The sequence below is a fragment of the Pseudalkalibacillus sp. R45 genome (assembly GCF_052246725.1).
Taxonomy (GTDB): Bacteria; Bacillota; Bacilli; order Bacillales; family Fictibacillaceae; genus Pseudalkalibacillus.
The window spans coordinates 1-57,671 of record NZ_JBQQCL010000018.1; the positions used below are offsets into that span (position 1 = coordinate 1).

Below are 57,671 nucleotides of genomic sequence, written 5' to 3' on the forward strand. Positions count from 1 at the left end.
CAACGACTTTTAAAGAAAACTTGGCGAGACCAAGCCTTTTGTAGGTCGAGCCTTAGCTGCCCTTATACTGAAGAAAGTATTTTATACTTTCTTTAAGTGCAAGAGCAACAAAGTTTGCGAAAACAGCTGTTTATTAAAATGTACGTTTGACGATGATTTGGAATCCTGTATCACCGTCTTCTAGAAATGAATCTTTCGGTGCTTTCCATAGATGGATGATATAAATCATATCTTTTACGCACAGGAAGATATTCAAAGTCGATACAATCGCAAATAGATGTAAAAATTCGGGCATCATAAAGCCACCGATCAACGAAACCAACGTGATGACGATCAGCGGAAATGAAACGCCAAACAATGCAACTCTTCTGGACAAGACTTCAGGTATACGGCAAAAGAGTGAAAAACGGTTTTCGCCAAAAGCCATACACGCTCTGTGACCTGAAATCCAGATCGGCAGACAATGCAAAAATATATGAAAAGGGATAATCAGTATGAATACCAACATTAATGGCATCAATCCGGTTTGATAATAGATCGTTTCTGGGTGGAACATACTGAAAACCATAAAATAAACGATAAAATACGTTAAGCTGAAGAGTGTTGATATCAGCAAAAGGCGTAGTTTACCGTAATCTCTTGTTAAATTTATAGACCTGTAACAGTTCATGATGTATCACCTTCTTTAGGAAGTAAAATGTGTGGGGAAAGGTGAGAACCTTGCTTAAAAACCACTCCCATACAGTACGATGTTTCGAACGAAAAATCAATAGGTTTTACAAAAAAATTAGAAACGTTTATGGAAGGGTGTCAGAAAGAAATGCGATAGGTAAAATAAATAGTAAAGAAGCATCATGTAGTGTAGGAACTTCCGGGTTGGAAAGGGTACTGGTGCCAGAAAAAGAAGGGGGGAATTTGCGCCGATCGAATTTCATCAGAGTTAGAAAGACGGAGGTAATTCTTGAACAATATAAAGAACTAGATGTTCAGAAAGATGAATTAAGAGAAGCCGCTATGGTCGATCTGACTCCTCTATTAATTCACTTTGCAGGTACACTCAATCCGAAAGGTGAGCGATGAGTTAATGCATTGATTAAAACGACCCAACCTTGATCAAGTAGTGGTTGGTACTTTTTCGATTTCATCTTCAGATACAAGTTCGTTGGTAATTTCTTTTTCACGCTTTACAGGTACGAGTTGACGATCAGTCTCTTCAAATTCACTATCTATTTTAGTGACAGTTGTATCAAGGATGGACATGAAGTCATCCCCGTACACACTTCGAATCACTGCCATCAATTCATCGAACTCAGGAAATTTACCATAAAGGTCACGAATCTTGAGTGATGCACTGAATATACCGTAATTTTCTGGCTGGTAATCTTCGATTGTCCTCAATAACAGATCTCTTCCCGTATCGGTAAGTTTTACGTACGTGTTGCGTTTATCATTTTCTTTCTTTGAGAAGGTTAAATAGCCTTGCTCTTCAAGCTTTTTGGAAAAGTTAAATGCTGTTGACACGTGCATAACACCGAACTTGGAGATATCAGAGATCGAAGCTCCTTCAAGATGGAAAGCAATCCAGAGGATGTGGTGTTCGTTGATGTTAAGACCAAATGGTTTAATCCATCCTTGCCAATCCTTTTCGACGCATTTCCACATGGCTTTACTGATCTGGGCAACTTTATGACTGAACATCATAGCTTCTTTCATTGAAAAATCTTTCTTATTTTCCATAATGAACCCCCATTCTGCTTTATATTATGACAGGAAATGTTAGATTTATAAAGACAATTATCTAAGTGTTCACAAGTTTTTCCCAATAATTGCTTCTTGATAAATCTTTTGAGTGTGAATATATAAGTATTATTTCGACATAAAAAGACAAAACCTTTTTATTTTTGACAAAAAATTATATTTTTTTAGGTTTGTTGTTTTTTGTAAGACTTTCATTTGGAGTTGCTCTATTGTAAGAAACCATCACCAACTTTATATCGGCAAGGATGTTTTATATTTTTAGGTGGGTTTGATCATTTTTTGGGTTTGGGAGGCAGATGGCGAATTCAATCATGGGATTTGAAAGAAGAGAAGGATAAAAAAACTGGCTCGAGTGTCAACTGAAGAACACTTTCTGAGCCAGTCTTATTATGTCACTTTGTACCTGCGGTTTCTTTGGTTTTAGCTGGTTCCTTTGATTCTTCCTGGAGTTCTGCAACGGTTTCATTGATTTCTTCTACATCGTTTTTGATATTTTCGATGTTCGGTTCAATTTCCTTCCTCCAGGATTTGATATCTTCCTTCAAATCCGTCGCAACTTCCTTGAAAGCATCTACACCTTCTTTTGAAACCTGGATGATTTGTTCCTTCAAGCTGATGCCTTCTTTTTTAACATCTGTCATTGTTTGTTTCAATTTATAGGTCGAATCCTTAATGTCTTTACGGATTTCCCGACCTGATTTTGGTGTTGCTAACAATGTTGCTGCCGCAGTGACAATACTTCCAACCGCAAAGCCAATTAGTACCGATTTTTGCTCTTTTTTCATGATTCCTATTGCTCCTTTCGTGATCTTTCTCATCTGTCGAGGGCCGAGGGCGTTGGGTCCCGTCCAAACAAGATAAGTCCTTGTTACATTATTCGAGAACGCCTTTTAGAAACCTTCATAAATCGTTCGACCATTTCTACAAAACTATCCCACGATATCGACAATCTTAAACAATTCTCGGGGAATAAACTACTCATCTCACTCATAGGATGGTATGGGGTGATGAGTGATGATCTATGGAATTATTGTACTTGCTCTTCTTGGGCTGCTTTTATTTTATTTCATGATAAGGATGTTTCTGGACACAAAACGTTATTCGTTCAGAAATGTCCAGGTCCACAAAAAACAGAGCATCGGCCGTATGCTTGGTGTCATCGGAAGTGTTTGTCTATTACTTGTTGTTCTTTTCTTTGTCATCAAATTTTAATTGATATTGAATTTAGCTTGTGTCAATCGTCCATTCTGTATCCGAAAACACTTCCAACTCCAAATACATCTTGGCAAACTCCTCTTCTCGGATTAATATGAAGAAAGATGTGGAAGATATGAGAGAAGGAGGCGTTAGAGATGTGGAAAAAAATCAAACTGTTCATGTACTTTCGAAAAATGGTAAGACATGCACGTACGTTGATCGAGAATCGTGAAGAAAGCGGCCAAATGGTTCAAAACGTACGTGCAAAACTTCAGAAGGATGATATACAAGAAGCATTAAGAGGTTTTTTGGATAAAATACAGGCACTCATTCGTCTCGCAGATCAGTATCGTGTAGGAAATTACCGTGAAATCTCCAAAAAATCAATGGTTTTGGTGGTTGCTGGGCTTCTTTATTTCTTAAGTCCAATCGATGCAATTCCAGACATCATCGCAGGGTTAGGACTTGTCGATGATATTGCGATTATCAGTTATGTATGGAAAACCGTCAACGAAGAAATTGACCAGTTCCTGAATTGGGAACAGGATAAAACAGATAAAACCGACACCCTTTGATGGGTATCGGTTTTTTTTTACGCTTTTATTTTATATATTTATTGTGTCTGATAGTTAAAGGTCGAGCGTTTTGTAATTGTCTGCATGATTGGAAACAGGACTGTCATTGCAATTGTATTGACCACCGCTGTCGGTAGTACCACAGTAACGAATAAGGCGATGAATGGTGCTGGCAGGCTCGTCAGAATTGCAGCAGCTGATAAGAAAATAACGCCGCTGATCAGCGTTCCTACAGCAGTTAAAGAAGCGGCAAGTATTACATTGCCTTGATATTTTTTCAAGCCTATATATAATGCAAAAATGATGAAAGCTGTTACTGGTTTGTCAATCAAGTTTGCAAGCTGACCTCCTGGAAAGCTTGTCGTCAAAGCCGATATGACTCCTGTAGCAAGTGCTGTTACCCCAACGCTTTTTTTGTCAGGGAATAAAATGATCGCTAGAAACATCATCGTCAATAGCATATCGATTTTCATCGACCCTAAAATTCCGGGTATGACTGCGTGAAGCACAAACCCTACTGCTAATAGTACTCCAATCAATGCTAATTGAATGGATTTCATACTTATCCTCTCCTCTTCTCAACTCAGGCTATACTCGTTAACTCCAATAGTGCGCTGATGCCTATTGCGAGTAAAACGGATGCCTTCATTTTACCAGCATAGAGCAGAAAAAGAAAAGGATTTTTACTTACATTACTTGTGACAGTTTATGGTAAGGCGTTCTCTGGAATCATTCATGCATGTTTCTGCTTGAAATATTCCATGTAATCGACAAGACGCTTACAGGTCTCGATTCCGATTCCATTATAGATGGATGCACGACAGCCTCCGACTGATCGGTGTCCATTCAGACCTACAAATCCTCTTTCTTCAGCTCCTTGTAAGAAAGCTTTACTAAGCTCATCAGAAGGCAGGTTGAAGGTGATATTCATCTGGGAGCGGCTCGATTTTTCGGCATGTCCGGAATAGAATCCCCCGCTATGATCGATTGTATTATAGATAAGGGACGATTTTTCTTCACTTCGTTTTATGAATTCAGCTAAGCCACCTTGTTCGATCATCCATTCTACCATCAACCCAAGTATGTAGATCGTGTAGGTCGGCGGGGTATTATGCAACGAATTTTTGTTTGCATGGATCTTGTAGTCAAGCATGGCTGGAAGATTTTCATTCGTTTCAGCAAGGACATCTTTGCGGATGATCACTACTGTAACGCCGGCTGGACCGATATTTTTCTGAGCGCCTGCATATGCGAGCGCGACTTTTTCCCATGGGACCGATCTTGAGCCGATATCACTCGACATGTCGATGACGAGCGGAACTTCGGGAAGCCCATCAAATGATTGCCACTGGGTACCATAGATCGTGTTGTTACTCGTAAGGTGCAGATAACCGGTATTCTCGCTCAGTTCATTCCACTCGGATTTTGAAGGGATATGTGTGAAACCAGATTCTTTACTGCTTGCTGTGATTTCAGTCGTACCGATTTTCAAGGACTCATTATACGCCTTTTGGCTCCAGGAACCTGTTACGATATGAGAGGCGGATTGATTTTCTCTCAGTAGGTTCATCGGGACCATCGTGAACTGGAGGCTCGCTCCACCCTGTAAAAACAAAATCTCATGGGTGTCCGGAATATTTAAAAAAGATCGCATTGAATGCTGTGCATTTTCATGGATCGATTGATATGCTTTACTCCGATGGCTCATTTCGAGAATAGACAAACCTGTTTTCTGATAATTGATCAATTCTTGCTGTGCACGTGTGAGGACCTCTTTCGGAAGAGCTGTAGGCCCAGGGTTGAAATTGAATGTTTCCATGAAGCTCGACTCCTTTGTCCAAAGTTAAGATTGGTTATAGTAAGACTTCTGAAAATTCATTATACTTGAATCACACCATAGATATAAGGGGGATGAAGAAATTGTATAGAGAAAATAAACCGATTGATCTCAGTCCATATGATCACCCGGATATATATCCAGGACCGCGTCCGGACTCTTCCTTTATTTATTATGAAGGGAAAGCACACAGGATCATTGAAAAGAAAGGGGTATCCATTGAAGATTTGACGGTCGAATATTCTGACTCAGACAACTTGTTGGGTTCCTTTCAAGACGGTTCGGAGTATAAACTTTCAATCGGAGATTTCCTGCATGAACAGGAGTTGCCACCGATTGAGGAAAGAGTTCCTCTTGTAGCATATGGTTCGAACATTTGTTTAGCGCAGTTACGGTATAAATTCAATTTGAATAAAGATTTGAATGACTTTGTATTATGTCTTCGTGCCTCCATGCTGGATTCAGACATCATTTACGGGTCCTTTTTAGCGCCATATGGCTCTTTACCAGCAATCATAGCTCCTGTTCAGAATGCAACAACTGAAGTATGGTTGACATTCGTCGAACCTGCACAGCTTGAGCATATGAATCGGACAGAAGGCGGATATGTCCTGCGTGAACATAGGGGAAAGAAGTTCATAACGATTAACGGTGAACAGTTTGAATCGATTTATGCGTATTATTATCCGCATGCCTTTGAATTTGATCGGCAATGGTACCGTTTCAAGGATATAAAAGGAAAATCCGATTTAGATGCGAAATGGCAAGCTGAGATGCTGGATATCATGAAAAATGAATTTAGATTCGAGGGGACAAGAGAAGAGTTCATCCACCAACTCCGATGGAATATCCTATTTTATCGCGAAATACAAAACTGGTTGAAGCAATTCGATACCCATTTCAATCACCCGGATTGGGAGGAACCGAAGTTGATTGAACCAGTTGGCGAGCTAAAACGGACGATTCTGCCTTCTAAATCGCAAGAAGTTGAGCGGATGTTATCGATTTATAAGTGAATAATGGGTTAAGAAGGACTCTGCCACATGTGCAGAGCCTCTTTTTTACATTTAGAGAAAGTATATAAGTACTTTCTTCAATATAAGGGTAACTAAGGCTCAGCCTGCGCTATGGCTTGGCTTTGCCAAGTTTCTTTATTTGATAGATTCAGAAATTTCTTGTGCAATCTGTTGCAGGTCTTCTGAGGTGTAATCGTCTGAGTGCGGCTTCCAGACAGCGCCGAACCCATCGCCTTCACCATACCGGGGGATGATATGTACATGGTAATGGAATACGGATTGGCCTGCAGGCTCTTCATTATTATTCAATAGATTCAAGCCGATCGGTTGGAAGCGTTCCTTGATTGAATTCGCAATCTTAGGGACGACTGAGAAAACTTGTTCAGCAGCTTGAGCAGGAAGCTCATAAAGGTTTTTATGGTGTTCTTTCGGGATCACGAGCGTATGACCTTTCGTAACCTGACTGATATCGAGGAATGCAAACACATGCTCATCTTCATATACCTTTGAAGCAGGGATGTCACCGTTGATGATTTTACAAAAGATACAATCTTCCAAACTAATTCACACCTTTCAAAAGTATTGTTTTCCTATATCGTAATTGTATCATAGGGAGAAATGAACTTGAACTACCCGCCACTTAGCACTCTTGCGAGTGACTTGAAGTGGGGGATTCCTAAGAACACCAGCGTAACCGCCGGTTATGGGTTAGGCGATCCCCGCAGTTCCTGCGGTTAATCGTAAGGCTTCCTTACGAAGATTCCTACTTGCGTTAAGATCCCGATCATGATGCATCGTGCATTTTGGGCAGTCCCACTCACGTAATGCAAGATTCTTAACGTCTTTATGACGGTAGTCACAATGGGAACAAAGTTGACTGGAAGGAAACGTCCTGGATACCACCACGATCTGTTTGCCATACCACTTTGCTTTGTATTCAAGCATGAAACGGAATGTTGACCAACTCACTTCGCTGATGGCTTTGGCGAGGTTGTGGTTCTTAAGCATATGGGATACCTGCAAATCTTCCATACCAATAAGGTCGTGGTTTTTGACAATATGGGTAGAGATTTTATGCAAGTAATCGTTTCGTGCATTTGCAATTTTCTCGTGCATTCGGGCAACTTTAATCCGTTGCTTATGCCAATTCGAAGAGCCTTTTTGACGTCTGGACAGGACTCGTTGGGCTTTCACCAGTTTCTTTTCCAAAGTTCGAAAAAACATAGGATTCTCATACACCGTTCCGTCTGACAATATGGCAAAGTCCTTTAGTCCGACATCAATCCCCACTGAGGAGTTGGTTTTAGACCAATCGTATACTTCTGTTTCCACCAAAATGGACACATAATAGTTGCCACTTGGATTTCGTCTGATGGTGGCATTGAGGATCCGTCCATTAACCACACGACTCCTTGCGAATTTGACGAGTCCCAGTTTGGGTAATTTGATTTTGTTTCCAACAATCGCAATATTTCCGTTTGTATATTTGGTGGTATAAGTTTGGACCTTATTCTTTTTAGACTTGAATCGTGGGGGATTGTTTTGTTTCTTGAAGAATCGTGAAAAGGAATCCGCCAGATTCCTCAATGATGATTGAAGGGCCACACTGTCTACTTCGTTCAGCCATCGTAATTCCTTCTTCAGTTGCGTTAATTGCTTCGAACAAGTAGGATATGTCAACCCTTTCCCTTTTTCCTGGTAGGTGGTATTCCATCGTGCCAAAAAGTGATTAAATACAAATCGACTGCAGCCGATTGTCTTCGCGATTCGAATTTCTTGTTCTTTGGTTGGATAGAGTCGAAATTTATAGGCTCTATGAACCAACATGAATTCCATCTCCCAAAACCAAACATTTGTTCCTATTATATCATAAGATTTCATTTTAGAGATTGAAAAAAGGAACGATTCCAAAAAAATTAGACAGATCATGAGTCGGACAATTGAGATGGTAAGATCCATCCCTTGTCCGAAGGCGATTCATCCTCACCCTACTCATTGGGCTATGCCCTTCCCATTCTTTGAGGATGGGGTCTTCTCGCCTGCTTGATAAAAAAGGAGGTTTTTATCTAAAGGCTCTTTTCTTAAAGATTGTTGCTTTTTGGTCATTTTTAACAACTCACCTTGTGCAAGTTGATTGAAGAGCAAGGTGCGAGACTCCTCGAAAATGAAAATCGCATTTTCTTCGTGCGATGTAACGCTGCCGATGCTTTCCTTGTCCTGCGGGATCAGCGTGCCTACTACCTGAATAATCTCCTCGCAAGGCATGCGACGAGGAACCTCGCTTCGACAGGACTTTCTTGTAGACGCAGGAGCACAAATGCTTCATTGAAAAGGAGACTCCTGAGGTCGCAAGGCGACGAGTGGGCTCACCGCAAGCTCCGCGGAAAGCGAGCACCTGAAGCGGCAATCAACGACATTCAAGAGCAACAAAGTTTGCGAAAAACAGCCTAAATAAATGAAGAGCCCTATCCTATTGATAGAGCTCTCCGGAGAGGTCAGAGAAGAAAAGAGAAACAAGAGATAATGAACAATGGCTTGGGAAAGTGGTCATGTTTAGAAGAGTTGTCTGTAAACGATACAAATAGCATCACGCCGTTTGTACACTCTCCATAGAAGTTGGATTACACAACAGCAATCTCTTTCTCTTTTCTTTTGAAGAAGGGGGGATACCTTCTTCATTCTTATCTTTTCCAAATTTGCCCAAGTTAATACAAGCGATTCTTGATACAATAAGCATGGATCGCTTTTATTTGATAAAATAACATAAAGCTGTTTTCGTTTTTTACAATTTGGACGAAAAACAACTGTTAAGGAAACAGCCTAATATAAAACAACCGAACCATGGAAGGGGTCAAGTATGAAAAGTGTCTTGCACGTCGAACAATTGACAGGCGGTTACAGCCAGCAGCAGCCTGTTCTACATAATCTCAATTTCCATGTCAAATCCAAAGAAATCGTAGGGCTGATCGGCCTGAATGGTGCAGGTAAAAGTACGACGATCAAGCATGTTCTGGGCTTGATGGAGCCGATAACAGGAACGATCAAAGTGAATGACAGTACGATCAACGAAGGGCCAGATCATTATCGGTCCCAGATTGCGTATATTCCTGAAACCCCGGTGTTATATGATGAACTTACGTTATGGGAGCATCTTGAACTCACAGCGATGGCCTATGACATCGATAAGGAGGAATTGAAGAATCGGGTAGAACCGCTTTTGAAAGAATTTCGGATGGAAAACAAACTGAAGTGGTATCCGAACCAGTTTTCTAAAGGGATGAAACAGAAAGTGATGATCATGTGTGCATTCCTGGTCCGACCGGTATTATTTGTTGTCGATGAACCATTCGTTGGGCTTGACCCTCTTGGTATCCAGTCTTTCCTTGATCTCATTGTGCAGGTGAAGGAAGGCGGTACGGGAATTCTATTATCCACACACATCCTTTCAACCGCTGAGCGGTATTGCGACCGTTTCATCATCTTACATGAAGGGAAGCTTTTGGCGGATGGAACCCTTTCGGAAATCCAGTCGAAAATGAACATGCAAAATGCGACGTTAGATGAAATTTATGTTCAAATAACAAGAGGTGCCTGAGTATGGATGTGAAAACGCTCTGGAGGGAACGTGCCAACAATTTTTGGAGTATGGCTGTACGCTATCTTCGGTATATCGGGAACAGCGGGTTCCTTTTTTCGGTTTATGTCGGCATTATCCTTGGCAGCTATTACTACGGCCAGGTATTGAAGGTTTTACCGGAATCATTCCCTGCTGCTGAATTTTTGACGATTCTTGCATTCCTGATTGTAAGCAGAGGGAAGATCCGTACCTTTTTAAAAACAGCAGATGCGAATTTTCTTCTTCCGGTTGAGGGTCGTTTTAAACCTTATTTGCAAAAATCATTACTATATAGCTTCGTTATGCAAGCGTTCAATGTGCTTGTACTATTACTTGTATTAGGACCGTTATATTTCAATCGGATCTCTTCTGAACGTGCTGTCTATTTTGGAAGCCTGGTCTTGATCCTGCTTTTGACGGGATGGAATATCATTTCAAAATGGGAAGAGTTACGAGTGCCAGATGGAACGAAACGTAAAGTGCTTCCCATCATCAGGCTGCTTTCGGTGCTATTCACGCTTTATGCAATTTTTAGAGAAGCATGGTTGATTACGGCAGTACTGATCATTGGCATGGCGATTCTTTATGTCGTAGTGTATCGCCCGCTCTCCCAAAAGCATACCTTGAAATGGGAGCGGTTGATAGAACTTGAAGCAAATGCGCTCATGCTTTTTTATCGGATTGCAAACATGTTTGTCGATGTTCCGGAAATCAGCCGCAAGGTGCGTAAACGGACATGGGCGGCTCCATTAATGAAAGTGTTGAGCGGCAAAAGTGAGACAGTGTACGGCTATATGTATACGAGAGCCTTTATCCGATCGAATGACTATTTCGGCATTTATGCCCGGCTGACCGTGATCGGAATCATACTGATGCTAATCATGCCTCCAGGAATTTTGCTATGGGGCGTCAGTTTACTTTTGATTTACATGACGGCGATCCAATTGACGACATTATGGCCTCACTTTGATATGAAAGTGTGGGTCGACCTCTATCCGGTTTCTAAAAAGGAACGGTACGAAACGTTCCAACGGCTGATTTTCCGTATCATGATTTCGCAAGTGATTTTATTTGCAGTTAGCAGCTTCATCAATCATTTATCAATTGTGGAGACAGGGATCATCCTTATTACAGGGGTTGCATTGGTGCTTGCTTTTACCCGAGTTTTGCTTTTCAAACAGCTTGATAAACGATTCATCCTTACTTAAATGGGACGTTGATGAAATGAGGCATAGAAAATGAGCGGGAAAGAGACGATCGAACAGGAATTACAAGAATGGGAAAAGATGATCTTGAAACGGTCCCCTTTATATAAGCGAGCAGCAAAGAGAGTTCAGGGACAAATCAATAAAAAGATCCCTGAAAAAGTCCATAATGCTGTGACGAATGCGATCCGAAGCATGGTGAAGGCGACGTTGTTCGGTAATGAATATACGACGAAAAAACCGACTGTCGAAGGAATGGCGCTTGAAAAGCGTGATGAATTACTCCAAGAACGGAAAAAAGCTTACAAGAAAACTGCAATGATTGAAGGAGCGGGGACAGGTGCGGGCGGAATTCTGCTCGGGTTGGCGGATTTTCCGTTGCTGCTTGGTATTAAGATGAGATTTTTGTTTGAAGCAGCGAGGATCTATGGATTTGATACCCGAAATTACCATGAGCGGATCTTCCTGCTGCACGTGTTTTTGCTTGCTTTTTCAAGTGATGATGTAAGACGTGAAACATATATGGCAATCAAAAGCTGGGAAGAGACAAAGAACAAGTGGCCGTCCAAAGCCTCAATGGATGACGATTATGATTGGAAAACGTTCCAGATCACCTATCGCGACCATATCGATCTTGTGAAGATGCTGCAAATGGTACCCGGTTTCGGGGCAATTGTCGGAGCGTACGCCAATTACAATTTTCTGGATCAACTCGGCGAAACAGCAATGAACTGCTATCGGTTGAGGTATTTGAATGAAGTGGAGGAAGGGTGATTCGCGGATTGTTTCGTAACGGACATGAGAGCCGTTATTTTGGATAAACTGAGTTGATTCTGATTAGATTTGAGGATAAGGTCCCTGGTGTCCGTTAGCTTTTCCAGTGGAGCCTTATTATTGAGTAAGTTTGAATTTGCGAAATCTTTTGTTTCCGCTTGCTACTTTAAAAAGCTGCAAATCAACCAGGTGATGTAGGATACGTCTAGCATGCCGGTCAGTAATTTTCAAATGATCAGCAATTTCTAGTGGAGTGACTGGTCGGGGGATTCGGCGAGCAAATCGTACAACTTCTGCCTCTAGATGGTTGAGGTTTGCGGGGATATCAATAGAAGTGAATCTTCCGATAAAAGCTAGTATAAGCTGTTGGATCCTTTTGGGTTCATCCTTGATCGATAAGTAAGCTATTGGGAGTATTGTCCATCCTTCCAACACTAATAAAGAGTGTCTCCAGCATAAATCTTTAAATCTCCTGACATCAAGATCACGAGCATGGGGTCCATAACCCTGAATTTCAATACAGCCCTTAGCATTACCAGGTCTGTATGCAAGATCAAGATAACGATAACCATTATTAAAGTCTCGAATCTCCCATTCAGGATCTAAATGATTAAAATTTTTCATCACAGGAAACCAAATCAAACGAAGAAATTCAACTGTCCCATGACCTAATCCTTGCTCAAGTAGTTCACGCCTCCTATGATTCTTTTCTTCGGTTATTTTTTCGTGTAACCAAAATTCATATTCTTGTTTAAATTTTGCATTATCAAACTCCTTTCTTAAAAGTTCTTTTAGAAGAACAAAAAAGCCACTTCAATATGAACACCCAAGTTAATACTGGATAGTACTGAAGCGGCACTCTATGACTGACACTATTAAAGTCAGTATATATGGATAAAATAGGTATTTCAATAGATGATTTTGGTTAGGGAGAATGTTAACGGACATGAGAGCCGTTATTTATGGCAAAATAGTGTGATTTGAAAATTTAACGGACATGAGAGACGCTATTTGTGATAATCGGGGCTAATTCTGGTTAGATTTAAGCAAATAAGGTCCCTGGTGTCCGTTAGCTCTAAAAAAGACCGGTTCCATAACGGAATCGGTCTTTACCTATTTAGTTCGTTTTCACTTTCCCTGCTGGTGCGTAGTTCAAGTGGCTTAAAGCAGCTTCGCCTAGTAGTTTTGCTGCTATCGGCATTGAACGCTCATCGATCATGAATTTCGGGTGATGATGAGGTGCGACATCTACTGCGTCCGGGTCTTTGGCACCTACATAAGCAAAGCTGCCAGGAACGTGCTCGAGGTAGTATGCGAAATCTTCCCCGCCCATTTGAGCAGCTTTTTCACTGACACGAAGGACACCAGGGAGACTTGAGGCAACCTTTTTCAAATGCTCTGTCGGTTCCTTATGATTCACAAGAGCAGGATAGCCTCTTGTGTATTTGAACTCGTAGTCTGTTCCGCTCGACATACAGATTCCTTTGATCACTTCTTCCATCCGTGCTTCAATATTTCCACGCACACTTTCACTGAATGTACGTACGGTTCCCTTTAAAGAAGCACTATCAGCGATGACATTGAAGGCATTTTCAGCCACAAACGATCCGATTGAAACAACAGCGGACTCCAAAGGATCCACATTACGGCTTACAATCTGCTGAAGTGCGACGACCAACTGAGAAGCTGCCAGTACTGAATCTTTTGTCCTGTGAGGCTGAGCACCGTGACCGCCTCGCCCGATTATTTTTACATCGAATTGATCAGCTGCCGCCATGAACGGTCCTTCACGGTAATAGACTTCACCGACATTGTCCGTCGCCCATAGATGAACACCGTAAATGACATCAACCCCATCCAAACATCCGTCTTCAATCATGGTGACCGCTCCGCCAGGAACCAATTCCTCAGCATGCTGGTGGATGAGGACGACATTTCCTTCAAGCTCATCTTTCAATTGATTAAGAACTTTGGCAAGGACCAGTAATGTGGCTGTGTGACCATCATGGCCACAAGCGTGCATTACACCATCAACTTTGGAACGGAAGGGAAGGTCTGTCTTCTCCTGGATTGGCAGTGCATCAAAGTCCGCACGCAATGCAACGGTTTTACCTGGCTTTTTCCCTTCAATCCTTGCAACGAGGCCATGGCCGCCTACATTAGCTCGATAAGGAACCCCGAGTTTATCATAAAACTTCGCTATGTAAGCAGATGTATTCACCTCTTGGAAAGACAATTCTGGATTTTCATGAAGATAGCGACGGATCTCAACCATCTCATGGTAATGACGATCTACGAGTTCATAAAAGTGTTGCATTATACTCCTCCTCACCGGATTAATTGTATGAAAAATCAGTTTTTTACAGTATAGCACGATAACCATGAGTATGCATGGTTGAGAAGTATTCAGAAAAATGTTTAGTTAAACTTTGCTGTTGATTTTCGCGAAATTTACTCCCTTTCCGCGGGCGATCCGCAAGCCTCCTCGCTGTGGGGTCTCGCCTGGCTCGCTTTTCCCCAGGAGTGTCGCAACTTTCGCTTCAATCAACCTCAATAGCTATCTAAGTTAGAAATCAAAAAGGACACTGCCCAAGGGGCAATGTCCGACTTCCAGCATCACTTCAAATCAAACGTATTAGGAGAGTCGCGGATCACTTAACAGACGGTCCATCTCTTCCATATGATGTGTTTCGTCTGCGATAAGATCCTCAAGCTTGACGACTAGTTCTGTCATGTTCAGATTTGCTGCTTGTTTTTTACGCTGTTCATAGCGATCGATTGTTTCTTTCTCAGCTTTACGTGCTTCTTTCAGCATTTCTTGGACATCCGTCAACTGTCTCACTTCAGCTGGCTTCGTTGTCGGAGTGCCTCCTAATGTACTGATTTTCTCTGAAAGGTACATCGCGTGACCTTGTTCATCTGAAATTTCGCCTTCAAAGAAAGGTTTTAAAACCTGACGATACATACCAGAAACGACAGCTGCATTGTATGTGTACATGATGACTGCAGCATATTCGTTTGCCAGGTCCTCATTTAGTCCATCAATAAGTTCTTGTAGTTCTTTATCCATTGGTTGATCATCCTTTCTATAAAATAATCCACTTTCAGCTACGGATATAATGTACCCTTTGATTCGAAATAATAAACTTGTTTTCAAAATTGTGGAATGTTTAATCAGGATATTTTCGGGAATTATTTAACTGTCAATGATTTGGAAAGGTTGTGAATACGAATGAGTAAAATCGCAGTATTAATGACCGATATGTTTGAGGATGTAGAGTATACAGACCCTGCACAAGCATTTATTGATGATGGCCATGAGCTTACCGTCATCGGCACCGAAAAAAAGGAAGTGAAAGGCAAGCAAGGAGATGTGTCTGTTCACGTCGATAAAACAATCGATCAAGTTGATCCGGACGAATTTGACGCACTTTTCATACCAGGAGGCTTTTCTCCAGATATTTTGAGAGCCGATGATCGTATCGTCGACTTTACCGGGAAAATGGTTTATCAACGTAAGCCTATGTTTGCTATCTGCCATGGTCCTCAAATCCTTATCACAGCAAATGTATTGAAAGGACGCAGTGTGACTGGTTTCAAATCAATTCAAATGGATCTGCAACATGCCGGAGCCAATGTTTTCGATGAGCCGGTGGTCGTATGCGGCACACTCGTAACAAGCAGACAACCCGATGACATTCCGGTATTTATAGAGCAATCGAAAAAAGTCTTGAAACAAGGAGTGGAAGAGTATGTCTGAACAAAATCATATGGTAGATAAAAATGAAAACCTGAATGAAAGTGAAGTACGTTCGACCGTGGATCGGATTCCTGAGGAAGAACGTGATCAAATCCTACAGAACTTCGATGTCTTCAAAGAATATCTTGGAAAGCGTGTACGAGTCGGTGAAAAGCTCGGGATGTCTGAAGAGCAGTTAGCGAAAACAGCGGAAAAAGTCGCAGATTACCTGGCTGAAAATGAAGAACCAAGAAACCGTGAAGAGAAGTTACTCAAAGAGCTTTGGAGTGTCGGAGATAAAGAGCAACAGCATATGCTCGCACACATGCTTGTAAGGATGGTTGAATAATAGAGAATGAAAAAGCAGCCTTGGTGGGCTGCTTTTTTATTTCACTTAAAGAAAGTATAAAAATACTTTCTTCAGTATAAGTGCCCAAGCTGGCGGCTTCGGAAGCAATACACCGCACGAAGGAAAAGCAGCAAGTGCTTTTTCGAGAGGAACTAATGGCTCAGCATACGCCTAAGGCTTGGCTTTGCCAAGTTTCCTTTAACGTGGACTTTAAAGTCACTGGGCTTCAATAGGGTATTCTCCGACGGCCATCTGGATATGGCGGGGTAAAACCGTAATCGTTGAAGGAGTGCTATACTCTCGTTCTCCATCACAATCGATGGTCTGGACCGGCGCTGTCTCGATAGAAATGCTGTCGGTTTGAAAATATAAGATGTCTTCACTATTCGGTACATCGTTCATGACTTTTGCTCGCAGCATATCAAAAAATGTTTGGAAGCGATTGGACTCGATGATCAGTACCTCAAGTTTTCCATCTTCTATATCTGAACCAGGGAAAAATGCCCTGATCCCTCCGGTAAAAGGACCATTTCCAATCAGCACCATGGCAGCTTCCCCTTCAAAAGCACATTGGTCTGATTCGAGCTTCAAATTAAAGGTGTTTTCTTGACTGAGTGTTTGTAGTGTACTCAAATAATAGGATAAACGGCCGAAGTTTTCCTTCATTCTAGGATTGATATTAGTCGATACTTCAGTGATCAGGCCGATTCCCCAAAAGTTCAGGAAGTATTGGTGATTGCATTTGCCGACATCAATCCCTCTGAATTTTTGAATACACAGTTGTTCTGCTGCAATCAACGGGTCTTGAGACAATCCAAGTGCCCTAGAAAAATCATTGCACGTCCCTCCGGGTATGATTCCGAACGCAGGACGGTTTTCCAGCGGACTTATCGCATTGATGAGTTCATAGATTGTCCCGTCACCGCCTGCACCAATGATGAAATCTGCATTTTTCCCATATTCGTTTATGTATTGACCTGCGTCTCCCGTTTTATTCGTATGAAACACATTAACGGTCGGAAAATGATGTTCGAGCCTGGTGATGATCTGTTCCATCTGTTCATGAAGGCGTTCATTTCCGGCTTTAGGATTCACAATCAGGTCGACTCGATTTATTTTCAAAATCCAAACCCCTTTCTTCAAAAGACCTAAAAGGTATTTTAAAAGGGGGTGAAGGTCAACCCCCTTTTACTGCGTATCTATGATTCTGTATGATTTGATGTATGGTTTGCCGGTGAACACCGTTTGTGGAAGGGCTTCACTTGTATCTTTTTGTTTGTGAGCTTTCTCGAAGGAGGACGATTGCCTCCAAGCTTCGAAATCACTTTCATCTTTCCACATGCTCGAGACGAGATAGGTTTCTGAATCTTTCGGCCGCAATATGATGATTCCGGTACAGCCGGGCTCATGTTCGACCTTTCCTGCACGTTGTTTGAATCGGTCCTCGAACAAAGGACGTCCTTCAGAAGACACAGGGATATTGTTGAAGACGATGTACTCCGCTCCTTCAAATCCGCCAGCTTCTTCAATCGCTTCATAAGAATGACCGGATTCAAACAAGCTTTCCTTTTCCGTTTTATGTATAAGTGCCGCATCTTCAGCACCTTCTAGCAGATAGAAGCTGCCATCTTCCCCTTCAAATTTTTCTGAAAGGGTTTTCAAATAATTACTGGTACCATAGGTGATATGATAGTTCATCGGTCGATCTTCCTTTCTCTAATCCGTTTTTAGTATACACAAAAAGAGATTTATTCATGATTTACCCTTACAAGTGAAATACTAAACGAAACAAAAGTATGGAAAGACGAGTAAATTTTGAGTAAAGTGGTAAAAGTATCTTACCTATCCCTTTAAGGAGTTGATGCGTTGTGTTAAAAAAAGCAACGCGCATATCGCTCTGGGCAATGGCAGTCATCCTTTGTTCCTTGCTCGTTTATGTAGCGATTGTGTTTGCCGGAAACTATGTGATTGATGAAAAAGATCTTGTGATGAGTTCAGCTTCCACCCTCGTAGATGAGGATGGGAACACGATCACGAAGCTTTATGCTCAGAATCGTGAGCTTGTAAAGATCGATGAGGTACCTGAACATGTACAGGAAGCGTTCATAGCAGTCGAAGACCGTCGTTTTTACGACCACCCTGGTATCGATTTTCAAGCGATCACCCGTGCCTTGTACAAGGATATTTTATCCGGAAGCAGAGTGGAGGGCGGAAGCACAATCACCCAACAGCTTGCAAAGAATATCTTTTTATCACATGAAAAAACGCTATTGAGGAAAACGAAAGAAGCAACGATTGCCATTAACTTGGAGCGGAAATATACGAAAAAGAAAATCCTTGAAATGTATTTGAATCAGATCTATTTTGGTCATGGAGCATACGGTATACAGGCAGCTTCAAAGCTGTTTTTCAATAAAGATGTAAGTGAATTGACTTTGGAAGATGGTGCTTTGTTAGCGGGACTTCCGAAGGCACCGAGTGGGTATTCCCCGATTGCGCATCCTGAAAAAAGCAAGGATAGAAGGAATACGGTGCTTTCCCTTATGGAGAGGCTTGATTACATTCCAGCAGAAGAAGCGGTAAGGGCTCAAGGAAAGACAGTTGCGCTTGATGTATCCCGATTGGAGAAAGACCCAGCATACTTGACTTATATCGATATGGTTTTAAAAGAAGTGAAGGAAGAATATTCGCTGACGACTATGGAAGTTTTACAAGGCGGATATAAGATCGTCGTACCGATGAGTCCTGAAGCTCAGCAAGCTTCCTATAAAGCGATGCAAGAGGATAAATATTTCAGAGGTTCAGACCTGAAGGAATCACCTCAGGGTGCGTTTGTTCTTATGGATTCACATACCGGTGGAGTAATGGCCGTCCAGGGTGGACGTAATTACGTTGCACAAGGCTTCAATCGTGTGAATGCCAGACGTCAGCCAGGTTCGACGTTCAAGCCGTTAGCGGTGTATGGACCTGCAATGGAAACAAAAGATTGGGAACCCTATTCCTTATTGAAGGATGAACCTTTGAAATACAACGGGTATGAACCTGAAAATTATAATGATAAGTATCAAGGCTCCGTCTCAATGTATAAGGCAATCGAGGACTCTTTGAATGCTCCTGCAGTCTGGCTTTTAAACGAAATTGGACTGACAAAATCCTTAAAGTACATTCAGGAGATGGGAATGGATGTTGAGGAGCGGAAACTCGGTGTTGCATTAGGGGGTTTGGATGAAGGGGTCACCCCTTTACAAATCACCAGAGGGTTTTCTGCCTTCGCCAATGGTGGAGAAATGGTTGAACCGTTTTTCGTAAAAGAAATCTACGATCGTGATGGCAAATTGATCGGGAAAGCGGAGGTTGAGACCAAAAAAGTCTTTTCAAAGCAGAATGCATGGTTCATGACGAAAATGTTAGAGTCAGTTATTAAAGAAGGAACCGGTAGGAGAGGGCATGTAAACACAGCACTTGCTGGAAAAACCGGAACGACAACATTGGAAGAAGTCGAGGGCGGGAACAAGGATCTCTGGTTTGCAGGATATACGCCAAATGCAGTCGGGGCTGTATGGATCGGTTACGACCGGACGACCAAGGATCGCTACATGACGGGGACAAGCTCAGATGCAACCCTCATGTTCAAAAACATTATCAATGAAATCCCTGACCAAAAGAACATGGCGTTTAACAAACCAAAAGGAGTCAAAGATCTTGAACCACCGATCGAATTGATCGAAGTGGACGATCTTAGCGCACAATACGCATTCGGACGGTTCGGAGTCCCAGGGATCCAACTGAACTGGACACCGTCTGATGATAAGCGGCTTATGTATAAGATCTATATGCGCACTGATCAAGGGGCGGTGAAGATCGATACGGTAGAAGGAAAAGGCTCTTACACAGTCGTCTCACCAAAGCTCTTCACCTTTCCGGACTTCTTCATCGTTCCATACGATCCACTAACCAAACAAGACGGAGAACCATCCAACACTGTCTCATCCTCCATATTCTAAAGAAAACTTGGCAAAGCCAATCCTTGATGTAAAAGACAAGCTTCACCGCCAATCCGCGGTGAAGCTTTCTTTACGTGGCATTCTTTCTGTACCAGGCACCGAATCAAAGTCCTTCTCTCCCAAGGGTTCTCAGATGGTGCCTGGCACCTCAGGATAAATAGGAAATTAGGCTTAAGGTTTCAATGTAAAGATTAAGTGGGTTTAGTCGATACAAAGGTGGACAGATCTTTATAACTGACCGAGGGGGATAGGGAATATGTTCAAGAAATTACAAAGCAAGCTTATGCTTGTAATGGCTCTTATTTTATCTATATCTTTGCTATCTGTAGCTTTTCTTACATATGATCGTGTAAGCGGGACGATGGAGAATAATGTCGAAGCTCAGACACAGGCGAAAGTGGATCAGATGTCCAACCACATCAGTCTTTATTTAACCAATATCGAACAAACGATGGAAAGGTACAGTCAGGATGAAAGAGTCATTTCAGCTCTGAAGTCTTCTAATGACGGTTCAAATAATGAACAAGCGGCATGGGAGACCGTCAAAGGGGATTTCGATCAATATTTAGGAATGAATGAAAATATCGCGTACCTATACATAGCTAGTGAGAGCAAGAATATGAAAATCACTCCAAAGATCGACCTTCCGGATGATTATGATCCGACGGCAAGACCTTGGTACGAAAATGCACTTGAAGACACTTCAAAAGTGATCTGGACAGACCCGTATGAGGATGCTGCAACAGGTGACTATGTTTTGACCTCTGCAAAAATTGTAAAGGATCCGAGTTCAGGAGATGTCCTCGGTGCGGTAGCTATGGATATGAACTTACAAAATCTAGCGAATGTGGTTTCGAATACGAAACTCGACTATGACGGCTACCCGTTCCTTTTTGATAAATCCGGACTGGCAATGGTCCATCCAGATTCTAAAGGGAAGAATCTTCTTAAAAATAAGGATTATGTAAAAGAGATGTTCACTTCAAAGAACAATATGGTTGAAGATAAGGAAGGGAAGCGTTTCGTCAATTTCAGCACTATCGAATTGACAGGATGGAAGGTCGGGACTTCCACACCTGAAGCTGCATTGACGAAGGAAGCCGGGGCTATCCGCAATACGATTTTGTTCATAGCTTTGATCGTTATTTTAGTATCGATCGCAGCAAGTTATTTTGTAGCGAAAAGTATAACGAGACCGGTACGCAGCTTGCGGGATGAATTGAATAAGGTGGAATCGGGTGATTTAACAGTCAAGGTACAAAATGATAGTCAAGACGAATTAGGTGATTTGACCAGGCATTTCAACGCGATGATTGATAGAATGCGTGAATTGATCAAAGCTGTGAAAACCTCTTCCTATCAGGTAACGGAATCAGCTGAAGGGCTCAGTGCCGTAGCTGAAGAAACCATCGCTTCAAATGAAGAAGTGACCCGGGCTGTAACTGATATTGCAAAAGGTTCTTCCCAGCAAGCCTCTGATGTTGAATCGACACACTTACGCGCCGTAAATTTATCGGATGATATCGAAAAAATTAACGAGCAGGTAAATGCCATGATGAATATATCTAAAAATGCAGATGCAGCAAGCAAAAACGGAATTGATCAGATCAAGACTCTGCGTTTGAAAAATGATGAATCCAATCACGTATTGTCAGCTGTCGAAACGGTCATCAATGATTTGAATAATAAAGTAAAAGAAGTAGAAGAAGTCATTGCTACCATTACAGAAATCTCTGAGAAAACAAACCTATTGGCATTGAATGCTGGAATTGAAGCTGCAAGAGCAGGGGAAAGCGGAAAGGGTTTTGCTGTTGTCGCGAACGAAGTACGGAAGCTGGCAGAACAATCATCAGTAGCAACCGAACGTGTAAAAAGCATTCTAAAAGGGATTGAAACTGAATCCAAGCGTGTTGGCAAGGAAATGAACCAGACAAAGGTCATATCTGGAGAGCAAAGTAAAGTTGTTGAAGGTACCGAAGAAGCCTTTACTTTATTAGGGGAGTCGCTTGGTCAAATGCTCGAATTCATTTCTGAGATTGGAAATGACGTCAAGAACTTGAACGAGCACAAAGAATCGGTAATGGAAGCAATCCAGAACATATCAGCTGTAGCTCAACAGGCAGCTGCATCATCAGAAGAGGTGAGTGCTTCCACAGATGAACAACAACGTGCACTCAATACGGTCGGTGAATCGGCAGAAGCATTAAACGCCGCAAGTGGTGAACTCATTGAATTGATCAAACAATTCAAAGTAGAACAAGAACAAAATAAATAAAAATGATTTGGCTGACTCTTTTTTAGAGCAGCCTTTTTTATTTTTTAAAACGAAAAAAAGCCCGGGTATCATTGCCTGATTCCCGGGAATGCCTCTTGTATTTTCTTTTTCACCAAAACATCAAACCATCAATCTTCCTCAGGTACATTAGTTTGTAACTTTTTCCGCCTTGCTAGATGTTTCTCAACGAGATATAGTCCGAACATCAATAAAACCAACCCGTTTCCAATGAATTGAAAAACAAGCTGATAGGAAGGTTGAAACTTGAAAAATATCAATACACCTATATAAAAGACAATGAACGGCACGATGATCAGTCGTTTCGTCCTTTTCTTATCAATTAAGAAAAAATTCTTCAACCGTTCGTATAAAAGTATGACAACTGCCCAATAAAATAATGAATAGGATAAGCTCAAGGAACCACCAGTCGTTTGCACGAACAACGTCGAGAAGATCAGGTGTATGCCTAACAATGTCAAAATGATCATGAAATAGATACAAATATATAGGATCATACGGATCATGAATAAATTCGGAAGTTGATCAAACAATAGACGTTCTTTATAGCGCAGCTGAAGCTTTCCATAAACGAACATGAAGACGATCGTGCCGGCGATGATACCGAATATATAGGAAGACTCTAGATCATAAAGATAGAGACTTGATATGTCTTCGATAGTCAGATCGGAAAAGAATAGTCTGCGGATGAATACCAGCAGATAAACGATCCCGTATCCAATAAAGAAAATAGAGGCAAACTTGAACCATTGAGGTCCAGTCGTTTCTTTCACTTTCTTGTTTCGGTTCTTTCTCTCCTGACGTAATGAAGTCATTCCAGGATCCTCACTTTCAACATTTCGACCATACGAAAGAAATTTGACAATAAGGCTCTTGTGTAACTAGCCTTACAATTAAAACATTCAGCGTTCAAAGTATACCCAACAACGTTCCATATGAAACAGGAGGATATTTTGCGACTAATTTATGACAGTTCGCTTGAGATAGTATACAACGATTAGCAGAACAAGTATAGTGATAATGGTTATAATATGACATTGATTTTATTTTCTTTTACAATGATAAGTATGAAAACAATGTACCGGAGCTACACTAGGCTTTGCTGATGAAAGGTGATTGATGATGACAAAAGTTTTTAACGACCAGTTTTTAAAAGCATGCAGGGGGGAAGAAGTTTCTCATGTTCCAGTCTGGTACATGAGGCAGGCGGGACGTTCACAGCCTGAATACCGGAAAATCAAAGAGAAATATTCTCTGTTTGAAATTACACACCGTCCTGAATTATGTGCAGAAGTGACCCGTCTACCTGTCGAACAGTACAACGTCGATGCGGCAATTTTGTATAAAGATATTATGACACCGTTGCCTGCAATCGGTGTTGATGTAGAAATCAAGTCGGGAATTGGTCCAGTCATCGACAATCCGATCCGCTCTTTGGCTGATGTGGAACGTCTTGGGGAAATCGATCCTGCGCAAGATGTCCCATATGTATTAGATACAATCAAATTACTCCGTGAACAACTTTCGGTACCGTTGATCAGTTTCAGTGGGGCACCTTTTACACTTGCAAGCTATATGATTGAAGGCGGCCCATCAAAAAATTACTATAAAACGAAAGCATTCATGTATTCTGAACCGGAAGCATGGTTCAAATTGATGGACAAGCTTGGGGAAACAGCGATCCGTTATGTGAAATCCCAAATCGCGGCGGGAGCTCAAGCGATCCAGATTTTCGATTCATGGGTGGGTACGTTGAATGTCGCAGATTACCGCACGTTTGTTAAGCCTGTGATGGAAAAGATCTTCACAGAGCTTAAAGAGGAAAATGTACCGCTGATCATGTTCGGAGTCGGTGCAAGCCATTTGGCAAACGATTGGAATGACCTTCCTCTTGATGTCGTCGGTCTTGATTGGAGACTGCCGATAAAAGAGGCACGTGCACGCGGCGTTGATAAAACCGTCCAGGGTAATCTGGAACCAGCATTACTGTTAGCTCCTTGGGATGTGATTGAGGAAAGAACGAAGGAAATCCTTGATCAAGGGACAGAATCATCCAAATTCATTTTCAATCTGGGACACGGTGTTTTCCCAGACGTTAATCCAGATACACTAAAAAGACTGACAGCTTTTGTTCACGAATATACTTCGAAATAACCGATAGATGGGGTGCATAGTTTTGACGAAGCGGAAAGTAGGAGTTCTTGTGATGGCCTATGGCACACCAAGAAGTCCAGAAGAAATTGAATCATACTATACTCATATACGAAGAGGGAAGAAGCCACCCCAAGAAGACCTTCAGGATTTGATCGAGCGTTATGAAGCAATCGGTGGTGTTTCTCCGCTTGCGAAAATTACAGATGAACAAAAACAGAAATTAGAAGACAAACTGAATGAAATGCATGATGATATTGAGTTCAAGGCTTATTTGGGATTGAAACATATCGATCCGTTTGTGGAAGATGCAGTTCAAGCGATGAAGAGGGACGGGATCCAGGAAGCGATCAGTATCGTTCTGGCACCTCATTATTCAACGTTTTCTGTAAAATCTTATAATGGACGAGCAATTGAAGAAGCAGAACGAGTCGACGGACCGAAAATCTCGCCTGTGGATGATTGGTATGCTGAGCCGGGTTATATCAACTATTGGGCAGAACATATCTATGAAACCTTTAAACAGATCCCAGAAAATGAACACAATCGATCAATTGTCATTTTTTCTGCGCACAGCTTACCACAGCGCATCACCCAAATCGGTGATCCTTATCCTGAGCAACTGCAAGAAACAGCTGACTTGGTTGCGAAAGAGGCTGGGCTTCAACATTACACGATCGGCTGGCAAAGTGCAGGTAACACACCAGAACCATGGATCGGCCCGGATGTTCAGGATCTCACCCAGGATTTATTTGAGCAGGAAGGATATAAGCATTTCATCTACTGTCCTGTAGGATTTGTAGCCGAGCATTTAGAGGTTTTGTACGATAACGACTACGAATGTAAAGTGGTGACAGATAAACTAGGTGCATCCTATTATCGTCCTGAAATGCCGAATGCAAAACCAGAATTCATCGAGACCTTAGCAAGAGTAGTGACGAAAAAGCTGGAAAGCCGGGATTGATCATGAAACACGTAGTTATTGTCGGTGGGGGGATTACAGGCCTTTCCGCCGCTTTTTCTTTACAAAATCAAATAGAAGATAAGAATCTTCCAATCAGGGTTACTCTCCTTGAAGCTGAAAACCGTTTAGGCGGGAAAATCCGCACCGAGTATCATGATGACTTCGTGATCGAGCGCGGACCAGATTCCTATTTGAGCCGCAAAAAAGCGATGACCGATCTTATTGAAAGGCTCGGGCTCGACTATGATCTTGTAAACAATCATGCGGGGCAAGCTTACATTCTTCACGGTACAAGCCTCCATCCAATGCCTGAAGGGGCAGTAATGGGCGTGCCGACAGAAATCAGTCCATTCTTGGCAAGTGGTTTGTTCTCATTAAAAGGAAAAGTACGTGCTGGGCTGGATCTTGTCTTACCTAAAAGTCGAAACAAAGGAGATCAATCTGTTGGTGCCTTCTTCAAACGACGACTTGGTGATGAAGTGGTTGAAAACTTGATTGAACCTTTGTTATCTGGTGTTTATGCAGGAAATATCGATAAAATCAGTTTGGAGTCGACATTCCCTCAATTCCAGGATATCGAATCACGGTACCGAAGCTTGATCTTGGGAATGAAGCAAACCAAGCCAAAGAAAAGTGAAAAATCCTCTAAAGGTGCCTTTATGACTTTGAAAAAGGGGCTGTCTTCCTTAGTGAAAGCACTGGAGGATTCCCTTGGTGGACGAGTGGAGTTGAAAACCGGCACAACAGTGGAAGGATTGAACAAATTCGGTAGCGGATATGCACTGCATTTGTCCGATGGGTCACAGATTGAGGCTGATGAAGTCATCATGACGGTGCCGGCGAGAAAAGCAGCGAAATTTTTCAACGATGATATTAAAGAACTGATCGGTGACGTCCCTGCTACGTCAGTAGCAACAATTGCGATAGCCTTTCCTGAGTCAGCCATCCCCGAATCGTTTGATGGAACAGGGTTTGTCATATCCAAGAAATCACCGTTTACAATTACGGCGTGTACATGGACAAACCTGAAATGGCCGCATACGACACCAGCAGGACACGTCTTGTTAAGGTGTTATGTGGGCAGGGAACATGATCAAGCGATCGTTGATGAATCTGATGAAACGATCCTTTCAAAAACGTTGACAGACTTGCAAAAAATAATGAAGATCGAGGAAAAACCGGAGTTTTATTACGTCACTCGATGGAAGAAAGCGATGCCGCAATATCTTGTCGGGCATCTTGAAAGGAAAAAACAATTGCATGAACAGATGGAAAAACACTATCCTGGAATACAGATCACCGGAGCATCTCTGGATGGAATCGGGCTTCCAGATTGTATAGTCGCAGGAGAAGATGCAGCAGACAACGTGATCAAGAATTTGACAGAAAAGGCAATTTAACCTGGTTATATAAAGGAAATAGCTGTGGCATAAGTGCTGAGCATAAGGAGATCTTCAATTCTCCTTGTAGCAGCAGTTTCAAAAGTCTTAACGGACACCGGAGCCCTTATTTTCCAAAAATCGTTCATTTTATAAGAATAACGGACACCAGAGCCCTTATTTCGTTAAAATCTTGGTAAATCAGCTCATTTGTTCATAAATAACGTCCCTGGTGTCCGTTAGATTCTAGAATACCGCATTTTATGCCCAAATAACGTCTCTGATGTCCGTTACAATATTAGGAAACTCATTCTTATCCAAATAAGGCTGACCCAAACATGGTGGAAATTGATGTTTTGGTCAGCCCCTTTTTGGTGTCAGGCGGGTTGTCTGCTATAATGACAAAGAAACGTTGTAACGTCATAAATAGAGGGAAATAGAATGGCCGAATTACTAAAACCGATCTTTGTTAACATTTCAATTATAGTTTCATTAACCTTTATTGCGAATCTAATCTATCCGTTCAATGCAAAGGGTGGGACGTCTTTTAAACAAAAGTTGTTCTTTGGACTCATCAGTTCAATAGCTGCACTTAGCTGCATGTATTACCCGATTGATGGCTTCAGGTCAACTGTTTTCGATCTACGGACAGTACCTTTGATTGTCGTGACCCTTTATGCTGGGTTGATTCCTGGTGTAATGTGCAGTCTTGTGATTATTTTCAGCCGTCTAAGTATCGGTGGTGAATATGCCTGGGTCGGTGTGCTGATTACGATTGTTGCACTTTTGACCGGATTCGCTTATTCGCGGTTGTTCAATGAAGCACTTAAGAAATGGAAGCCTGGATTGATCGCTGGATTTTTATTCTTTCTTTTTTATGTTCTCATCCTTACTATTTATGTCGATTTTTTACCCAGCCAGTTTTATCTGATTTATTTCATTGCTTTCTATTCAACTTATTTTCTATTGATTTTCTTAATTGACAGATTGATTAGGATCAATCTTCAATTGGAAGAGACGATTTATTTGGGAAAGCTTTCAGTTGTCGGACAAATGGCCGCATCAATTGCACATGAAATTCGTAACCCTCTTACGACTGTCCGTGGAATGATCCAGTTCCTTTCCCTTCATACAGAAGACCGGCAGTTGAAACAGCATGCTCCTTTGATGATTGATGAACTGGACAGGAGCAATAAAATCATTTCAGATTACCTTTCATTAGTGAAACCGAGTGAAATGAAACTTTGTGATGTTAACTTGAAAGAAGTAGTGGAGAATATTACCCATTTGTTATCTCCGTTGGGAGCTTTCAATAATGTAATTATTAAATCAGAGCTTTCGAAACCGTTTTATGTGAAAGCAGATGAACAACAGTTGAAACAATGCTTGATCAACTTGATTAAAAATGGGATTGAAGCAATCGATGGTGGCGGCACGATATATGTAAGGTGGCGACAGAGTACGTCCGATTCTGTTGATCTTATAATAGTAGATACCGGTAAAGGAATGACCCATGAAGAACTGCAAAAGGTGGGTCTGCCGTTCTATACGACAAAAACAAAAGGGACAGGCTTAGGGACGATGATTACCTATCGGTTAGTCAATAATATGAAGGGATCAATCGTTTACAACAGTGTTCCGGATAAAGGGACAACTGTTACCGTCAGACTCCCTCTTGCTACAGAAGATAAGAAATGAAAAGCTAAGGAACGAGCAATTTAAGCTCGTTTTTTTATGTCTTTGGCTCTATCACAGTACATTCATGGAGACAATTCTTTTAATACTATGTCTCCTCTCAGACTTTATTGGGACAGCACATGAGAAAAAAGCAGCGAACCTGTCCCGAAACGAGCATAATTCAGACAACACAAGAGAAAAAAGCGGGCAATCTGCAAGTCTCCCCAGCTCCTTCCTAAATAGCTAAACAAGTATATTCCACCATCATTCTAATGAGTTGTGAAAGGTAACAATACTTGCCAAAAAACTTTCCTGAAATAACAAAAAACAAAAAATGTCAAGACTTTATTTTAACAAAATAAGGTAATATAGTATTATTATAGATTGAGAATTTTTGTTAGGAAAGGTAATGATGGATGAAAGTATTTTTTGGTTTATGTGTTTCTTTAGTCCTTTTGCTCACGAGTTGCTCACTTCCTTCTGTTGCACCGATTGAGGTTGAAGTCGATCCTCCTGACAAGAAACAATCCCAGAAACAAACAAATAATCAATCCACTAACCAACCTACTACTAAACTATCCGAAAAACCTATAAAAACGGCTGATGCAATAGTCAATCCAATCACAATTTCTTTTACTGGCGACATCCTTTTGGATAGTCGAGTTGGAGCAGCAATCGATCAACATGGTGTAGATTATCCTTATCAATCTGTGAAACACATCTTACAGAAATCAGATATTACAGTAGGGAATCTTGAAACTTCCGTATCGACACGCGGGACCCCAGAAGAAAAACTATTTGCCTTCCGTTCGAAGCCGGAAACACTGAAGGGTCTTGCAGATGCAGGTTATGATATGGTAAGCATCGCTAACAACCATACCCTTGATTACGGAACAGAAGCCTTATTCGATACGATGCATCATTTGAAAAATTACGGGATAGGGTATAGCGGTGCAGGAAAGAACGAAGAAGAAGCCTTTACAGCTTATTACAAGACAGTGAATGGAAAGAAAGTTGCCATACTTGGTCTTAGCAGGGTATTGCCATATGCAGATTGGGCTGCACAACCAAATCAACCTGGAATCGCTTCTGCATATACATATGAGCCGATGATGAAATATGTAAAGAAAGCTGTTGAAAATTCCGACCATGCGATTGTTTACATCCATTGGAATAAGGAAAGAGCAGATTACCCTGAAGACTATGCCCGAGAAATGTCACGGAAGTTCATCGATGCAGGTGTTTCCGCTGTAATGGGAAGCCATAGCCATTCATTGATGGGGATCGAATACTATGATGGGGCTCCTATTTTTTACAGTCTAGGCAACTTCGTATTCACTCAATCTAAAAGCCCAAAAGGTCAAGAGACGATGATTGTCAATCTCTCTTTTGTCGATGATGAAATAAAGCCTCAGATTATTCCAGCTAAAATCATCACCTATCAACCAACGTTGATGGATGATACGTACAACCAGTCAATTATCGATAAACTTAACCAACTATCCTATAATGCTCGCATCGATCAAAATGGAAATGTTGAATCTGAAGAATAGAAGGAGGGACTGACATTTAGTCAGCCCCTCCTTTATATAATTTCGATTTTCGCTGTCAGCTGTGTTCACTCTTTATGTACCAAATAGTACACTCAGGGGTTCGCTTAGGTGCTTCCTTTAATCTCTACAAATCTACTGTTTTTAGTTTAATCGTTATCTTCAGATTCATCTGAATGGTCATTGGTACTGCTGCTGGAAGAGGTATCTTCAGAACTGCTGTCACTCGTGTCATCATCTGACCCACCATCGCCATCGTTACCGCCAGATCCGTCACCATCACCGGAACCTCCGTCACCACCGGACCCGTCATCACCACCGGACCCGTCATCACCACCGGACCCGTCGTCACCACCGGATCCGTCGTCACCACCGGATCCGTCGTCACCACCGGATCCGTCGTCACCACCGGATCCGTCGTCACCACCGGACCCATCATCACCACCGGATCCGTCGTCACCACCAGACCCATCATCACCACCGGACCCGTCGTCACCACCGGATCCGTCATCATCCCCGCCGGACCCGTCGTCCTCACCGGAATCATCGTCCCCAGATCCTTCGTCAGAATCCTCATCTTCATTTCCCTCTGATGAATCTTCATCAGAGTCTTCTTTTTTCTTATCTTCATCTTCTTTATCGTCATCGTCTTTCTTAGGAGGTTTATATGCACTCGGTATGTCGGTTCCTTTTACGAACAGTTCAGTAATGATACTTGATGAAGGTGTATGGCTTGAAGCTTTTTGTCCATTCCGTTCATCGATTTTCACTTCCTCCACAGTTGAAGGTTTTACAAAATCCTCTGTTTCAGTATTCTTTGAAACCTGCGACATGACCTGTTTGAATAGTAGTTTGGCAATTGCCGAGTCTTTCTTTGTGACATACTGTTGGGCTGATGTTTGTTCATAACCGGTCCAGACAGCGGCGGTATATTGAGTCGTATAGCCGACAAACCATGAATCTGTGGACCCCTCTTCAATTCCCTCTGGAGGATTGGTAGTACCGGTTTTACCAGCTAACGGCAATCCTTCGATGTTGGCGAGAGTACCGGTCCCTTCACGAACTACATCTTTCAACATATCCGTTACCATGTAGGCGGTATATTGATTCATTGCTTTTTGTGCTTTTGTTTCGAACTCTTTCGTTTCACCTGTCGGATACTCGATTTTTGTCACAGTGTGTGGTTGATTGAACATTCCCTGGTTTCCAAAGGCAGCATATGCGCCCGCCATTTGAAGAGGAGACACACCATCATTATCGCCGAATCCGCCAATCGCATAGGAAGGATAGGCATGTTCAAGAGAAATGCCAACATTCTCAGCGAATTTTTTGGCACGATCTCCGCCAACCTCCATGAATGTTTTGATTGCAGGGATATTATACGACTTTATGAGTGCCTCTCTCATCGATAACATGCCATGGAACTTATCGTCATAGTTCTTGAATTCTTTGCCATTGATTTCAAGTTCTTCATCTTCAATCTGATGATACGTAGACCATTTTTCAAATTCAATTGCGGGTCCATAGTCTAAAATCGGCTTGATCGTAGAACCAGGTTGACGCTTGATATCGGTTGCATAGTTGTACCCGCGTTGAATATCTTTTTCGTCAGGATTTCGATTACCGCCGATTGCCCGAATTGCTCCTGTCTTCGTATCCAGGAGCACGATCCCGGCTTTGAAATCATCATTCGGATACGGAATCACATCATTTCCAGTCATCATTTTTTCGGTATAGGATTGAGCTTCAGGATCAAGAGTCGTATAAATTTTCAAACCGCCTGTATAGAGTTCGCTTTCATTGTATCCTTTTTTTAGTAATTCATCGATGACATGGTCGACAAAAGCCTGATATCCTTTGTTTTCAGGTTTATTATAGAGGATTTCTTCTAACTTAGTGGCGTTCGCCTTCTTTTCTTCTGCTTTTGAGATGAACCCTTGTTTTTTCATTGATGAAAGGACGATACTTCTTCTCTCAAGTGCATTTTCTGGATGATTGATTGGGTCATAACCATTAGGCCTTTGGGGCAGACCAGCAAGAAGAGCAGCTTCTGCGACGGTCAACTCTTCGACACTTTTACCGAAATATACATCTGCAGCCGCTCCTAGACCGTAAGCACCATTTCCGAAGTAGATTCGGTTGAGGTACATTTCTAAAATCTGACCTTTTGAGTACTTCCGTTCCAATTTTACAGCTAAATAGGCTTCTTGAATTTTTCGCTTGATCGTCTTTTCCGGAGATAAATATGTATTCTTCACGACTTGTTGGGTGATTGTACTGCCACCTTCAGAACCCCAGCCATCTTTTAGGTTAGCAAGAGCTGCACCGCCGATCCTTTTGAGATCCAACCCGAAATGCTCTCTAAATCGTGCATCCTCTATCGCTATAAATGCTTGCTTTACGTGTTGGGGTACATTCTCGATGTTGATTGGAATTCGATGCTCACTACCTGCGAGCTCAGTGATCTTTTCTCCATTCATATCGTAAATCGTAGAGGAATTGGCATACTTCAATTCTTTTTCTGTTAAATCCGGAGCATCTTGAATAAAGGCGAGCCCAGTCACTCCGCCAGCGACTAATATGAGTAAAAAGACGAGGAAGGTCGCTAGAAATACTTTAAAATATCCTTTTTGATTCTTCGCTTGTCTTGCTTCTTTCTTGTTTTGAAAACGGGACATGATTGACACGACCTTTCTTTTCGAAAAATAGAAGTATTAATTTGAAAGTACCCGTCAAATTCCAATTATAAACATTGGTGGAAATTGTCTGATTGTTTTGAAGAAAAAGCCTTGTTCGTTGTCATTGTTGATTTTCTCGTAATTCACGACATTCCGTCTGGACAAAGCGATTCAAGCAAAAAAGGAACCCTAACGGACACGAGAGACGTTATCTGTAATAATGAATAAATAAGGTCTCCTGTGTCCGCTAAAGGGTTTCGCCAGAGTGAATTTTGCGAAGAAAAACCGGTGACTAAAGTGAAAATCGCGTTTATTTATGAGAAGAGAGGGTAATCTAAAATGATGATAGTTAGAAGGGGGAACATGAATGATCGAGTTCAAACAAGTCAGTAAAACCTTCCCAGATGGCTTCCAAGCGTTGAAAAACATCAACCTTCATATCAACAAGGGAGAGCTGGTGACGTTGATCGGCCCGAGTGGGTGCGGAAAAACGACAACCATGAAAATGATCAATCGTTTATTGGAACCCAGCAGCGGGGAGATACATGTGGATGGGGAGAATATCAAGAATCAGAATCCTGTCCAACTTAGAAGAAATATCGGTTATGTTATCCAGCAAATCGGTCTATTTCCTCATATGACCATTGAAGATAATGTGGCACTTGTACCGAAAATGAAAGGATGGTCTAAGAAAAAGTACATACGTCGAGTAGATGAACTCCTGGACCTTGTCGGACTTGAGCCAAAAGTATTTAAAAAGCGCTATCCTTCTGAATTGAGCGGAGGCCAACAACAGCGTATCGGCGTGATAAGAGCCTTAGCTGCTGAACCGCCTGTCGTGCTTATGGATGAACCTTTCAGTGCATTGGACCCTATCAGTCGGGAGCAATTGCAGGATGAACTTGTAGCCTTGCAGGATAACATCCACAAGACGATCGTATTTGTCACACATGATATGGACGAAGCCCTGAAGATCGCAGACAGGATCGCGATCATGGATAGTGGTGAAATCATTCAATTGGATACACCTGATCAAATATTGAGACACCCTGCCAATCAATTCGTGGAAGATTTTATTGGTGAAGAGCGGATGAATAAAGAGATTGGCGGAAAGACAGCGAAATCCTTAATGCTCTCCAAGGTTGCGACTGTCAAACCGAACCGTGGGCTTGCTGAAGCCTTGCAAATCATGAAAACGTATTCGGTCGATAGTTTGATGGTTACGAGTGGTAATGGAGTACTTGAAGGTGTTCTGGAGCTTTCAGTTTTGGAAGCGAATTATGGTGAGGAAACCAAAAAGGTTGAAAACATCATGTCACAAGTTTCTCATTCTGTAACAGCCGAAACCCTTTATACTGACATTGCAGAAATCTTCGCAAAACATCAGGTCAAGACCATCCCAGTACTTGAAGAAGGTAAGCTAGCAGGCTTGATAACAAAGTCAAGCATGATGAGAGGACTAGCCGGAATGAAACAAACCGTATAGAAATGAGGTATTTCATTGGACTGGAACAGTTTTATAAACACATTCATTAATAGATGGCCGACTATTCTGACGGCACTTGAAGAGCATTTATATCTTTCGTTCGTTTCGATTCTGATTGGAATTTTGATTTCCGTACCATTGGGGATCATCATCTCCAGATTGAAAAAAATCGCAGAAATCGTCATCGGGATCACAGCTATTTTCCAAACCATCCCAAGCTTAGCCTTATTCGGATTTCTCCTTCCCGTTTTTGGAATTGGGAGCACGCCAGCAATCATTGCATTGATGATCTATGCGCTTTTACCGATTTTAAGAAATACATACACAGGAATCGTTGGTGTCGACGATGCTTTGATCCAGGCTGGTAAAGGAATGGGAATGACATCGTGGCAAATACTATTGAAAATCGAACTTCCTTTGGCATTGCCTGTTATCATGGCAGGGATCCGAACAGCAACAGTATTGACGATTGGAGTTGCAACGCTGGCAACCTTTATCGGAGCTGGTGGTTTAGGAGATGTCATCTACAGAGGATTAAGTACATTGAATAACGAGCTTGTTTTAGCAGGTGCGATTCCAGCTGCATTGCTTGCAATCTTTTTTGACTCGATTTTGAAAGGTATTGAACGGATCGTAACGCCAAAAGGGCTTAAAAAACAAGACTAGGAGGATCTCATGTTGAAAAAGACATTGTTACCGATTTTACTATTGATGTTGATCGTTACTGGATGTGGAGGCGGAGGAGCTGGAGGTGACACCCTCGTCATCTCAGGTAAGAAATGGACAGAGCAATATATCCTTCCTCATTTGATGGCTGAATATATCAAAGCCAACACGGATTATGATGTACAAGTGAAAGAAGGTCTTGGAGAAGTTGATGTATTGACAAAGGCGATGGAAAGCGGAGATATCGACATGTATGTTGAGTATTCCGGGACAGGTTATCTAGCTGTTCTTAAGGAAAAGTATAATCCTGATCAATCCCCTGAGGAAGTATATGAAGCGACAAAAAAGGGATATAAAAAAGAAAAGGATATTGTATGGCTGCCCCCGCTAGGGTTCGAAAACAACTATGGATTAGCGATGACGGAAGAAACCTATAATCAATTAGGTGTTAAAACAACGTCTGAACTAGCGAAAAAATCTGATGATCTTGTTTTCGCAGCACCACCGGAATTCTATGAAAGACCGGATGGATATGATCCATATGTAAAAACATACGATCTTAACTTCAAAAGTAAGGAAAGTCTGGATCCGAACTTGATGTATAATGCCGTGAAGGATGGAGAGGTCGATCTCATTACGGCGTTCACCACAGACGGACGAATCGAGCGCTTTAACTTGAAAGTATTGGAGGATGACAAGAACTTCTTCCCACCATACTATGCAGCTCCAGTAATCCGACAGGAAGCATTGGATAAATTCCCAGAAGTTGAAAAAGTGATGAAGAAATTGGAAGGAAAGATTTCTTCAGAAGAAATGGCCGAAATGAATGCAAAGGTAGACATCGATAACGAAGATCCAAAACAAGTCGCCATCGACTTCCTGAAACAAAAAGGGCTGATTGACTAAGCTAACATCAATGGCTTAAAACACATTTGAAAAATGGCTGACCCCAAACAACAATTTTCATTAAAGTTTGGGTCAGCCTTTTTGTTTTTCCATTGTCCTAAAATCGTATCGGACACCAGAGCCGTTATTTGTGAACAAAAGAGCTGATTTCATATGATTTTAACGAAATAAGAGCTCTGATGTCCGTAATTTTTTTAGAATGACCGATTTTACGTAAAATAAGGTCTCCTGTGTCCGCTAAGGTTCTCCTCTCTCCTGTTCGGTGCCAGGCACCGAACAGGAACCCTTGATACAGCTGGATTCTTGAGCGGTGCCAGGCACCGAACGGGAACCCTTGGTACAGCTGGATTCTTGAGCGGTGCCAGGCACCAAACGGAAACCCTTGGTACAGCTGACTTTTTGAACGGTGCCTGGTACAGTAGAAGGTTGGTCTACTGATTATAGGGTATGGGGTAAATCGTTGGTACTATGATTTTAAGAATAGGACCTATTTAACATTTATATCTATTGCTTGATTGTTTTCATTAAGAAATTCCTCGAAAATTGTAATTGAAAGAAAAATTAGTCAATTACTTTATTTTGGGGAGGCAACACGTATGAAGAGACTCAGTTCAATTATTCTAAGCACAGCTTTGATTATTGGATTGTTTTTTGCAGCTCAATCCAATCATCAGGCGCAGGCGTCTTCGATCGAGATTGATGATGCTCTTACTAATGTGCTGAGTGCAGCGGGTAACCAGTTCATCGTCGAAGCGGTTATTACGTATGACACTATGCCGTCAGCTGATGAAATTGAAGAACTTGAAGGTTTCGGGCTGACAACGAAAACGTTTAAGAATCTGCCGATGGTGGCGATCCAGGGGACTAAATTGGAAGTAGATTCATTATTGTCAGCTGGAATCAATGCACTTTCAATCTTTTATGATAAAAATTTGGAGTATAAACTTCGTGATAGTCGCCAATTGATTGGTGCTGAGCAGGTATGGAATGATTTGGGGTATACCGGCGAGGGAACAACAGTCGCTGTCATCGATAGTGGAATAGACGCAACACACCCTGATCTTCCTCTAGGGGACAAGGTCGTCCAAAACGTAAAATTCTTAGTAGGGAATAGCTTGTTTTCTGACGGGTCTGAGTCACTTTACTTAGAAAATGTTCCGAATACTGATACATCTTCTGGTCATGGAACCCACGTTGCAGGTACGATTGCAGGGAATGGTACATCAAGTGATGGTCTATATACAGGCGTTGCTCCTGACGCGAAGCTTGTCGGACTTGGTACTGGGGAAGCGATCAGTGTACTCTGGGCGCTTGAAGCTTTTGATTATGTATTGGAAAACCAGGATGAATACGGGATTGATGTCATCAGCAATAGCTGGGGCACAACAGGGGAATATTCTCCGAATGATCCGATTAATGTAGCGAGTAAGGCAGCCTATGATGCTGGAATGGTTGTGGCTTTTGCAGCTGGAAACGAAGGACCAGATAACGATACACTTAATCCATATTCTGCAGCACCTTGGGTCATCTCAGTAGCTGCAGGAACAAAGGACAAACAATTAGCTGATTTTTCTTCAAGAGGGATTCCAGGGGATGAGCTCATCCACCCAGATATCACGGCACCAGGTGTAGATATTGTTGCAGCGAAATCATCTACAGGATTAGTGATGAACCTACTTGGTACAACGACAGACATCACGTATATCGATCCAGCACACCTTCCATATTACACCACAGCAAGCGGCACAAGCATGGCAACGCCTCATATCTCTGGAGTTGCAGCATTGATGCTTGAAGCAAACCCGGATTTAACGCCGGATGAGGTATTCGACGCAATGGTCAATACCGCTGATCCAATGGCAGGTTACGAACTTCATGAAGTTGGTGCAGGTTACGTAAACGCATATGAAGCTGTTCATACCGTTGCAAAATAAAATTGTAAAACTCACTTGAGAGGAGGCTTAGGCCTTCTCTTTTTTGCTGTTTTCTAAAGGCTCTTTTCTAAAAGATGGTTGCTTTTGAGTCATTTTAAAAAACTCACCTCGTGCAAGTTGATTGGAGAGCAAGGTGCGAGACTCCTCGAAAATGAAAATCGCATTTTCTTCGTGCGATGTAACGCTGCCGAAGCTTTCCTTGTCCTGCGGAATCAGGGGACAGGTGAGACCATTCACTGTCGCAAGGCGACGAGTGGGCTCACCGCACGCCCCGTGGAAAGCGAGCATCCTGGAGCGGAAATCAACGACTTTTAAAGAAAACTTGGCGAGACCAAGCCTTTTGTAGGTCGAGCCTTAGTTGCCCTTATACTGAAGAAAGTATTTTATACTTTCTTTAAGTGCAACAGCAACAACGTTTGCGAAAACAGCCTTTCTAAAAGTTATTGTTAATGGAAGGTTCTTACGGAAGGTGCTAAGTGGAAATATACGAGACTCCAACGGTACAACAAACTAAGCGAGCCCCCCGTAAATACAATAAGGATTCCCATCTAACAAAATAAGGAAAACAGTAGTGCTAAATAGCCATTTGTTACTTTCAACCACTAACACCCGACATAATTTGCAATTTTTAATAGAAAAGTATTAATAGTGGAAATTGAAAGGGGGTGAAGTACGTGCGAATTCAAACCCTGATTGTTAAAGGGCTTATTGCGGGAGCATGTCTGTTGGTTCCATCTGAAGTTCTGGCGAACGACAATGGAAAACCAGATGAATTACCTGACCCTCCAGCAGAGGCAGATAATTCAGCAGAAGAACGGAAAAATGAAAACGCTTTAATAAACGCTGATAATAATCGACAAAATGAAAATGCAGATCGTAATGGAAATCAGGAGTTACCTGAACAAGCCAAAGCTGATTTAAAAAATGTCGATCAGCCTCAAGAAAAAGAGAAACCGGTGCATGTGAAAAACGATGCTAAAGATAAGTCAGTAAATGGGAACGGTGTTTCAAAGATAAAGAAAGAAACGAATAAACCAAGCCAGGACACTGATCAATCCGGACCCTCAGTACATAATGACCGTGGTGAAGACCTTAACCCTTTAAAAGATGCACCTTCTTCTGAAATAAAACAGAAGACAGATGGACAAAATCCACTAAAAGAGAAGCTGAATTTCAGTAACAATTCTACTGATGACAAACAAACAATTGCAGTTAGAGATGCAGCAAAATCCAAATCCAATCAGCAGCCATTGCCACAAGATGAAAGTCCAGCTGATGCTCCGTTTGTGTTACCTTCACAAACCGGATATCAACTATCCAAACAAAATCAACATAAGGATGGATCTTCTAACACATCAGGAAATGGTTCTCTTTTCTATGCTTTATCTTTTTCAGGGACAGGTCCATTGGTCACACTTGATCGTGATTTCTTAGCTGAACATCGCAGAGAACATAATCAGTGGATCAATGCACCGCCTTCACCACCGCCAAAATCTGACCTTCTTCCTCATGCTGTTTGATAATCGAACGATAAAACTAATAATGAGAAGAAGAAGGAGAGATTTTTAATGGTACGAGTTAACGGAAAAATGGTAGTCAAATCTCTAGTATTTGCAGGAGCACTTGCATTTGGAACTTTTGTAGGTATTGATTCTGTTGAAGCAGCGGGTAATGGGAAAAAAGCTGAGGTAAAAGTCCAAGCTTTAGATGACGAAGTAAGAGCAGAATCTAAAACGAAAGCTAAGAATAATCCATCTGCTGAAAACAAAGCTGAATCTCAAGGACACGTCAATGCCAGTGAAAAAGCAAAAGAAAATGCAGCATCTAATTCTGCTGTACAAGCTGGTTCTGAAACAGACGCAGATACTGATGTAGAAACACCTGAAGAAGACGTGACAGTAGAAGAGCCAACTGATTCTGATGTGAAAACAGAAGAAACTGATGTAGAAGATGCAGACAAAGATGAAGAAATGGAAGAGCCGAAAGAAGAGAAGGTCAACCCTTCTGCAGAAAATAAAGCGAATTCCAGTGCATATCATGCAAGTGATGTAGCAAAAGAAAACGCAGCTGAGAACTCTGCCGTTCATCTTTCAGTTGCACCAGAAACTGAAGAAGACGCAAACTCTGAAGAAGAAACAACTGTCGAAACAGATGTCGAAGCTAAGACTGAAGAAGACGAAGATGCAGAAGAAGAAACAGATGCGGATGAAGATTCTAATGTAGATGCTGACGAAGAAGCAAAAGAAGAAGATGCAGCAACTGACGAAGATGTAGACACAGAAGAAGACAGTGAAAAAGAAGAAGACAGTGAAACAGAAGAAGCTGATGACACTGAAGAAGTTAACGTTTCTGCTGAAAACAAAGCAAATGCACAAGGGCATGTGAACGCTAGTGATACTGCAAAAGAACATGCTGCTGAAGGATCTGCAGTTCTTGCTGGTACTACTGAAGACACCACTTCTCAAACAGATGAAGAACCTACCGAAGAAACAGACGTAGAAGAAGACGAAGAAATGACTGAAGAACAAGTGTAGAAACAGATGTTGAAGCTAATCTTGACACAAAAGCTACAACAGAAACTGAAACTCAAACAATCGTACTACCATAACGTTATACTTAGGAAGACCGGGATCCCTCCCGGTCTTTTCTATGTATACGGCCAAAATCATGTTTTTTTACGGCTGAATGGGCATTTATACGGCCAGGACGGTCCATGTATCGGTCCAAATGACAAAATCCTACAGAAAACGACACTGAAAACTACCTTTTTGGTTCAACTTATCAATTAAAGGTACGGTGTATGAATCGAATTTTTCGTGGTCATTTATCGGAACCCACTGTATATCAACTAAATCAGCATTATCAGGATTACTTGTATCGAGTTTGAGAGTTCCCCCTATGATTGTTGCTACAAAGGTATACTTACTCGCATTTTTAAATAGAAGCCTTTCAATTTTCACTTCATATCCCGTTTCTTCCCTAACCTCGCGTATACACGCCTCTTCAGGAGTTTCACCACGTTCAATACCGCCTCCAGGAAAGTTCCATACAAGTTCACCTCTCTGAACCCACTGTTTAACCATTAAAATTTTATCATTAGACATAACAACCGCTTGCGAAAGCAAAGCAATCCCCCTTTTATCCTACATGAACGGAGTCCTAACTATTGACATGAATATGACAATCACAGCTTTAAATTAACTATAGAGTAAAAAGGAGGTCCCAGCAATTTTAGCAAAAAGGAACTATGGTATCGGTCATTTAAGGAGGAACTCAGTCTCATTCCAATTATCCTATAAATACCAACATTCTGAATTTTCTTTAATTATATTGACAGCGGTTACGTCTTTGCCTACGATAGTAGTAATGAGACAAGGGAGGGGTAGGTAATGAGTAGTTTGCTTTTAGCAGTAATTGGAATATCGATTTTTTTACTAGGCTATCGTTATTATGCAAAATTCATAGCTGAAAAGATTTACAAGCTTGACGAAAATTTTGTGACTCCAGCACATAAATACAAAGATGGGGTCGACTTTGTTCCTACAAATCGATTTGTATTGTGGGGACACCATTACAGCTCAGTAGCAGGAGCGGCACCGATTGTCGGGCCGGCAATTGCCGTTTATTGGGGCTGGCTCCCAGCAGTGATATGGGTCATTCTAGGAACCGTATTTGCAGCCGGTGTGCATGATTTCGGAGCACTCGTATTATCTGTCCGTAACAAAGGTCAATCTGTTGGTACCATTGCAAACAAATTGATCGGTCATCGAGCGAAGATTTTGTTCTTATTCATCATCTTGATTCTCGTATTAATGGTTAACGCAGTGTTTGCATGGGTCATTGCCAACCTATTTGTTAAATTTCCTGCATCCGTTCTATCAATCTTCATTCAGATTCCATTAGCGATCTGGATTGGGTATGCAGTTTATAAAAAAAGTCGGAGTATGTTGCTGCCATCCATCGTCGCACTTGCATTCATGTATGGGGCCGCTGTACTCGCTTCTCAATTCGATGTTCTTCAAATCGACCTTGTTAAATGGTTCGGTGGAGAAGGGAATACGGTGATGTTCGGATTGAATGGCGTCTCGATGGCGTTCTTCGTCTGGATTATTGTATTGATGGTTTATGTGTATATCGCTTCTACTTTACCTGTATGGAAGCTATTGCAGCCAAGGGATTATATCAACTCTCATCAACTTGTACTTGGTTTGGTTATCCTTTATTTGGGAGTACTCTTCACAAACCCTGAAATCACTGCACCAGCGGTAAATTCAGGCGCTGATATATCGATGTGGCCGCTCTTATTCATTACGATTGCCTGTGGAGCCATTTCAGGTTTCCATGGTCTAGTCGCATCTGGAACTTCCTCCAAACAACTTGATAAGGAATCAGATGCTAAATTCGTAGGTTATCTTGGGGCTGTCGGGGAAGGGATGCTTGCGTTACTTGCAATCATCGCTGTAACGACGTTCTTTGCAACTGGAGCTGATTTCTCAGCAGCGTATAACAGTTTTGCTGCTGCAAGTGCAGGAGGTCTTGGGAACTTTATCGGCGGTGCAGGAGTCTTAGCATCTGGTGTTGGAATCCCAGCTAATATTGCATCAACGATCGTAGCGGTTATTGTCATCAGTTTTGCGGCTACATCACTTGATACATCTGTTCGTTTGATGCGTTATATCATTGCTGAGCTTGGAACGGAGTACAAGCTTCCAGCATTGACGAAGGCACATGTTGCAACATCGATCGCAGTTGGTACAAGTGCAATGCTTGTGCTTCTTCCAGAAGGGCCGAATGGATTCGGATCTGGTGGATACTTGCTTTGGCCGTTATTCGGTACATCCAACCAGCTATTAGCAGGAATCAGTTTGTTGCTTGTGTCCATCTGGTTGAAAAAGCAAGGACGGAACTTCATGCCAACATTCATTCCGATGGTGTTCGTCCTCGTTATGACTGTCTGGGCCATGGGTAAACAGGTCATATTTGAATGGTCTGGAGCTGGTGCGGCAGATACAAATGTTTTATTGTTCATCTTCGGGGCATTGATCCTTGGATTCGCTCTATGGATCATTGTAGAAGCTTTCCAAGTCTTGAGTAAAAAACAAGATCCATCCGATATGGATAAAACGGCTTGATAAATTGATGGCTTGAGGGGGGGCGGGAAACTGCTCCCCTTTTGAATGAAGTGAAAAGGGTGATCAATGATGAAACACGAAATCCTTGTCATACGTGTCTTGCCTGAGATTGGCGGAGGATGATGCGGAGGTGTCTCTGGTGACGGGTTCATCAGTATGTCAGATCAGTTTCAAGATGATCGGAAAGAGATGCAAGAAATCGGTGTATTGTATCAGCAAATTGTAAAAGAATATGGGGACCAGGTGGACCTTGTTTATGCAGATCCACGAAATCTGATTTCCATTGTCGTTTATATGTTTGGTCAGGTTCGACATGGTAAAATAGGATTACTTGATGTTTTTAAGAATCTTTTTTGGAGAGCCCGTCGTGGTGCGGTTTTCATGAACGGACGGTGGATTAATGAACCAGCACTGTCGGACAATGAACTATTAAAACGGATACAACAAGAAATGAACGAGCGGGGTGACGGATGATGACTGAAGCGAAGTGGTCTTTTAAAAGACTGATCGAATTATATGATGAAATATTAAGTCATAATCATAAGACAGAGATCAAGCGGGAGCTTCGTGATGAGGATGATCTGTTTTTATTGTTATGCTTTTCCGAATTGCTCGGAATTCCGAATCCAGTTTCCTATTATACACTTGAACTGTATCCATCGATTCTGGAGAAGTTTCATGATTGGCATCTACGAATGGGAATGGAAAAGTCACCACTGGAAGGAATTCGTTGTTGTTGATGAGAGGTTGTGTGGCGTGTGAAGAAGATTGTAAATAAACAAATCGTATTTTTTGGTGGAAAAGGTGGAGTGGGGAAATCGACGTCTGCCTCAGCTTTTGCCTTGACGTCAGCAAGAAAAGGGCAGAAAACGTTGTTGGTTTCGACAGATCCGGCTCACAATGTAGGGGACATTTTCCATAAACGGTTATCTGGAAACCCGAAGCGTTTGACAGAAAACCTTTTTGCGATCGAAATCGACCCGAATGAAGAAACAAAACGTTATCTTGATGGCGTAAAAGATAACCTGAAAGGTCTTGTTAAAGCGAAAATGGTGGAGGAAGTCCATCGTCAGATCGACCTTGCTGGAAGTTCTCCAGGAGCCGATGAAGCAGCGATGTTCGATCGACTCGTGTCAATTATTTTAGATGAAAAAGGTTCATTCGATACGATCGTTTTCGATACAGCTCCAACCGGGCATACAATCAGGTTGTTGACCCTGCCGGAATTGATGGGAGCCTGGATCGACGGGATGCTGAAAAGACGGGAAAACTTGAATAAAAACTTTTCCGCCTGGATGGGAGACGGGGAACCGGTAGAAGACCCGATCTATGACATCCTTGATAAAAGGAAAGAGCGTTTCGCTGAAGTTCGGAAAATATTATTGGATGATGAACTGACGGAGTATGTATTTGTATTGAACGCAGAACGGCTTCCGATTTTAGAAACGGAAAAAGCAGTGGAAACGTTGAGGAAACACGATCTGCTCGTCAATACTCTTGTGGTCAACAAGCTCTTACCTGATGTGGAAGACAGTTCTTTCCTCAGGAAACGAAAAGAACAGGAAAAGGAATATATCCAAATGATCGATAAGAAATTCAATCAACAGGAGAAAATTTTCATTCCACTCCTTGATGGCGACGTTTCCACACTAGAAGCATTAGACCGAATCAGTGAAGCAATGCAAGAAGAACTATTTCAATAAGATAAGATATGTAAGATACGACAAAAAGGAATGTCTGGATCTCCTATGGGAGGTCCAGGCATTTTTGCACTTAAAGAAAATACTTTCTTCAGTATAAGGGTAACTAAGGCTCAGCCTGCACAAAGGCTTGGCTTTGCCAACTTTTTTATAGGGATTCTTTATTGTTTTAGGCTCTTTTCTAGAAGATTGTTGCTTATGAATCATTTTTAAAAACTCACCTTGTGCAAGTTGATTGGAGAGCAAGGTGCGAGACTCCTGCGGGATCAGCGTGCCTACTACCTGAATAATCTCCTCGCAAGGCATGCGACGAGGAAGCTCGCTTCGACAGGACTTTCTTGTAGACGCAGGAGCACAAATGCTTCCTTGATAAGGAGACTCCTGAGGTCGCAAGGCGACGAGTGGGCTCAACGCACGCCCCGCGGAAAGCGAGACTCCTGGAGCGGAAATCAACGACTTTTAAAGAAAACTTGGCGAGACCAAGCCTTTTGTAGGTCGAGCCTTAGTTGCCCTTATACTGAAGAAAGCATTTTATACTTTCTTTAAGTGCAAAAGCAACAAAGTTTGCGAAAACAGCCTTGTTTTAAAATTTATCTTGTTGCAAGTTCCAAACTCTGGTAAAATGATTTTTCCGTCTGACTTTTCAGACGAAAAACTCTAAGGAGGTAACTGAACGTGAAGAATAAGATTCAAAGTGCCTTTGATATGGAGAAGCAGCAACTCGAAAAAATAGCTGCAGAGATCGAAAGACAGATAAAGAAGTTAGAGGAAGTCCCAAGGTATTTCGGAGAGGATATTACGGAGCAGGCTCTCGATGAGCGTCGGGAACAAGCTCGAAAGAACCTTCGGATAGCGGAGGAGGAGCCCTTTTTCGGACGACTCGACTTCAATGTAGAAGGAAATGACCAACCAGATGAAATCTACATAGGAAAGGTTGGTGTTTCGAAGGAAGCGTCGAATGATCTTATGGTTATTGATTGGCGTGCTCCTGTGGCCAGCCTTTTTTATTCGTATAGTGGAGGAGAAGAGGAAATCTACTATATATCGCCAGAAGGCAAGATTGAAGGGGATATCCATCTAAAACGGAATGTGGTCATCCGTAAACAGAAGCTCCAACGTGTTGTTGATACCTATGTAAAAGGCATTACAGAAGCTGGTGGGACAGATGAATTTTTACTTTACCGTTTAGGTGATCGGAAAGACAATCGGTTACGTGATATCGTTTCTACAATTCAGGCCGAGCAAAATCATATCATTCGAGCTGAAAAGAACCAACCGCTAATTATCCAGGGTGTTGCAGGGTCTGGAAAAACGACAGTGGCACTGCACCGTCTGGCCTATCTGCTTTACCATTACAGAGACCATCTCAGTGCGAATCAGATGATCATATTCGCGCCAAACCGAATGTTTCTGGACTATATCTCAAATGTCCTACCGGAACTAGGTGTAGGTGGGATCCAACAGACTACTTTCAATGAATGGGCGGTAGAGGTCCAGGAAGAACAGATAACGGTTTCTGATGGTAGGGATGAATTAGAAAGTATTTTCTCCAGCAGGTCAAATGGTGCCATCATGACCCGGGAATCAGGAAGATTAAAAGGGTCATTGGCTTATAAATCTGTGATCGAGGACGCACTGGATGATTTTGAGAAGAAAATGATTCCGGCTTCAGATTTAAAGCTCTGGGATGGTTGCGTTTTGTCAGCATCCTCCATAAAAAAATGGAATGAGGAACAGAGGCATTTTCCGATTGCTATGCGCAGGAACCGGATATTGAAACGGTTGAAATCATGGGCGAAGCAAAAGGTAAATGAGATGTTGCCTCATGAACGAAAAGAACGAAAGAAAACAGCGGATAAGCAAATGAAAGCTTATATGAAAGCCTGGCCAGATCACAGTGCTTTCACATTTTATAAAGAACTTTACAAGAAAACGAGGATACAAGATTTCGCTCGTCCTCTTCAAGACTATCTCCCGGCTGAAATCATTGCAGATACAAGGAAGCGGATGAACAAAAGGGAAGTTACTGCAGAAGACTTACCCGCATTGATTTGGATCCACCAAAAACTATCTGGTATGGATAAACAGTTCATCTATCAGCATTTGGTCATTGATGAGGCCCAGGATTTCTCGCCTTTTCATATCGAAGTGTTGAAATCATATGTACGGGAGGATTCGTTCACAATTCTCGGTGATATCTCACAGGGAATCCATTCTTATAGAGGGATTGAAAAATGGCAAGAGTTTATTGATGTATTCGGAGAAGGCAATTCGAAATATGTCCAAATGGAGAGGAGTTACCGATCTACATTGGAGATCATCGAGTATGCCAACCGGATTTTACAAAACATGCGCCATACAAGCGGGCTTGCGAAGCCAGTTTTCCGAAGCGGTGAACCGGTCAGGGAGATAAAGGTGAATAAGACTGAACGAATGGAAAAGGTTCTATCGATCTTGGAACGAATACAACGTTCAGGAGCCCACAGTATTGCTCTTGTGGGAAGGACAGCTAAGAATTGTGCGGAAATCCATGAGAGGTTGATGGATGAAGGGGTGGAGGCATCTTTGATTACTGCAGACCAGACCGGCTATCAAGGAGGGATCTCCGTCATACCGGTCTATCTAACGAAAGGATTGGAATTCGATGCTGTGATGATGCTTGATACAGATCCAAGCAATTACCAATTCAACGATGAGGATGCAAAGCTGTTATACGTCGGATGTACAAGAGCCCTTCACCAACTCTGGGTGTTATATGAAAATGAACTAACCCCGCTATTCCGCACAAAACTGAACTTATGAATTAGGGTGGTATGCCGGGTGACAAATAACAAGTCAATTCAAACAAAGCTTGTGAAACATTGCTTGAGGGGCACCAATAAACAAAGGGACTGACTCTTTCCTATTTGGTCAGTCCCTTTAAATTCTATTAAACTTTTATTCTACTGTTTAACCTACGATTAAGTTTGCAACGAGTAACAATACGAGGGAAGCTGCCCATACGATAGTTGTAGGAATGGACCATGTTAGGATCTGTTCTTTCACATTTTTAATTCCTAACATACGGTTCACAACCCAGAATAAGCTATCGTTGAAATAAGAGAACACCATTGCACCAAGCGTCGCTGCCTGGGCTGCCAGTACCATATTGACATCCAGTCCAGCTAATATCGGTGCTGAGATGGATGCTCCCGTAATCATCGCTACGGTACCACTCCCTTGAATCAAGCGGACAATGCTGGCGATGACGAATGGCAGCAGAATGGCAGGGAGGCTCGTTTGCGCGATTTGTTCCGCGATATAATCTCCTGCACCGCTTTCTCTCAATACATTACCTAAAGCTCCACCTGCACCAGTCACCAGTAAAATGATACCTGCATCTTTTATTCCTTCTTCCATACGGTCGATCGCAGTCGATTGTTTCACATGATTGTATAATCCGTAGATTGCAAAGATAAGACCAATTCCAACTGCAATAATAGGAGCACCTAGGAATGTGATGATATTATAGATACCACCTTCTAATCCTATCGCTGCAACCGTTGTATTCAAGAAAATCAAAATGATCGGTACCAAAATCGGTAATGATGAGCGTAATAAGGACGGTAAGTTTTTATTCTCTTGCATTTCGTAATACTCTTCTAACGTTTGCGGCATATCAGGTCTTACAAATCCTTGACCATCTTCATCAGGAAGTTGGTAGATTTTTTTACCAATCCATTTTGCATAATAGACCCCGACGATGATCAGCGGAACTGCAAAAATCAAACCGGTAAGGATCATCCATCCTACATCAACACCGAAGATTCCAGCAACGCCCAATGGTCCAGGAGTAGGGGGGACAGCATGGTGTGTGACGGCTAGACCGACACCAAGTGCAACACCTAATGCAACAACAGATTTACCAGTCTTTTTTGATAGCGCTTTCGCAAGAGGGGCTAAAATGACGAAAGCAGAGTCTACAAAGATAGGTATGGAAACGACATACCCTGTCACAGCCATTGCCCATTCTTCTTTTCGCTTTCCTAACCATTTTATAAAGCTATAGGCTAGCCTTTCCGCAGCCCCTGAAACTTCTAAAATTCGTCCCATCATTACACCGAAACCGATGACAATACCGATAGAACCGAGGGTGGTGCCAAAGCCTGTGGTGATGGCATTGACCACGTCAGGGGCTTTCATACCCCCGACGATTCCAGTAATGGATGCTGCTATGGTCAATGCTAGAAAGGCATGGATTTTTGTACGTAAAACCAGGAAAATCAGCAAGAATACTCCGAGAACTAATCCTATAATCATTTGTGCTCCAGATGCTTCCATATTATTGCCTCCTATCGATTAATAGCTGTTATTAAATATTTTCCCTTGTAAATCTAGATGCGTATTTCGCAGCTAACTTTATGCACTCTTCCATACTGATAGTACTTGCAATCCCTTTACCTGCTATATCGAATGCTGTGCCATGGTCAACTGATGTTCTTAGGAATGGAAGACCGTTTGTAATTGAAATGGTTCTTTCAAAGTCAGTCATTTTTGCAGCAATATGCCCTTGGTCATGATAAAGGGAAAGCACTGCATCGAATTTTCCATTTAACGCATGATGGAAAACGGAATCCGCAGGGACCGGTCCAACAGCATCGATCCCATCTTGTTTTGCTAGTTCAATACCAGGAGTCAGTTCATCAAGTTCTTCACGTCCGAATAAACCGCCTTCACCGGCATGAGGGTTCAAACCTGCTACAGCAAATTTGCGTTTTTCAACTCCTAAACGCTGAAGTGCATTATCACAACGATTCAGGTAATCACGGACACGCTCTTTTGTCATTTGATCGATAGCGTCTTTAACACTGAGATGGCGTGTTAAGAAGAAGATCCTCATATTACGGACTTCAAACATCGTTAATGGGTCATCTGTATTTGTAAGAGCAGCGAGCATTTCTGTATGACCGATATATGGGACATCAGCAGCTTTCAACGATTCTTTATTGATCGGAGTCGTTGCCATGACATGAACGTCTCCAGCATTCGCAAGTTCAACAGTTTTCTCGATGTAATCGAACGCAGCCTGACCACATTGAGCTTGTACTTCTCCGAATTTCAGTTCATCTACCTTCAAGTTCGGAAGATGGATGACATCGATTGTTCCAAACTCATATTTTCCTTCTTCCGGTGATTCCACGTTATTTATAGAAAGGTTTACATCCATGATCCCGATTGCTTTTTCCAAAACTTCAGAATGGCCGATTACAAGTGGGCGGGACTGTTCATAAATCTCTTCCTTACTTAGAGCGCCAACGGTTATTTCAGGTCCGATTCCTGCAGGGTCCCCCATAGGTATAGCGATGATTGGTCTTTCGATTTGTGTTGTCATACATTTTTCTCCTTTCTGTATTGGGAAAGTTTATTCTTTAAAAGTTGCACGCAATCGTAAATGGCTTTTTTGTCACCGACAAGGCCGCCTTTTGTTACCACGGAAATGCCATCAAAATGTCCACCAATGAACTGTCCATAGGCCGCTAACGGAATGACCTCGTCGTCAAGGTGTATACCGGATGCTCCACTAACAGCACAAATGGAAGCTGTTACATCACCACCGCTTGAAAAACAACCTTCAATTTTGTGAGGGGATTGTTCGATCAGTTTTCTTGATATTTTCGCAAGTCCATCTGTTATCCGCTTTGCCAGAGCATCTTCTGAAGAATTTTCCACAATGGCTTTTTCTTTCAAGTTCACCCGTTTTGCGCCTGGATGGTAGGTGGTGATCACAATGAGGTCGTTTGTTTGTACCATTTTTAGTGCTTCATCAACGGATCGTTGAATCTCTTCTTCCCATCTTCCGTTGAACGTCGCTAATTTTTCAGCGGCAACAATAATCGGTGTAATTTGTGTTTTGGAGTACAGATATTCAAGTTGCCTTCCGGTCATCGCAGTTGCACTCCCTACTGTTACAAGAATCTTGCCAGGAGTGACTTGTTGCTGGGTATAATCACGGCAATAGGATGCAGTGAGTGGGCCGGGATCACAAGGGACGAACCGCTTGTTGCCAATTGAAGTCATCGCTTTTGCGATTTCATCGATTTCTTCATCCGTAACAGCATCAATAGAAATGATTCTTATTCCTCTATCGCTGAGATTTTTGATCTTTTTTGCGATCGATTCCGCACCTTCCAGCACGGTTGATAATGGAATATGTTCTACAGGGTATATACTCTGCGATTGAATAATATTTGGAACGTACGATTCAGTTAATGGTTTTATAGGATCCCTTGCCACATCGGTTTCTTGTAAGGGTACGCCTTCGACGAGCAGGTAACCCCCTGTGGTGACACGCCCTGATTTTGGAAAGGAGGGACAGACGATTGCGATGGATTCATCTCCAAGCTCGTCAAGCATTGCATCAATTTCATAACCGAAATGCCCCCTGACTGTACTATCTATTCTCTTGCAGAAGATAGAGACATCCTGCTCTTTGAATTTATTGATTGCTGATTTAACACGTTGCTTGCAAACATTGACGGGAGAATATCGACTATCCGTATCAATACAAATCGCATCATATCGATTTTTTTCAGGCAAAGGGGCGTCCCGAACCACCGTAGCTGTTTTGAATCCTTGCTTTGTCAATCTGACACCTGTTGCATTAGCCCCGGTCAGATCATCTGCAATAACTCCAATCATATCAATGGCCCTCACTTTCTACCTGATAGGTCTCTACTTGCTGCTGAATGAGTGCGTAATCTTCTTTTTTACCTCGGTTATCTGTGATGAAGCCTTTCAGATTAGCTAAAGAACAAACTTTACTAAAGGCTTTATGGTTTATTTTGCTCGAATCCGCCAGCAGCCAAGTTTCTTCAGCAGCTTCCATCATCAGCTTTTTGACCAGTGCTTTTTCTAAGGTCGGTGCTGTGACCCCTGCCTGAATATCGATCGCATGGGCACCAAGGAAAAACAAATCGACGTGGATCCCTCTTAAAAATTCTTGGGTATGAGCACCGAATAACGCGCCTACATTGTTTTGCAGGTCTCCTCCGGTCACGATCACTTTTAATGATGAGTCAACAAGTTCACTTGCGATTTTTATATCATTCGTGATGATCGTGAGGTCCTCTCGGTTTACTAATTGTCGTGCCAATTCTAGGGTGGTTGTCCCAGAATCAAGCAAAATACTTGATCCATTAGGGATGAATTCCACAGCTTTCTTTGAAATAGCTCTCTTTTCAAAGACATTTTTTGTTTCTTTATTTAAATATGGTGTTTCTAGGGTAAGGGAGCGAGGGGAAACGGCTCCACCATGAGTTCTGATCAATTTCCCGTCCTGTTCTAATTGAACAAGATCCCTTCGAATAGTCATTTGAGAAACTTTGAACATTTCACTTAACTGCTCAATATCAACTTTTCCAGTTTCATTCACATGGGAAATGATTTTTTCCCTTCGTTGTGATGGGGACATTTTGTTCATTCCTTTACTGGTTTGTTCATTTTTATCATGAATTACTATCAATTATGTTAAAAACGAACACATATGTCAACAATATTGTTCATTTCTTTCGTTTTTAATGTTTGAAATTAACATTCGGTGCCTGGCACGACAATTTCCCCCTTGAGCCCCAACGGTTTTCAGATGGTGCCTGGCACTAATCAAGAATTCAGTTATATCAAAGGATACAAAAGTGTACCTGGCACCGATCGACACTCCAGTGATACCAAGGGGTTTGGAACGGTGCCAGGCACCAAGTAAAATTTAGTCGAAAAAAAGTCTTGTAATTATTCAGACTTTTCAATATAATCAGTTATGAAAACGATTTCATGTATATACAAGTTCTGGAAGGAGGGGGAATCCTATACGTAGGAGATTTGAATGGCCACGATATCGGATGTAGCAAAGCGTGCCGGATTATCGCGTACAACTGTCTCCAGAGTGATCAATCAACATCCTTATGTCAGCGAGGAAAAGAAGAGGCTCGTAGAAAAGGCGATGAGTGAGTTACAGTATGTACCTAATTCCAACGCACAGAAATTGAGGAAACAAAAAACCGAGACGATTGCAGTGTATGTACCACGCCTGACAAATCCATTTTTCAGCCAGCTTGTTGAAACGATGGAGGAGGTCGCTGCAGAAAAAGGATTTCAACTCTTATTCTGTCAAACCAGATATAACAAACAACAAGAATTGAATTATTTGCAATTGCTCCGAGGAAAGCAGATTGATGGGTTGATTCTCACGTCAATGGAAAATCCCTGGTCTGAAATTGAAAATTATTTATCCTACGGACCGATCGTCCTCTGTAATGAATATGATTATGATGCCAAAGTTCCCATGGCACATCTAGACCAGGTGATGGGAGGCTATATCGGTACAAAGCATTTACTTGATCGTGGGCATAAGGCCATTGTTTACTGCAGTTCAGAGCCAGGTGGCAGCCGGGTATCAAAAGGCCGACAAGAAGGCTACATAAAAGCCATGCAGCAGGCTGGCATCTCAATTGATCAGGAATGGATGTACACCGATCAATTCACGATTGAAGGCGGTAAACGATTATTCTATCGGTTCCACAATTTAAAAAATAGACCGTCAGCTGTTTTTACAGGAAGTGACGAAGTTGCTTCGGGGTTGATATTCGAAGCCAGGAAAAACGGTTGCCGGATCCCTGAAGATCTCGCAGTCATCGGATTCGATGACCAACCCATTGCTGAATTGATGGGGCTCACAACAGTTAAACAACCTGTTCATCAGTTAGGAAGGGCAGCAATGGAATTGATGGTCGAACAGATTCAATCACCGGAAAAAATCAATTCCAATCGTGTTGAATTACCATTTGAACTTATCATTCGAGAGTCGACTAAAACAACATGAATAATGTAGATTTTCTGCATAAACGCAACTAAAGCTCAGCCTGCACAAAAGGCTTGGCTTTGCCAGGTTTCTTTACAGTTTGTGAAATCGATTCCAATTTTAAAAAATAAAGGGGAGGATTTCTAATGAAAAAATCAAAATGGACAAGCCTGTTTTCACTTCTACTTGCGCTAACCCTAATCCTTGCTGCCTGCAGCTCAGATGGCGAGAAAGGCAGTGGTGGCGAAGATGGTGAAAACAAATCAGATGGCGAAAAAGTGACGATCGTTTATGCAAAAGGACAAGATGCAACGAAAGGGACAGAAAAGGTAATCGAAGCATTTGAAAAAGAACATCCGAACATCGAGGTCGAATTTCGGGAAATGCCATCGGATACAGGTGCTCAACACAATGCTTACGTCACTGCACTAAATGGAAAATCTAGTGAAATTGATGTCCTGGAATTAGATGTTATATGGCCGGCTGAATTTGCTCAAGCTGGGTATGTCATGCCGTTGGATCGTTTTATCAAAAAAGACAAAATCGATATGGAGTCTTACAATGAAGGTGCTTTAAGTGCTGCGAATTTTGAAGGAAGACAATGGGCAATGCCTAAATACATTGACGCTGGTATGCTTTTCTATCGTAAGGATATGGTTGAAGAACCACCTAAAACCTGGGATGAATTGATGACAAAAGCTGGTGAACTCCAAGGTCAAGAGGGTACGAAGTTCGGTTACCTTATGCAAGGAAAGCAATACGAAGGGTTAGTATGTAATGCTGTTGAGTTCATTGCTAGTTATGGTGGAGCAATTGTCAATGAAGACGGTGAAGTGGTTGTAGACAGTGAAGAATCGATTAAAGGCCTTACCAAAATGGTTGAAATAATGAACTCAGAGATCGTTCCTGAAAACATCACCAACTTCACGGAGCCTGAGTCCCACACCTCTTTCATTGAAGGTGAATCTCCTTTCATCCGTAACTGGCCTTACCAATATGCATTGGCGAATGACGAAGAACAATCTAAAATTGTTGACAAAGTCGGAGTTGCACCACTTCCGGAAGGTGATGCTGGAACAGCTGCAGCCTTAGGTGGATGGATGGCGGCGATCAGTGCTTATTCTGAGCACCCAGAAGAAGCATGGGAGTTCTTGAAATTCATGACTGGACCTGAAGGACAGAAAATTTCAGCGATACATGGCGGTAAAGCGCCGACGATTTCTTCTTTATATGAGGATGAAGAAGTCCTGGAAGCAAATCCGTTCTTTAAAGAAGAAGGATTCGTAAATGCACTTGAATCTGCTGTTTCCCGTCCAGTCGTAGCGAATTATCCTGAGATTTCAGAAATCATTCAGATTGAAGTCTCTAAAGCCATCGCAGGACAAAGTACACCAGAAGAAGCAGCTAAAGCAATGCAATCAAAAATTGAGAGTGCCATGAAATAACGAAAATCAGATAGGGCTGGCTCTAACATATGTCACTCAGGGTTGCCTCGAAATGCAACCCAGAGTAAGACGCGATGGGGTCAGCTTCTATCATTTGAAAGGTGTGAAGATGGATTGAGTGATCGTACATCAAAACCTAAGAAGAAACGAAAAAAACTTTCTGAAAGCTCCGTTGCATACTTATTGATTGCGCCTTCACTACTTTTGATTCTCGTTATTGCCATATGGCCGGTTATCCAATCCTTTTATTTTTCGTTGTTCGATATGAGGCTGAACAATCCGACTAAATCTGAGGTTCATACGAGCCATATGATCGATCTGCACCGTTATTTGGATAACTATTTTCTTTTGGAAGGTGCGATTGATAAAGAATTAGATAAAGCTAGCGGAGGAAACGAGGAAACACTGAATTCTGTGAAACAAGACTTATCAACGCTTGATTCATCATTATTAAAGGATGAAGAAATTAAAGAACGTTATGAAATCATCGATGAAAAATTGATGAAATTTGAAAAGGTAGGTTCCAAGGAGAAGCTTGTCGAGGTTGAAAAGGACCGAGCCGAAGAAATTCAGGTTACACTCAATGATATCAAGGAGAAAGTGAACGGTCTTGATGAACTGGAGGACCCAAAGACTGTCAAAGGATTGAGCAATGCACTAGCTGATTCGGTCATAAAACCTAATTTCATCGGATTTGATCATTATGCCAAAAATTTGACGGACAAGAGAATGTGGATGTCAATTTGGAATACCGTCGTGTTCACAGTCGTGTCTGTTGCAATTGAATTAGTCATCGGTCTGATGATCGCGTTGCTGATCAATAAAGCATTCTTCGGAAGAGGACTAGTCCGTGCTTCCATCCTGATACCATGGGCAATACCTACAGTTGTAGCAGCTCTAATGTGGAAATTCCTTTATGACGGGCAGAATGGAGTCGTCTCAAAAATATTTGAAGAAATCGGACTCATCGACCGGATGGCGACACTTCTGACAACCGATTCAGGCGCTATGTTCTCGGTCATTTTTGCCGATGTATGGAAAACGACTCCTTATATGGCGTTGTTACTGCTTGCTGGTTTACAGACGATACCCAAAAGCATGTATGAAGCAGCAGCCATCGATGGAGCGAATAAATGGAAACAATTCATTACAATTACACTTCCTTTATTGAAAACTAGTATTCTAGTCGCGCTGTTATTCCGCACACTCGATGCTTTCCGAGTGTTCGATCTCATTTACGTATTGACCGGCGGAGGACCTGCTAATTCAACAGAAACCATATCCTTGCTTGCCTATAAAGTGATGATTGCTCAATCAAACTTCGGAGAAGGTTCTGCACTATCTGTCGTCGTCTTCATTTGTGTGGCGATCATCTCGATGATTTACATCTCTTTATTAGGCAGAGACCTATTAGATGATAAAAAATAAGGAAAAGGAGAGGGTGAGTTGAATGCAGAAGAAAGCCGGACCAATGTTTTATGTAGGTTTATCCGTTTTTATTTTCCTGGTCATGTTCCCGTTCTTATGGATTTTGATCAGTTCATTGAAGCCTGTATCTGAATTGTTTGGAGAGAAGGCATTCATTCCTTTTACTTCAGATCCGACGCTTGAAAACTATCGATCCGTATTCGTGAACCATCCGTTCTTGACTTACTTGAAAAATAGTTTGATTGTTTCTGGAGTGACAACGATCTATACGGTCCTCGTAGCTTCATTTGCAGCGTATGCCATAGCGCGTATGAAGTTCAAAGGAAAAACGGTCATACTCGGGCTTGTACTGTCTGTTTCGATGTTTCCGCAGATCGCGACAATCTCCCCGATCTATATCATTTTGAAAAACCTGGGGCTGACGAACAGTTATCTCGGATTGATCATTCCGTATACGACGATTACATTACCTCTCTCGATTTGGATTCTCGTAACCTTCTTCCGTAAAATTCCATTCGATCTGGAAGAAGCCGCGAAAATCGACGGGGCATCAATAATGCAAACGTACTGGCGCGTCATTTTGCCACTGGCGATTCCAGGAATTTTTACAACGGCGATCCTCGTCTTCATTGCTGCCTGGAATGAGTTCTTGTTCGCCCTTGTTTTAAATACACAGGAAGCTTATAAAACAGTACCAGTAGGGATTGCGATGTTCCAGGGGCAATTCACAATTCCATGGGGTGAAATATCTGCAGCTACAGTTGTGGTCACAGTACCGTTAGTCATCATGGTCCTCTTATTCCAACGCCGCATCGTTTCAGGACTGACTTCTGGTGCAGTGAAAGAATAAGGAAGCGTTAAAACGTTGTGTTTACAAGTTAACGACAGTTGAAGAAACGGTCTGCGGAACTGCAGACTGTTTTTTTTGAAGAAAAGCCATTACGTTTAAAAGAGCTACTGAAAGGAAATATAGAGCTTAAAGGAGGTAATCCTATGAGTTCTGATAAAAATAAAAGAAAGAGTCCGAATAAAAAGGAGCCGGATCATACGCTTCATGAAGATGAGACAGTAGATCCGATGCCTGTAGAAGATCAGAAACAAGAAATTAGAGAAGAAAAGAAAAAACATAAATCCAAAGATGATTCATCAAGTGAAAAACACTATCGGAAGAATGAATGAGAAAAGCGACCTGAAATGGTCGCTTTTTTCTGACCTGACTCGATTTAGAGGACACGAGAGCCCTTATTTTGCTAAAATTGCATGTTTTATGAAATTAGCGGACACCAGAGACCTTATCCGGGTAATACGCTGCTAATAAGTTGTATTTTCACCCAAATAGCGGAACGGTTGTCCTCTAATTTTTTAAATCATTACTATTT

Annotated in this window: 54 protein-coding genes; 32 read left to right on the forward strand and 22 right to left on the reverse strand. The window is 42.0% G+C overall.

What is annotated here, in order from left to right; genetic code table 11:
* Positions 1-133: 133 nt before the first annotated feature.
* Positions 134-568, reverse strand: a complete 435-nt coding sequence (locus ACTWQL_RS20505; RefSeq protein WP_443144265.1) for a DUF3267 domain-containing protein — start codon at positions 566-568, stop codon at positions 134-136.
* A gap of 308 nt (positions 569-876) precedes the next feature.
* On the opposite strand from ACTWQL_RS20505, the gene ACTWQL_RS20510 reads away from it, so the two are divergent.
* Positions 877-1,080, forward strand: coding sequence for a hypothetical protein (locus ACTWQL_RS20510; RefSeq protein ID WP_443144266.1), 204 nt, complete (start codon positions 877-879; stop codon positions 1,078-1,080).
* A gap of 33 nt (positions 1,081-1,113) precedes the next feature.
* On the opposite strand, the gene ACTWQL_RS20515 is transcribed toward ACTWQL_RS20510, so the two are convergent.
* Both ACTWQL_RS20515 and ACTWQL_RS20520 read right to left on the reverse strand, forming a co-directional pair.
* The gene (locus tag ACTWQL_RS20515; RefSeq protein ID WP_443144267.1) at positions 1,114-1,737 is read right to left on the reverse strand and encodes an HTH-type transcriptional regulator Hpr; all 624 of its coding nucleotides are present in this window, start codon (positions 1,735-1,737) and stop codon (positions 1,114-1,116) included.
* 413 nt (positions 1,738-2,150) lie between these two features.
* A complete protein-coding gene (locus ACTWQL_RS20520; protein ID WP_443144268.1) occupies positions 2,151-2,543 on the reverse strand; it encodes a YtxH domain-containing protein in 393 nt (130 codons plus the stop codon).
* A gap of 229 nt (positions 2,544-2,772) precedes the next feature.
* Between ACTWQL_RS20520 and ACTWQL_RS20525 the strand changes: the two genes are divergently transcribed.
* Together ACTWQL_RS20525 and ACTWQL_RS20530 are read left to right on the forward strand one after the other, a co-directional pair.
* The gene (locus tag ACTWQL_RS20525; protein WP_443144269.1) at positions 2,773-2,970 is read left to right on the forward strand and encodes a hypothetical protein; all 198 of its coding nucleotides are present in this window, start codon (positions 2,773-2,775) and stop codon (positions 2,968-2,970) included.
* Positions 2,971-3,110: 140 nt separating this feature from the next.
* A complete protein-coding gene (locus tag ACTWQL_RS20530) occupies positions 3,111-3,530 on the forward strand; it encodes a YkvA family protein (RefSeq protein ID WP_443144270.1) in 420 nt (139 codons plus the stop codon).
* A gap of 38 nt (positions 3,531-3,568) precedes the next feature.
* On the opposite strand, the gene ACTWQL_RS20535 is transcribed toward ACTWQL_RS20530, so the two are convergent.
* Positions 3,569-4,090, reverse strand: coding sequence for a tryptophan transporter (locus ACTWQL_RS20535; protein WP_443144271.1), 522 nt, complete (start codon positions 4,088-4,090; stop codon positions 3,569-3,571).
* A gap of 173 nt (positions 4,091-4,263) precedes the next feature.
* Complete coding sequence (gene serC, locus ACTWQL_RS20540) at positions 4,264-5,349, reverse strand: 3-phosphoserine/phosphohydroxythreonine transaminase (protein WP_443144272.1); 1,086 nt, start codon at positions 5,347-5,349, stop codon at positions 4,264-4,266.
* A gap of 101 nt (positions 5,350-5,450) precedes the next feature.
* Here serC and ACTWQL_RS20545 point away from each other — a divergent pair, with 101 nt between their 5' ends.
* Positions 5,451-6,383 carry a hypothetical protein gene (locus tag ACTWQL_RS20545; protein WP_443144273.1) on the forward strand — a complete coding sequence of 311 codons (933 nt, stop codon included), beginning with the start codon at positions 5,451-5,453 and terminating at the stop codon, positions 6,381-6,383.
* A gap of 135 nt (positions 6,384-6,518) precedes the next feature.
* Here the strand turns inward: ACTWQL_RS20545 and ACTWQL_RS20550 are convergent, their stop codons facing one another.
* From ACTWQL_RS20550 to ACTWQL_RS20560, 3 genes are all read right to left on the reverse strand, one after another.
* Complete coding sequence (locus tag ACTWQL_RS20550; RefSeq protein WP_443144274.1) at positions 6,519-6,941, reverse strand: HIT family protein; 423 nt, start codon at positions 6,939-6,941, stop codon at positions 6,519-6,521.
* 150 nt (positions 6,942-7,091) lie between these two features.
* Positions 7,092-8,210: an IS200/IS605 family element RNA-guided endonuclease TnpB gene (tnpB, locus tag ACTWQL_RS20555; RefSeq protein ID WP_443144275.1), complete on the reverse strand. Its 1,119-nt coding sequence runs from the start codon at positions 8,208-8,210 to the stop codon at positions 7,092-7,094.
* Between the two features lie 165 nt (positions 8,211-8,375).
* Positions 8,376-8,648 carry a hypothetical protein gene (locus tag ACTWQL_RS20560; RefSeq protein WP_443144276.1) on the reverse strand — a complete coding sequence of 91 codons (273 nt, stop codon included), beginning with the start codon at positions 8,646-8,648 and terminating at the stop codon, positions 8,376-8,378.
* 592 nt (positions 8,649-9,240) lie between these two features.
* On the opposite strand from ACTWQL_RS20560, the gene ACTWQL_RS20565 reads away from it, so the two are divergent.
* The 3 genes from ACTWQL_RS20565 to ACTWQL_RS20575 are packed head-to-tail and all read left to right on the forward strand — an operon-like array spanning position 9,241 to position 11,978.
* Positions 9,241-9,978 (forward strand): ABC transporter ATP-binding protein, encoded by a 738-nt coding sequence (locus ACTWQL_RS20565; RefSeq protein WP_443144277.1) that lies wholly within the window; start codon positions 9,241-9,243, stop codon positions 9,976-9,978.
* Between the two features lie 2 nt (positions 9,979-9,980).
* Positions 9,981-11,207 carry an ABC transporter permease gene (locus tag ACTWQL_RS20570; RefSeq protein ID WP_443144278.1) on the forward strand — a complete coding sequence of 409 codons (1,227 nt, stop codon included), beginning with the start codon at positions 9,981-9,983 and terminating at the stop codon, positions 11,205-11,207.
* A gap of 30 nt (positions 11,208-11,237) precedes the next feature.
* Positions 11,238-11,978 carry an EcsC family protein gene (locus tag ACTWQL_RS20575; RefSeq protein ID WP_443144279.1) on the forward strand — a complete coding sequence of 247 codons (741 nt, stop codon included), beginning with the start codon at positions 11,238-11,240 and terminating at the stop codon, positions 11,976-11,978.
* A gap of 117 nt (positions 11,979-12,095) precedes the next feature.
* On the opposite strand, the gene ACTWQL_RS20580 is transcribed toward ACTWQL_RS20575, so the two are convergent.
* The 3 genes from ACTWQL_RS20580 to ACTWQL_RS20590 all read right to left on the reverse strand — a co-directional run bounded on the left by ACTWQL_RS20580 (position 12,096) and on the right by ACTWQL_RS20590 (position 15,048).
* Positions 12,096-12,698 (reverse strand): transcriptional regulator, encoded by a 603-nt coding sequence (locus ACTWQL_RS20580; protein WP_443144329.1) that lies wholly within the window; start codon positions 12,696-12,698, stop codon positions 12,096-12,098.
* Positions 12,699-13,095: 397 nt separating this feature from the next.
* Positions 13,096-14,295 (reverse strand): M20 family metallopeptidase, encoded by a 1,200-nt coding sequence (locus tag ACTWQL_RS20585; protein ID WP_443144280.1) that lies wholly within the window; start codon positions 14,293-14,295, stop codon positions 13,096-13,098.
* Positions 14,296-14,613: 318 nt separating this feature from the next.
* Complete coding sequence (locus tag ACTWQL_RS20590) at positions 14,614-15,048, reverse strand: ferritin-like domain-containing protein (protein WP_443144281.1); 435 nt, start codon at positions 15,046-15,048, stop codon at positions 14,614-14,616.
* Positions 15,049-15,210: 162 nt separating this feature from the next.
* Here ACTWQL_RS20590 and ACTWQL_RS20595 point away from each other — a divergent pair, with 162 nt between their 5' ends.
* Together ACTWQL_RS20595 and ACTWQL_RS20600 are read left to right on the forward strand one after the other, a co-directional pair.
* Positions 15,211-15,738: a type 1 glutamine amidotransferase domain-containing protein gene (locus tag ACTWQL_RS20595; RefSeq protein ID WP_443144282.1), complete on the forward strand. Its 528-nt coding sequence runs from the start codon at positions 15,211-15,213 to the stop codon at positions 15,736-15,738.
* Positions 15,731-16,066, forward strand: coding sequence for a DUF3243 family protein (locus ACTWQL_RS20600; protein ID WP_443144283.1), 336 nt, complete (start codon positions 15,731-15,733; stop codon positions 16,064-16,066). The genes ACTWQL_RS20595 and ACTWQL_RS20600 overlap by 8 nt, the downstream gene beginning before the upstream one ends.
* 216 nt (positions 16,067-16,282) lie before the next feature.
* On the opposite strand, the gene ACTWQL_RS20605 is transcribed toward ACTWQL_RS20600, so the two are convergent.
* The gene (locus ACTWQL_RS20605; protein ID WP_443144284.1) at positions 16,283-17,188 is read right to left on the reverse strand and encodes a diacylglycerol/lipid kinase family protein; all 906 of its coding nucleotides are present in this window, start codon (positions 17,186-17,188) and stop codon (positions 16,283-16,285) included.
* A gap of 66 nt (positions 17,189-17,254) precedes the next feature.
* Positions 17,255-17,764, reverse strand: coding sequence for an antibiotic biosynthesis monooxygenase family protein (locus tag ACTWQL_RS20610; RefSeq protein ID WP_443144285.1), 510 nt, complete (start codon positions 17,762-17,764; stop codon positions 17,255-17,257).
* Positions 17,765-17,934: 170 nt separating this feature from the next.
* On the opposite strand from ACTWQL_RS20610, the gene ACTWQL_RS20615 reads away from it, so the two are divergent.
* Together ACTWQL_RS20615 and ACTWQL_RS20620 are read left to right on the forward strand one after the other, a co-directional pair.
* A complete protein-coding gene (locus ACTWQL_RS20615) occupies positions 17,935-20,070 on the forward strand; it encodes a transglycosylase domain-containing protein (RefSeq protein ID WP_443144286.1) in 2,136 nt (711 codons plus the stop codon).
* Between the two features lie 256 nt (positions 20,071-20,326).
* The gene (locus tag ACTWQL_RS20620; RefSeq protein WP_443144287.1) at positions 20,327-22,345 is read left to right on the forward strand and encodes a methyl-accepting chemotaxis protein; all 2,019 of its coding nucleotides are present in this window, start codon (positions 20,327-20,329) and stop codon (positions 22,343-22,345) included.
* Positions 22,346-22,473: 128 nt separating this feature from the next.
* Here ACTWQL_RS20620 and ACTWQL_RS20625 read toward each other — a convergent pair whose 3' ends face one another.
* The gene (locus ACTWQL_RS20625) at positions 22,474-23,178 is read right to left on the reverse strand and encodes a hypothetical protein (RefSeq protein WP_443144288.1); all 705 of its coding nucleotides are present in this window, start codon (positions 23,176-23,178) and stop codon (positions 22,474-22,476) included.
* 307 nt (positions 23,179-23,485) lie between these two features.
* On the opposite strand from ACTWQL_RS20625, the gene hemE reads away from it, so the two are divergent.
* From hemE to ACTWQL_RS20650, 5 genes are all read left to right on the forward strand, one after another.
* Positions 23,486-24,517 carry a uroporphyrinogen decarboxylase gene (hemE, locus tag ACTWQL_RS20630; RefSeq protein ID WP_443144289.1) on the forward strand — a complete coding sequence of 344 codons (1,032 nt, stop codon included), beginning with the start codon at positions 23,486-23,488 and terminating at the stop codon, positions 24,515-24,517.
* A 22-nt stretch (positions 24,518-24,539) separates the two neighbouring features.
* Positions 24,540-25,478 carry a ferrochelatase gene (hemH, locus tag ACTWQL_RS20635; protein WP_443144290.1) on the forward strand — a complete coding sequence of 313 codons (939 nt, stop codon included), beginning with the start codon at positions 24,540-24,542 and terminating at the stop codon, positions 25,476-25,478.
* Between the two features lie 2 nt (positions 25,479-25,480).
* Complete coding sequence (hemY, locus tag ACTWQL_RS20640; protein ID WP_443144291.1) at positions 25,481-26,878, forward strand: protoporphyrinogen oxidase; 1,398 nt, start codon at positions 25,481-25,483, stop codon at positions 26,876-26,878.
* 420 nt (positions 26,879-27,298) lie between these two features.
* Complete coding sequence (locus ACTWQL_RS20645; protein ID WP_443144292.1) at positions 27,299-28,555, forward strand: ATP-binding protein; 1,257 nt, start codon at positions 27,299-27,301, stop codon at positions 28,553-28,555.
* Between the two features lie 395 nt (positions 28,556-28,950).
* Positions 28,951-30,087, forward strand: a complete 1,137-nt coding sequence (locus tag ACTWQL_RS20650; protein ID WP_443144293.1) for a CapA family protein — start codon at positions 28,951-28,953, stop codon at positions 30,085-30,087.
* Positions 30,088-30,233: 146 nt separating this feature from the next.
* On the opposite strand, the gene ACTWQL_RS20655 is transcribed toward ACTWQL_RS20650, so the two are convergent.
* Positions 30,234-32,762: a transglycosylase domain-containing protein gene (locus ACTWQL_RS20655; RefSeq protein ID WP_443144294.1), complete on the reverse strand. Its 2,529-nt coding sequence runs from the start codon at positions 32,760-32,762 to the stop codon at positions 30,234-30,236.
* Between the two features lie 367 nt (positions 32,763-33,129).
* On the opposite strand from ACTWQL_RS20655, the gene ACTWQL_RS20660 reads away from it, so the two are divergent.
* The 4 genes from ACTWQL_RS20660 to ACTWQL_RS20675 all read left to right on the forward strand — a co-directional run bounded on the left by ACTWQL_RS20660 (position 33,130) and on the right by ACTWQL_RS20675 (position 37,754).
* Entirely contained in the window at positions 33,130-34,248 is a 1,119-nt protein-coding gene (locus tag ACTWQL_RS20660; protein ID WP_443144295.1) for an ABC transporter ATP-binding protein, read from the forward strand.
* A gap of 15 nt (positions 34,249-34,263) precedes the next feature.
* A complete protein-coding gene (locus tag ACTWQL_RS20665; protein ID WP_443144296.1) occupies positions 34,264-34,914 on the forward strand; it encodes an ABC transporter permease in 651 nt (216 codons plus the stop codon).
* Between the two features lie 9 nt (positions 34,915-34,923).
* Entirely contained in the window at positions 34,924-35,820 is an 897-nt protein-coding gene (locus ACTWQL_RS20670) for a glycine betaine ABC transporter substrate-binding protein (RefSeq protein ID WP_443144297.1), read from the forward strand.
* A 596-nt stretch (positions 35,821-36,416) separates the two neighbouring features.
* Positions 36,417-37,754, forward strand: coding sequence for a S8 family serine peptidase (locus tag ACTWQL_RS20675; RefSeq protein ID WP_443144298.1), 1,338 nt, complete (start codon positions 36,417-36,419; stop codon positions 37,752-37,754).
* A 27-nt stretch (positions 37,755-37,781) separates the two neighbouring features.
* Here ACTWQL_RS20675 and ACTWQL_RS20680 read toward each other — a convergent pair whose 3' ends face one another.
* Entirely contained in the window at positions 37,782-37,991 is a 210-nt protein-coding gene (locus tag ACTWQL_RS20680) for a hypothetical protein (protein WP_443144299.1), read from the reverse strand.
* A 437-nt stretch (positions 37,992-38,428) separates the two neighbouring features.
* On the opposite strand from ACTWQL_RS20680, the gene ACTWQL_RS20685 reads away from it, so the two are divergent.
* Complete coding sequence (locus ACTWQL_RS20685) at positions 38,429-39,274, forward strand: hypothetical protein (RefSeq protein WP_443144300.1); 846 nt, start codon at positions 38,429-38,431, stop codon at positions 39,272-39,274.
* A gap of 48 nt (positions 39,275-39,322) precedes the next feature.
* Complete coding sequence (locus ACTWQL_RS20690; RefSeq protein WP_443144301.1) at positions 39,323-40,288, forward strand: hypothetical protein; 966 nt, start codon at positions 39,323-39,325, stop codon at positions 40,286-40,288.
* Between the two features lie 204 nt (positions 40,289-40,492).
* Here ACTWQL_RS20690 and ACTWQL_RS20695 read toward each other — a convergent pair whose 3' ends face one another.
* Positions 40,493-40,879 (reverse strand): NUDIX domain-containing protein, encoded by a 387-nt coding sequence (locus ACTWQL_RS20695; protein ID WP_443144302.1) that lies wholly within the window; start codon positions 40,877-40,879, stop codon positions 40,493-40,495.
* 264 nt (positions 40,880-41,143) lie between these two features.
* Between ACTWQL_RS20695 and ACTWQL_RS20700 the strand changes: the two genes are divergently transcribed.
* From ACTWQL_RS20700 to ACTWQL_RS20715, 4 genes are all read left to right on the forward strand, one after another.
* Complete coding sequence (locus tag ACTWQL_RS20700) at positions 41,144-42,886, forward strand: carbon starvation CstA family protein (RefSeq protein ID WP_443144303.1); 1,743 nt, start codon at positions 41,144-41,146, stop codon at positions 42,884-42,886.
* 156 nt (positions 42,887-43,042) lie between these two features.
* A complete protein-coding gene (locus tag ACTWQL_RS20705; RefSeq protein WP_443144304.1) occupies positions 43,043-43,360 on the forward strand; it encodes a hypothetical protein in 318 nt (105 codons plus the stop codon).
* On the forward strand, positions 43,360-43,626 hold the full coding sequence (locus ACTWQL_RS20710) for a cory-CC-star protein (protein ID WP_221568885.1): 267 nt from the start codon (positions 43,360-43,362) through the stop codon (positions 43,624-43,626). Before ACTWQL_RS20705 ends, ACTWQL_RS20710 begins: the two co-directional genes overlap by 1 nt.
* Before the next feature lie 18 nt (positions 43,627-43,644).
* Positions 43,645-44,589: an ArsA family ATPase gene (locus ACTWQL_RS20715; RefSeq protein WP_443144305.1), complete on the forward strand. Its 945-nt coding sequence runs from the start codon at positions 43,645-43,647 to the stop codon at positions 44,587-44,589.
* Here the strand turns inward: ACTWQL_RS20715 and ACTWQL_RS20720 are convergent.
* A complete protein-coding gene (locus ACTWQL_RS20720; RefSeq protein ID WP_443144306.1) occupies positions 44,578-44,892 on the reverse strand; it encodes a hypothetical protein in 315 nt (104 codons plus the stop codon). The two genes, ACTWQL_RS20715 and ACTWQL_RS20720, sit on opposite strands and share 12 nt — an antisense overlap.
* Positions 44,893-45,261: 369 nt before the next feature.
* Between ACTWQL_RS20720 and ACTWQL_RS20725 the strand changes: the two genes are divergently transcribed.
* Positions 45,262-47,388, forward strand: a complete 2,127-nt coding sequence (locus tag ACTWQL_RS20725; RefSeq protein WP_443144307.1) for a HelD family protein — start codon at positions 45,262-45,264, stop codon at positions 47,386-47,388.
* Between the two features lie 147 nt (positions 47,389-47,535).
* Here the strand turns inward: ACTWQL_RS20725 and ACTWQL_RS20730 are convergent, their stop codons facing one another.
* Genes ACTWQL_RS20730 through ACTWQL_RS20745 form a run of 4 tightly spaced genes read right to left on the reverse strand, consistent with a single transcriptional unit; the run spans position 47,536 to position 52,036 of the window.
* Positions 47,536-48,906 (reverse strand): GntP family permease, encoded by a 1,371-nt coding sequence (locus tag ACTWQL_RS20730; protein ID WP_443144308.1) that lies wholly within the window; start codon positions 48,904-48,906, stop codon positions 47,536-47,538.
* 31 nt (positions 48,907-48,937) lie between these two features.
* Positions 48,938-49,957, reverse strand: a complete 1,020-nt coding sequence (gene pdxA / locus ACTWQL_RS20735; protein WP_443144309.1) for a 4-hydroxythreonine-4-phosphate dehydrogenase PdxA — start codon at positions 49,955-49,957, stop codon at positions 48,938-48,940.
* On the reverse strand, positions 49,954-51,264 hold the full coding sequence (locus tag ACTWQL_RS20740) for a four-carbon acid sugar kinase family protein (RefSeq protein ID WP_443144310.1): 1,311 nt from the start codon (positions 51,262-51,264) through the stop codon (positions 49,954-49,956). Before ACTWQL_RS20740 ends, pdxA begins: the two co-directional genes overlap by 4 nt.
* 1 nt (position 51,265) lies before the next feature.
* Entirely contained in the window at positions 51,266-52,036 is a 771-nt protein-coding gene (locus ACTWQL_RS20745) for a DeoR/GlpR family DNA-binding transcription regulator (protein WP_443144311.1), read from the reverse strand.
* A gap of 408 nt (positions 52,037-52,444) precedes the next feature.
* On the opposite strand from ACTWQL_RS20745, the gene ACTWQL_RS20750 reads away from it, so the two are divergent.
* The 5 genes from ACTWQL_RS20750 to ACTWQL_RS20770 all read left to right on the forward strand — a co-directional run bounded on the left by ACTWQL_RS20750 (position 52,445) and on the right by ACTWQL_RS20770 (position 57,471).
* Entirely contained in the window at positions 52,445-53,440 is a 996-nt protein-coding gene (locus tag ACTWQL_RS20750; RefSeq protein ID WP_443144312.1) for a LacI family DNA-binding transcriptional regulator, read from the forward strand.
* Between the two features lie 125 nt (positions 53,441-53,565).
* On the forward strand, positions 53,566-54,864 hold the full coding sequence (locus tag ACTWQL_RS20755; RefSeq protein ID WP_443144313.1) for an ABC transporter substrate-binding protein: 1,299 nt from the start codon (positions 53,566-53,568) through the stop codon (positions 54,862-54,864).
* 114 nt (positions 54,865-54,978) lie between these two features.
* Positions 54,979-56,292: an ABC transporter permease subunit gene (locus ACTWQL_RS20760; RefSeq protein ID WP_443144314.1), complete on the forward strand. Its 1,314-nt coding sequence runs from the start codon at positions 54,979-54,981 to the stop codon at positions 56,290-56,292.
* Positions 56,293-56,314: 22 nt separating this feature from the next.
* Complete coding sequence (locus tag ACTWQL_RS20765; protein WP_443144315.1) at positions 56,315-57,142, forward strand: carbohydrate ABC transporter permease; 828 nt, start codon at positions 56,315-56,317, stop codon at positions 57,140-57,142.
* A gap of 143 nt (positions 57,143-57,285) precedes the next feature.
* Entirely contained in the window at positions 57,286-57,471 is a 186-nt protein-coding gene (locus ACTWQL_RS20770; RefSeq protein ID WP_443144316.1) for a hypothetical protein, read from the forward strand.
* Positions 57,472-57,671: the final 200 nt, after the last annotated feature.

Bases quoted from the DNA above. Each gene is read 5' to 3' on its own strand.
- ACTWQL_RS20505 (WP_443144265.1), bottom strand. From the start codon at position 568: ATGGTTTTCAGTATGTTCCACCCAGAAACGATCTATTATCAAACCGGA.
- ACTWQL_RS20515 (WP_443144267.1), bottom strand. From the start codon at position 1,737: ATGGAAAATAAGAAAGATTTTTCAATGAAAGAAGCTATGATGTTCAGT.
- ACTWQL_RS20520 (WP_443144268.1), bottom strand. From the start codon at position 2,543: ATGAAAAAAGAGCAAAAATCGGTACTAATTGGCTTTGCGGTTGGAAGT.
- ACTWQL_RS20525 (WP_443144269.1), top strand. From the start codon at position 2,773: ATGATCTATGGAATTATTGTACTTGCTCTTCTTGGGCTGCTTTTATTT.
- ACTWQL_RS20530 (WP_443144270.1), top strand. From the start codon at position 3,111: ATGTGGAAAAAAATCAAACTGTTCATGTACTTTCGAAAAATGGTAAGA.
- ACTWQL_RS20535 (WP_443144271.1), bottom strand. From the start codon at position 4,090: ATGAAATCCATTCAATTAGCATTGATTGGAGTACTATTAGCAGTAGGG.
- serC (WP_443144272.1), bottom strand. From the start codon at position 5,349: ATGGAAACATTCAATTTCAACCCTGGGCCTACAGCTCTTCCGAAAGAG.
- tnpB (WP_443144275.1), bottom strand. From the start codon at position 8,210: ATGTTGGTTCATAGAGCCTATAAATTTCGACTCTATCCAACCAAAGAA.
- ACTWQL_RS20560 (WP_443144276.1), bottom strand. From the start codon at position 8,648: ATGCCTTGCGAGGAGATTATTCAGGTAGTAGGCACGCTGATCCCGCAG.
- ACTWQL_RS20565 (WP_443144277.1), top strand. From the start codon at position 9,241: ATGAAAAGTGTCTTGCACGTCGAACAATTGACAGGCGGTTACAGCCAG.
- ACTWQL_RS20570 (WP_443144278.1), top strand. From the start codon at position 9,981: ATGGATGTGAAAACGCTCTGGAGGGAACGTGCCAACAATTTTTGGAGT.
- ACTWQL_RS20575 (WP_443144279.1), top strand. From the start codon at position 11,238: ATGAGCGGGAAAGAGACGATCGAACAGGAATTACAAGAATGGGAAAAG.
- ACTWQL_RS20585 (WP_443144280.1), bottom strand. From the start codon at position 14,295: ATGCAACACTTTTATGAACTCGTAGATCGTCATTACCATGAGATGGTT.
- ACTWQL_RS20590 (WP_443144281.1), bottom strand. From the start codon at position 15,048: ATGGATAAAGAACTACAAGAACTTATTGATGGACTAAATGAGGACCTG.
- ACTWQL_RS20595 (WP_443144282.1), top strand. From the start codon at position 15,211: ATGAGTAAAATCGCAGTATTAATGACCGATATGTTTGAGGATGTAGAG.
- ACTWQL_RS20600 (WP_443144283.1), top strand. From the start codon at position 15,731: ATGTCTGAACAAAATCATATGGTAGATAAAAATGAAAACCTGAATGAA.
- ACTWQL_RS20610 (WP_443144285.1), bottom strand. From the start codon at position 17,764: ATGAACTATCATATCACCTATGGTACCAGTAATTATTTGAAAACCCTT.
- ACTWQL_RS20620 (WP_443144287.1), top strand. From the start codon at position 20,327: ATGTTCAAGAAATTACAAAGCAAGCTTATGCTTGTAATGGCTCTTATT.
- ACTWQL_RS20625 (WP_443144288.1), bottom strand. From the start codon at position 23,178: ATGACTTCATTACGTCAGGAGAGAAAGAACCGAAACAAGAAAGTGAAA.
- hemE (WP_443144289.1), top strand. From the start codon at position 23,486: ATGACAAAAGTTTTTAACGACCAGTTTTTAAAAGCATGCAGGGGGGAA.
- hemY (WP_443144291.1), top strand. From the start codon at position 25,481: ATGAAACACGTAGTTATTGTCGGTGGGGGGATTACAGGCCTTTCCGCC.
- ACTWQL_RS20645 (WP_443144292.1), top strand. From the start codon at position 27,299: ATGGCCGAATTACTAAAACCGATCTTTGTTAACATTTCAATTATAGTT.
- ACTWQL_RS20650 (WP_443144293.1), top strand. From the start codon at position 28,951: ATGAAAGTATTTTTTGGTTTATGTGTTTCTTTAGTCCTTTTGCTCACG.
- ACTWQL_RS20655 (WP_443144294.1), bottom strand. From the start codon at position 32,762: ATGTCCCGTTTTCAAAACAAGAAAGAAGCAAGACAAGCGAAGAATCAA.
- ACTWQL_RS20660 (WP_443144295.1), top strand. From the start codon at position 33,130: ATGATCGAGTTCAAACAAGTCAGTAAAACCTTCCCAGATGGCTTCCAA.
- ACTWQL_RS20670 (WP_443144297.1), top strand. From the start codon at position 34,924: ATGTTGAAAAAGACATTGTTACCGATTTTACTATTGATGTTGATCGTT.
- ACTWQL_RS20675 (WP_443144298.1), top strand. From the start codon at position 36,417: ATGAAGAGACTCAGTTCAATTATTCTAAGCACAGCTTTGATTATTGGA.
- ACTWQL_RS20690 (WP_443144301.1), top strand. From the start codon at position 39,323: ATGGTACGAGTTAACGGAAAAATGGTAGTCAAATCTCTAGTATTTGCA.
- ACTWQL_RS20700 (WP_443144303.1), top strand. From the start codon at position 41,144: ATGAGTAGTTTGCTTTTAGCAGTAATTGGAATATCGATTTTTTTACTA.
- ACTWQL_RS20705 (WP_443144304.1), top strand. From the start codon at position 43,043: ATGTCAGATCAGTTTCAAGATGATCGGAAAGAGATGCAAGAAATCGGT.
- ACTWQL_RS20710 (WP_221568885.1), top strand. From the start codon at position 43,360: ATGACTGAAGCGAAGTGGTCTTTTAAAAGACTGATCGAATTATATGAT.
- ACTWQL_RS20720 (WP_443144306.1), bottom strand. From the start codon at position 44,892: ATGCCTTGCGAGGAGATTATTCAGGTAGTAGGCACGCTGATCCCGCAG.
- ACTWQL_RS20730 (WP_443144308.1), bottom strand. From the start codon at position 48,906: ATGGAAGCATCTGGAGCACAAATGATTATAGGATTAGTTCTCGGAGTA.
- pdxA (WP_443144309.1), bottom strand. From the start codon at position 49,957: ATGACAACACAAATCGAAAGACCAATCATCGCTATACCTATGGGGGAC.
- ACTWQL_RS20740 (WP_443144310.1), bottom strand. From the start codon at position 51,264: ATGATTGGAGTTATTGCAGATGATCTGACCGGGGCTAATGCAACAGGT.
- ACTWQL_RS20745 (WP_443144311.1), bottom strand. From the start codon at position 52,036: ATGTCCCCATCACAACGAAGGGAAAAAATCATTTCCCATGTGAATGAA.
- ACTWQL_RS20750 (WP_443144312.1), top strand. From the start codon at position 52,445: ATGGCCACGATATCGGATGTAGCAAAGCGTGCCGGATTATCGCGTACA.
- ACTWQL_RS20755 (WP_443144313.1), top strand. From the start codon at position 53,566: ATGAAAAAATCAAAATGGACAAGCCTGTTTTCACTTCTACTTGCGCTA.
- ACTWQL_RS20765 (WP_443144315.1), top strand. From the start codon at position 56,315: ATGCAGAAGAAAGCCGGACCAATGTTTTATGTAGGTTTATCCGTTTTT.
- ACTWQL_RS20770 (WP_443144316.1), top strand. From the start codon at position 57,286: ATGAGTTCTGATAAAAATAAAAGAAAGAGTCCGAATAAAAAGGAGCCG.